We start from the raw sequence: 57091 nt of genomic DNA, 5'->3' as shown, positions 1-57091 counted from the left end.
ATGCCGCCAGCCCAGCAGTAACAGCAGGGCCGTCAGAATCGGCTGGGAAATCGCCGGTCCCAGGGAAGACGACATGTTGAAGATACCGGACGGCAGGCCGCGTTCCTTGATGTTGAACCACTCGCTGACCACTTTGGCGCCCGCTGGAAACTGCGGGGCTTCACCGATGCCCAGGCCTATGCGCGCCATGATCATCGCCGGCAATGTGCTCAACAGGCCGAGGATTGCCTGGGCCATGGACCACAGGCAGATGCCGACGCCCAGCGTGAGCCGCGCGCCGAACCGGTCGAGAATACCGCCAATGGGCAGCTGCACGATGGCGTAGGCCCACGAGAACACCGACAGCAGCAGGCCCATTTCGGTGGGCGTGAAGTGCAGTTCCTGGCTGATGGTCTGGTTGGCGATGGCCAGGGTGCTGCGGTCCAGGTAATTGACGAATCCGGCCACCACCAGCAGGGTCAGGGCGATCCACTGGATGCGCCGCAGACGCGGACTTTTGCTGAGGATCGGCCGGGTGGCCGATGCCTGGGCGTCGATAACGGCTGTCGCATTACTGTTGTTATTGTTCATGCGTCACTCCATGTGTAAGCCGGTCAGGTTCAGTGCTGGTAGGGCCTCGACAACTGGCATTCGGGGTTCAGCGTGACGCCGAAGCCCGGCTGGTCCAGTTTCGACAGGCGCATGCGGCCGTTTTCCGGGACCGGTTCGCCCAGCAACTGCGGATGGAACATCGGCACCACCTCGTCGGCCTTGGGCGCCATCATCAGGAACTCGGCGAACGGGCTGTTGGTGCGCGTGGCGACGAAGTGATAGCTGTACACGGAGGAACCGTGGGGCACGACCATGGCCGAATGCGCATCGGCCAGCGCGGAGATCTTGATCAGTTCGGTTATCCCGCCGCACCAGCCCACATCAGGCTGGATGATGTCGCAGCAGCCCATTTCCAGCAGCATGCGAAAGCCCCAACGGGTGGCTTCGTGTTCGCCGGTGGTGACCAGCATGCCGGGCGGCACGTTCTTTTTCAGCGCTGCATACCCCCAGTAATCATCCGGCGACAGCGCTTCTTCAATCCATTTCAGCCCCAGTTCGTGAGCGCCGTGGGCCAGACGCGTGGCGTAATTGAGGTCCAGGCTCATCCAGCAATCGAGCATCAGCCAGAAATCCTTGCCGACGCGCTCGCGCATCACGGCCAGTTCTTCAAGGTTTTTGCGCAAGCCTTCTTCGCCTTCTGCCGGACTGTGGTGCAACGGAAGCTTGCCGCCGATGAAGCCCATTTTTTGCGCCAGGTCAGGCCGTGCGCCGGTGGCGTAGAACTGCAGTTCATCCCTGACCGCGCCGCCGAGCAGTTGATGTACCGGCTCCTGACGGACTTTGCCGAGCAGGTCCCACAACGCCAGGTCGATACCTGAGAGGGTGTTGATCACCAGCCCCTTGCGCCCGTAGTACTGGGAGGAAAAGTACATCTGGTCCCAGATGCGTTCGATGTCGGTGACCTTGGCGCCTTCGACGAAGCGCGCCAGATGCTTCTCGACGATATAGGCCGCCGGTTCGCCGCCTGTGGTGACGGAAAAGCCGATATTGCCAGCCGAGTCCTCGATTTCGACCACCAGCGTGCCCAGTACGTTGATCCCGAAACTGCGGCGGCTCTGCCGGTATTCGGGGTATATGCTCATGGGCGTGGCGATGTGATCGTCGATCCAGTGACCGTCGCCCTGATCGTGATAATCCGCGCCGCCACCGCGCAGAACGTAGGCGCGGACATGCTTGATGGTCGGTGTGCTCATGACAGGTTCCTCGAGTTCGCAGTGGTAAAGGGGGAGGGCTTGGCGGCCGGCCTCTGGCGAGGTGGGCGAATGCCCATGATCAGCGCCGCAGCGATCAGTGTGGTGACCGCGAGCAGGTACAGGCCGGCGGCCGGAGAGTGGAATAAGCCTTCCGCCGCGTTCTTGATGATCGGGGCGATGAAACCGCCCAGCGCGCCGAACGAGTTGATCAGCGCGATGGCGCCGGCGGCAGCCGAACCGGCGAGAAAGCTGCCCGGAAAGGTCCAGAACACCGGCTGCACAGCGATGAAGCCTGACGCGGCGAAGCACAGGGCGAGAATACCCAGCAGCGGGCTGGCAAAGGTGACCGAGGCGGCGATGCCCAGGCCCGACACCACTAGCGTGACAGAGGCAACCGTGCGGCGGCGCCCGGTGCGATCGGCAAGGGCAGGGATTTTCCAGGCTGCGAACAGCGCGCAAAGCCAGGGCAGGGCACTGACCACGCCGACCAGCAGGCCGACCTTGGTGCCCAGCAAACCGGCCACCTGAGTCGGCAGGTAAAACACCACGCCGTATACGCTGGCCTGAATCAACAGATAGATGCCGCACAGGTACAGCACGGCAGGCTGGCTCAGCACTTTGAGCAGCGAACCATGGGCTTGCTTCTGGCTGTCTTCAGCGTCCAGCACCGCCTGCAACTGGTGGCGCTCGTCCGCCGTCAGCCATTTGGCATCCTTGGGCCGGTTGTCCAGATAGAAATAAGCCCATATGCCGACCGCAGTCGCCATCAAGCCTTCCACCGCGAACAGCCATTGCCAGCCGTGGGCGCCGAGCAGGCCATCGAGTTCCAGCAGCAGGCCCGACAGCGGGCTGCCGAAGATAAACGCCAGCGGCGCGCCGAAGTAAAAGAAGCCCATGGCCTTGCCCCGCGCCGCGCTCGGGAACCAGTAAGTCAGGTACAGAATGACGCCGGGAAAGAAGCCCGCTTCGGCAACGCCCAGGAGAAAGCGCAGGACATAGAAGCTGGTTTCAGTGTGGGCAAACATCATGGCCGCCGACACCAGGCCCCAGGTAACCATGATCCGGCACATCCACAGCCTGGCGCCGATGCGGTGCATGATCAGGTTGCTCGGCACTTCCAGCAGCGCGTAACCGGCGAAGAACACGCCGGCGCCAAAGGCGAACGCTGCATCGCTGATCCCGGTGTCGGCCTGGAACGCCTGTTTGGCGAAACCGACGTTGGCCCGGTCGAGGAAGGCCATGATGTACATCAACAGCAGGAACGGCAGCAGCCGCCAGGAGACCTTGGCCAGCAAGGACGCAGGGAGTGTGTTCACGACAGTTTCCTTTATTGGAATTGTTGGACTGCGTAACGACGTATCCGGATGAATCAGAAGGTGCCGCGACAGCGAGGTTTCGAGCGGGCGAGGGCGAGGAATGGACGGCCTGGCGAGTAAAATGGCAGGCGCAGAGCGGGGGCGTGGAGTCTCATGGTGCACACCTCTTGGGGTGATATTTGTTGTGGGTCAGACTGTACTGCGTGCCGTGATGCGCGACTAATCGATTTAAGCTTATAGTCGATACCTTCAAGTTATCGATAAGCGAGCCCTCGATGAGTGTCGATCGGTTACCCCACCACCTGTTCAGTCGCCTGCGCTACAAGCACCTGCAGATGTTGATGGTGCTCGGCTCCAGCCTCAATCTGCATCGCGCCTCGCTGACCATGAACATGTCGCAACCAGCCGCCAGCCGGATGCTGCAGGAGATCGAAGACATGTTCGGTTGCGAGCTGTTCGAGCGCCTTCCCCGAGGCATGCGGCCCACGGCGCTGGGTCGCGAATTGTTGCGCTTCGCCGAGTCTGCACTCAGTGGGCTGGATCGCTGCGCGGCGGACCTGACCGCACGCCGGCAAGGGGGCTACGGCTATCTTTCCATCGCGACGATCATGGGGGCCGCGCCCGATCTGGTGATGAACGTGGTGGCCGAGATCAAGGCGCTCAATCCGCAACTGCGGATTCGCATCATGGGCGACACCAGCGATCAGGTGGTGCAACTGCTCGAACAAGGCCAGGCGGATATCGCCATCACCCGACGCAGCCGGGCCAGTGACCGTGATCACTATGAGTTCGAACCGCTGGGCAACGAGCGCCTGCTGGCGGTGGTGCGCAGCGGTCATCCCTTGCTGACTCACAAGCGTCTGGACTGGCGTGAACTGGTCGGCAGTTGGCCGTGGATCCTGCAACCGGAAACCAGTCCGGCGCGCATCGCCTTCGACCAGGCGCTCGAACAGCTGGAACTGCCGGTGCCGGCCGACATCATCGAATGCAGTTCGGTGTATTCCATGCTGCAACTGGTGCAACTGACCAGCGCGTTGATGGTGCTGTCGGAATCCGCGTTACGCGATTACCTGAAAATGGGGCTGGTCAAGCCGTTGCCGGTGGCGCTGGACGCCCAGATGGCACCGTTCGGCCTGCTGCGACGTACCAGCGAGCCGGTCAGCCGCGAACTGCAACAGTTCATTGATCTGTTGCGCAAACGCAGTCGCGCAAGAAGCGACGCGTGACCCGGTTTGCGGCGTCGCGCGGGGCGTACTCAGTACGGGGAAATGGTCCCCAGTAAACCCACGCCGATCGCCAACGCCAGAAACCCCAGCAGACATAGTGCAAGCTTGCCCATAAATACCTCTTGATCGGGTTCGAGTGCCGCGCTGCGGCACCTTGGAGAAACCCGGTCATTGTCAGGGCACGGTGAAATTCGGTACAGATTCAGAAAGCGCCTAAAAATACGGAGCAGATGGCAGCGTGCGCGCTGTTCAGAATGCGGCCAGGATTCGCCCGAGCATGGCCATGGCTTGCTCGCTGCGCTCGTCCCATGGGTTGCCATAGTTCAGCCGGGCGCAATTGCGAAACCCCTGGGTCGGGGAAAAGATCGGCCCGGGCGCCAGACTGATCCCTTGGGCCAGCGCCAATTGGAACAGCTGCAATGAGTCCACCCGTTCAGGAAACTCGAACCACAGGAAATAGCCGCCGACCGGCTTGGTGACTTTCGTTCCGGCCGGGAAGTAGCGGGCGGCCGCCGCCAGCATGGCGCCTTGTTGCAATTCCAGGGTGTCGCGCAGCTTTCTCAGGTGGCGGTCATATCCGCCATGGTTGAGGTAGTCGGCAATGGCCGCCTGGGCAGGAACCGAAGGCGAAAGGGTGGTCATCAGTTTGAGCCGGTTGATCTGCTCGGTATAGCGACCTCCCGCGACCCAGCCCACACGATACCCCGGTGCAAGGTTTTTCGAGAACGAGCCGCAATGCATGACCAGCCCGCTGCGGTCCAGGCTCTTGACCGGATGCGGCGCTTGACTGCCGTAATGCAGTTCGGCATAGACATCGTCCTCGATCAGGGGAATCTGCCACTGCTCCAGCAGCTCATAGAGCCGGACCTTGTGTTCCTGGGGCATGCTGGCGCCCAGCGGGTTCTGTAAGCCGCTCATGAACCAGCATGCCTTGATCGGCAGGCGGTCCAGATGGTCGCGCAGGGAATCGATGTCCACACCGTCACGCGGATGAACCGGGATCTCCACGGCCTTGAGCTGCAATCGCTCCAGCACCTGCAGGCAGGCATAAAAGGCGGGCGCCTCGACAGCCACCAGGTCGCCGGGCCGGGTAACGCACTGCAGGCACAGGTTCAACGCTTCCATGGCGCCGTTGGTGATGACCAACTCTGCAGCCTGCAGGCGCACGCCGCTGATCATGTAGCGCAGTGCAATTTGCCGACGCAACTCCGGATTGCCGGTAGTCATGTCGCTGAGGATCGCGGCCGGCGTCAGTTGACGCAGGGCTGCGGCCATGGATTTCGCCAGCCGTGGGAGAGGGTAGAGGTGCGGACTGGGGAAGGCCGAACCGAAGGGCACGGTGTGCGGGTCCTTGAGCGAAGCCAACACGGAGAACACCAGTTCGCTGACGCCGACCTCGGTTCCGTCGCTGGAGTGCCTGACCAGTTCCGGCTCGACCATGGCATGGGCAGCGTGCTCGCGCACGAAGTACCCCGAGCGTTCCCGCGCCTGAATCAGACCCCTGTCTTCGAGCAGGTAATACGCCTTGAACACAGTAGACGGACTCACCGAATAAGTCCGGCTAGCGACCCTGACCGAAGGGACTCTTTCGCCTGGCGACAGGATCCCACTGCGGATCATCTCGGCGATGTCGGCAGCGAATTTCTCATAACGTTTCATGGACGGGACGGGTCGAGGCATGCCGGGCATGATGAGGCAAAGCGCAGAGCGAGAACAGAGCCTGGTTTGACCGCTTTATGCAGGTCAGTGCGTAAGCAGGCGCAGAGGGCGGCTGGCTGGCATCTTGAACACCCCCTGGGTTATAACTCAACTAAACAGTCATTTAGTGGAGTTATATATTTTCGATATATAAGGCTAGTCGTGAACGGCCGTACGACGCTCGTTGATCCGCTCTACGGTGGCCATATGTTCCGTGCCCCAAGCGCATAACGAGCAAAGCGCCGCAGCCAACGACTGCCCAAGCGGGGTCAGCGAATATTCCACCTTGGGAGGGATCTCCTGAAAGTCGAGCCGGGCGACGATTTCGTCACGTTCCAGCTCTTTGAGCTGCTGGATCAGGACTTTATCAGACACGCTGCCGACTGCACGTTTAAGCTCGCCATAGCGGTGAACATCCCGGGACAGGTGGTACAAAACCAGCGGTTTCCACTTGCCGCCAATGACCGCCAAGGCCGCATCCAGCCCAGAATTGAACGGGGTTTTCGACATGACACTCATCAGGTACTTACCAAAAGGTGCATACTATTCAAATAGTGCGCGCGGTTCTAGAGTTGTGCTTCAACTTTGCTGAGGATACCCGCATGACAAGGCTCAACGGTAAAATCGCAGTCATCACAGGCGGTAACAGCGGAATAGGCCTGGCCACCGCAGAACGTTTTGCTGCGGAAGGCGCGCAAGTCGTCATTATTGGTCGTCGCCAGGAAGAACTGGACAAGGCAGTGCAGCAGATAGGCCACGAATCGATCGCTATCCAGGGCGATATTTCAGATCTGGACGATCTGGACCGGATATACGCAAAGATCAGAACCGCCACCGGCCGCATTGATATTTTGTTCGCCAATGCAGGCCTGGGTGATTTCCAACCGCTCGGATCGATCACTGAAGAGTCGTTTGACCGTACTTTTGGTGTCAACGTCAAAGGCACCTTATTCACCGTCCAAAAGGCGCTGCCCCTGATGGGCAATGGCGGTTCGATCATCCTGACCGGATCCACGACCGGCACCATGGGTACACCGGCGTTCAGTGTCTACAGTGCGACGAAAGCGGCGTTGCGTAACTTCGCCAGAAGCTGGGCGCTGGATCTTCAGGGCACCGGCATTCGGGTCAACGTGTTGTCGCCTGGTCCGATCTCGACGCCCGGGCTCGATCAGGCGCTGTCAGGCACGGGCCAGAAAGATGCGATTGTTGCCGGGATGATTACGCAAATGCCGCTGGCACGCATCGGTCGGCCGGAGGAAGTCGCAGCGACAGCGTTATTCCTCGCATCGGATGAAAGCAGCTTCATGACCGGCGGTGAAATATTCGTTGATGGAGGAATGGCACAAGTTTGAGACCGCTGTGGCTTGAGGGGTTGTGCCTTTTAAAATGCGTGTCAGGCCCACGAATAGGTGCGTCCCGTCCAATGCCCTGATTTTATTGACTATTTTTCAGTGTCTATAAATAGATGCGCTTTTTTTTAGGGTCAAAAAGTAAAAAAGCGCATCTAAAGGTAGCCAAAAGAAAAAAGCGCATCTATTTGTAGATAGATGCACGAAACCGCTCTAGAACGGCCATTACCTCACGATCCCACGATTCTCAGTATCCCCGAAACCCTTGGTAATGCGCTAGGGCTCGAAATCGTCGCATCAATGCTCGGATCGGCCGGTAACCACCGCACACCTCGCGCACGCATTCCGTTTCGTCAAGCTCACCTAACTGTGTTCGATACTGCCCAAACCATGCTGGTCATCACCAAGCCGTCGCGAAAGCTAACGCCCAGCGCCCGAGCAACACCGTGCTCTGAAACCAAGTCACTAGATCATCCGAACAGGTGGGTTTAAGCTCCCCCAGTCCTCCAAGAATCCCGTGAGCTGCGGCACGCACTTTCAGAGTGAAGCAGATTGTCCGAGTATCCCTAGCCCTGAGAATGCAAACCAGCTCTTATATGAACGCCAGCCAGCCCGTGTGTGAGCCTCAGCCCACGCTTGACATGAGCGCGGGCCGACAATAAGCACCCTGATCACCCTGCCAAATGACCGTGCAAATGATCATGGCGACCAGAGGCCGATTCATGGCTGCGCAGAAATGTTCAGCTTCGGATGCCGAGCCTGAGGATCTCGCTGGTACTGTGGAAATATAAAGCAGACGCCGCAACATGCATCCTTTGAACGCAAAGCTCGTCCCGCACGCTAGCAAAACGCATGCCATATCGCACCTGACCTTAGAAACGGCATTAATGGAACATTGCTCTGACATAACTAGTTGAAAGCGCTTGATTTGTTGACGCGTGCGGAAAGAAATGATCTGTCTCAGGACTTTTTACCAATATAATATAAAAGTGTTGAAAATAAATTGCTTGGTGTCGAAATATTATTATAACTCATTGATTCATCTACTTGTTATCACTTACTGGTGCTGCCTAGGAGTGGTATTTGCCAATATATTATTAAATATATTAAAGGGCGCGCCGAATTGAGAAATGCTGCGTTTTTTAGTTGACGTGATAGGTTCTGGTTGCTATGAGTTGGAGATGTTGACTCCGTCCACAGCAAGGCTTGGCCGAAAATGCGTGAGAAACTAACGAAGGGGATGATCGTTATCTACGGCGGTAGAGTCTGCGAGATCATCGACTTTAATAAAACTCAAGGGGTTCTTGTTCGAGACCGGAGCAATGGCGATTACTCCTACGCATCGCCCGCGGAGCTCACCCTTGTTGATGTTAAAGACAAGGCCGAGGATATAGCGAAGACGCTCCGGGCGTATTGGTTTGACGACTCTAGAGTTACACCAGTGCAGCGGGGAGTTGCTACTAAACGAGAGAAGGCCATCATAGGCTACCGTGCCAAAACACTATCTCGTGTAGAAGCGGCCGCGTCTATAGGTTTGTCTGTTTCCCAGTTTAATAGGGTTCTTAAGAATTATCGCCCTGATATTGGCGTAATTTCTATAGTAGCTATCCCGAGGGGGCGAAAGAAAGGCACCCGCCTGCTGTCTCCAGAGGTAGAAAAGATTATAGATTTTTGCATAACGGCCTATTATCAAGGGAAAGGCGCAACATTAGAAAATGTCTACCAGCAGATAGTTACAAAGTGTAAACTTAGTCAATTACCTGTGCCGTCGCGTGGAGTTGTTTCCAAGCGTTTTTACGCAATTCCTGCGTTTGATAGATGCCGAATGAAACACGGCATCGAGGAGGCCAAACAAAAATACGGGTTGAAACCTGGAACCAAAAAGGTTTTAAGTGCGTTAGACTTTGTCCAGATAGATCACACAATGGTCGATCTTTTTATTTTGGATGATGCCGGTGTTCCTTTAATGAGGCCATGGATTACGATACTCATCGATTTGCGAACTCGCGTTATCTTGGGTTATTACATTTCTTTGTGTCCACCAAGTGCGATTAGCTGCGCCATGGCTTTAGTGAATGCAGTGTTTCCTAAAACCAAATCTCTCCTTGAGTTTAACGATCCCGACATTCTATATATATGCTATGGCTTGATGAAAGTTCTCCACTCAGACAATGCCAGCGAATTTATCAGTGACAATTTTGAGGCCACCTGCTGGGTATATGGAATAGAGCCGGTGTTACGTCCCCTAGGGGCCAAGCACTGGGGTGGTCATATTGAGCGACTGATTGGCACCATGATGGGTAAGGTGCACTTTCTGCGCGGCTCTACACAGTCCAATGTTGTCAAAAGAGGCTCCATCGATCCGGCAAAACACGCCACCAGGAAACTGGAAGACTTTGAGTTGTGGGTTGCTAGAAGCGTCAGTTTGTACCATGACACGGAGCATAGGTCTCTAAAAGGTAAGACACCGTTCGAAGTGTGGATTGCCGATATGACCACGCCGAGTGGTAAAGATATCATGCCGCCAACTCCCGGAGACCCAAGGACGTTTGCTCTGGACTTTTTTCCTACAGAGCACAGGGTCGTCTCACCTAAAGGGATATTATTCAATGGAAGGTACTACTATGACCAGGTCTTGCGAGATATGGGAAGGGCGACAGTATATTTTAAATATGACCCTCGAGATCTTAGTAGGATCTTTCTTAAAGTTGAAGGGTTATATCATGATATCGTGCAAAGTGACTTAATGGATGCGCCCATGACTGAAAATCAGTATATCCTTCGAGATCCAGCGGTGTACAAGAAGTCTGGAACGGTACGGTCTGACCGCGGTCATCGATTGCGCGAAAAAAATAACGAGCAAGATATTCAAACTGAGAAGGAAACCAAGAGGGCCCGGAAGAAACGTAATGCAGACGCTAAGCATGCCAAGAAAACTCAGGCTGTGATTGGTGCCCCGGCTGTGCAGGAGCCAACAATTCCATCGGTCAGACCGGTTGATCCAAATCGTCCACGCCGTAAGCTGCGCTGGGAGGACTAACATGGCAGGCGAGCATCTTGATCCTTCGCGTAGGCACTTGCTTGATCTACCTACTATGGAACGGATTGCGGCGATCAAGAAGGATCTATGGGTACACCACTCCCAGTACGAGCAAATCGAGTTCATCATGAAAATGATGATGACGAATCGTGGAAATCAGATATCTGCGGAATGCCTTGCAGTCTTGGGGCCGACAGGTGCGGGTAAGACTAGCTTCCTTAAGGGCTGGCTGCGTTCCAGGGACGAATGGGCGCAGCGGCTTATCTATTTCGAGGTCAAGCCTGAGATCGGCTATCGAAAATTTGTTGCTCAGCTCTACGCTGCAGTGGGGGAGCCAGAGCATAGAGATGCGTCGGTACGTGGTTCATTCAAGTATGACGTGTTTGCCGACGTTCTGAAATCCAAGGGCAAGACTGGCTTGGCGCTAGATGACATTCATGACCTTGGCAGGAACAACCGCGACCAACTCGCTCAAATTCTTTTGCTAATAAGAGGACTAACTGCTGAACCTTGCAGCCTGCCTATATTCGGATACGGACTTCCAAAGACCAAAAATATTTTTACCAATGAAGATCAGTTAGATCGAAGGATCGAACAAATTTCACTGAGTCCTTGGCAAGAGCGAGATCCTGAGCTTTTGGATTTTCTAGAGGTGATCGAACAGCTGTATCCATTGCAGTTGCCCTCTAATCTTACGGATCCCACTATAGTGCGCGCTCTCTATGATCGTTCAAAAGGGGTAATAGGTCTGATGATCAACCTTCTTAAAGGGGCGGGGTGTTACGCCATCGCTACTAGACAGGAGTGTATTACTGTTGACAATATTGATCTTGCTCATAAGAGCCCTCTGGGCTGGGTGAATTACCTGAGTGACCTTTATCAAAAGGGTTCCTAATGCGTCGAGTCAATTACATTCCAAACTCTGTGCAGGATACAGCTGTTACTGAGGTGGCATCATCGATTGTGTCAAAACTGCAAAAGGCTGAGGGCGGATGGATCCGTCTTCATGGAGAAGCGCGGAGTGGGCTCACCACCGTTCTCTATCGCCTTTGTCAAGGGCAACGATTTGGGGCACAGCACCCATGGTTAGTTATGATGACGCCGATGTCACATCTCATGGGCGTCAGAGAAACTCTACTTCATGCGATGCGTTTACCAAACGAAAGCGATACGTGGCCGAACACGACAGTCGTTCCAAGCTTCCTGGATAAGTATTTGAAGTGCTCAAGGAATAAGGTGGTCTTGGTGGACGATTTTCATATTGCCGAGAAGCTTAGTCCAATAGAGCGGCTACGCTTCCTGAATATTATTCAGGTTTTAATTAAACCTCCTTACTCGTTGATTTTTGTATTGGCTGGTAATTTTGGTAAATTTCAACCCACCAAACGAGACTGGTCGGACTTCACAATGAGTGCGCTGGTTTTAATGAGCAAATTCAGACCTCAAAAAGAATCGCAAGAATTTTCTAACTCGATCTTGTCTAGTTTTGCATTAGAAATGAAACTCTCCTGCAGCTTGCCAGTAATGTCGCTCAAAGATGCTAAACATATCATTAACCTGACAAAGGGGCATGTCGGAGAAATCGTCTCTTTTATTTCAATACTCGCTCGTCAGTGTCAGATTGATAGCAACCACAACGTCCCCGGCAGGGATGCATTTGGTCTGACATGCGATCGCTATAGGGTTCGTCATGGCTAGGTACGTCAAGCGCCCCGCGTATGATGAGACGTTATCTTCCTGGCTGTATAGGGTGTCTGTGACCCGTTCAGGGTCGCAGTACAGTAAATTCACCGCGGCTCTCAGGGCGCTGACCAAAGATGTTACGCACCCAATATCCCCACTCAAGTACGCGCTTGGCAACGAGATCGGCAGCGAGACCACTCTGTTCGCTAACCGCGACGCCGACATTGATTACGACATGAACTTAGTCAAAGGTGTCGTCGGTGCGAGCCTTGAACAGTTTGGAGTGAACCTTCAGTTCTTCGTTCCAAACTCTGACTTGATCACTCCCTTCAGCATGCGACGTTATTACTGCCCAGACTGCCTGGAAGAGGACGTTGCAGCAATAGGCTTTCCCTACTGGCGCAAGTCTTGGACTTACTGCATGACTGGCTATTGTGTGCAGCACAATCGGTTGTTGGCAATCTCACGGACGAGTCCAAGCGATTACGACCGCGCGTGGATCGCGTTCAAGGAGGACAGCGCCGGCGCGCCGTCTAACCCGTTCAGGAGGATGCGCGACCGTCTCGCAATCCGCATCCAATGCTGGTATTTCAGGCAACCAGGCTTCAACACCTTCGGCCTTGTACATTCTGGGCGCAGCGTAGCTATGTTCGACCTCACGTATTCTCTACTGCTGAAATGCCGAACACGCTTCGATGGGGGAGGATACGCATGCGCCCTGGCCCGAGAGTATCGAGCGCAAATAGTGCGACAAATCCTGCCCTTGAGTGAGCGTATCCAAACAGGCCTAGCTCAGGCAGTCCCTGTTCAGCGTGCCTATGCGCTGATCCTCACGGGGATGATCCTTGGACTGATATCCACCGAGCACATCGCGAGGTTCGTCGGGCTGGCCCGGCAGCACGGGATCCCATGGCCAAGCACACCTTTTGAAATCGGCAAGATGGCAATGCAGTATGCAAGTCGGGAGGAGTATTTCGTCCTACGTGAGCTGTACTCGGCTACCCCTGCATCTCTCGTAGACAGGTGTGCTGACTTTTTCCGTGGGCTTGAGCATGGCGCGTACTCATTGCGGGATGAATACTCTTCTCGGGATCGAGAGTGGCTGAACAGTGGATCGCCTCATCAACGCTGGATGTTTCGACCACAAAGCGAAGTGGAGCGCTGATAATCGCCGTTGGCAGCCATAACGGTGATGCAGATATCTCGTGCCAGAGTGGTGGGCGTGCCCTACGGGACGGCTGTCGTAAACCAAGCCCCTACGGTTCTTGGCCCTTCGGGCTTCGATCCTCACGCCTGCGCGCTCCGCTTGCTTGCATCCTGTACGGTGCTGTCAGCTAGGGGTCAGCGGCCAAAAGCTAAGCAACGGCCCTGTCTGAACCGCAACTCGGTGATGATCCGATCTATCCGAACCGATCACCCCAGCTTCCAGTATCTGTGGACAGTTACCTTGTTCACCTGCAGCTCCGAAGCCGTTTCGGCCTGAGTCATCCCTTTAGCTTTGCAGTCGAGCACCTTGGCCAATAGGTCGGCGTTTATGCTCGTTCCCCTAGGACGATCAACCAACTTTCCATCGACCACTTGGGAGAGGGCCTGCTCCAGCTGTCCTGATGCCTGAATGGCGTTGAGCTCTTCGGAGAGGCGCGCAAGGATCGTTTCGATGCTCCCGCCGTCCTTGACGACCATTGTTGCAGCGACAACCGTGGCGGGGCTCAGCCCGAGCGACTCGGAGAGCTTCTCAAGTTTGTCGAGCGTGAGGCTGGACTTGCCGTGCTCCAGATCGCCGATGTACTGCCTAGCGCTCCCTTCGTCAGGCAATGCTTCCTGGGGCAAACGCTTGGCGGCCCGCAAAGCCCGGAGTACTGCAGCAAGGGGCACCTTCAGCGACATGTCCCGTCCTCAAAATGCAGGATCAGGCCATGTTGCGTAGTTACACTCTACCGTATATATTTGCATTGCTGTAACTCGCTTGAAGGTTGAAACCATGCGTGTAGAGCCGGCATGACAACCAGGGCGGCGGCTGGCGATCAACTGAAGCAGCCAAGCCGACAGGGCAAGGTAAGGGCATGGACGTATCGATCAATCAGTCGGGTTGCTCACTGACCAAGCTGGTGCGCCATGTATTCCAATATAAGCCTAAACCGTTCGAAGGGATCCGACGGGGTCAGACAAACCAAGCTAGGACTTGCCTAGCTCAAGCTTGGCTACCGGGTCAACCTGCCTCACCAACGCGTCTAAATGGCTTCAATAGTGCTCACGTCCATATTATGAAAATTCGTATCTACTCCGATCTGCACAACGAGTTTCACCGCTTCGATCCTCCTCCACTCGACGCGAGCATCGACCTGGTAATCTTGGCCGGCGATATCGACAAAAAAGCCCGGGGCGTCCAGTGGGCCAATGACACCTTCAAATGCCCGACCGTTTACATCGTAGGCAATCACGAATTTTATGACGGCCATCTCGATCGCACTCTTCAGAAGATGCGTGATGCTGCAGCGCCTCACGTGCACATTTTGGAAAATGAATCGTTGGCGATCGGTAACACTCGCATCCTCGGAACCGCCGCCTGGACAGATTTCAGTTCGACCGGCGACCAGGTCGCAGCCAGCAACATGGCCAAAGAGTGGATGAACGACTTCAAGTACATTCGCGCTGAAACCAGCTACCGACGGATACGTCCGTCCGACTTGATCGAGAAAAATCGGACAGCAAAAACTTGGCTTACTGAAGAACTGGCCAAGCCGCATGAAGGAAAGACGATTGTTGTCACCCACCACGCGCCCACGCCGGCCGTAGTTGGCAGCAAGCATGAAGGTCATCTCAATGCAGCCTATAGCAGTGACTGGCCAAGGCTTATCGAACAAGCTCACCTCTGGGTATTCGGCCACACGCACGAAGCGGTCGACGTAGAACTAGCAGGGTGCAGGGTCGTGTCGAATCCGAGAGGGTACCCCGGCGAGACCACTGGTTTCGACGCGCATTACGAATTAGAAATCTAGAGAAAGCGCGTCCCGAGAAGCCGCTCAAACGCCCCCGGAAACCTGCTATCCACTCAGCCACCAAGAGCAACTGTGTTTTGAAATCGAATGTCTTTGCCATCACAAGCGCCACTTCAAAAGCAGACGAGTCGGACGCAGCTGAACCATTACCGGCCGAGGTCAGACAGGCGATGGCATACGACTGGGGCGTTTTCGTAGATGCCTATCTATGCAATGGCGCGCGGGTAGGTGATCGGTACGCAGCCACTGCCTATTTTGGTCAACCAGGGGAGATCCCGAATGGAGCAACTGTAGCCACGCATCCACTCAGGCAGGTTGCAACGCATGGATCGTTCAGATTGTTCCAAACTTTGGATGGGGCTGATCACTACGTGCTTGTCTCACAGCAAAGCGTGGGAGGCGGAAATGGCAATCGTGATTGATTGGCCGCCGGCCGTTTTATACGCCGCACGGCTCACATTCAAAGCGCCCGTGAGTGGGATTCTCTGGCTGCCCGAAATTGAATACCCCTGTCTGACAGGGCGGGTTTTTATGGATCTCAGCGGTCGATTCGCAGACGGCAGGTTGATACGCACTTCGGAGGTCAGAGAGCTGATCGAGGAAGGCGATTACACAATCGCGCGCACCTGTGGGCGCAGCCATTATTTGCTGGTCGAAGCTCGCGGAAATTCATTCGCGGGACTGCGTCGGCTGCCTCGAGTACGTCCTTTTCTCAGCGGGAGCGTTCACTGATTCGTCTCCCGGCCAACCTGATTTGTTTGTCATCAAACTTGTTGCGACGCGGGCAAGAATCTTTCTACGTAGCTGGAGGACGCATGCAAGAGACGGATCTGTATCAGTGGCTGGGCTTTCATGGTGAGCTCATTGATGGGGCGTCATACGCAGACGCATCCACTCTGATCGCGCTCGAAGCCAGAACCTTGAAACCCCATTGCGCTGTCCATAGCTGGATCGTTCTAGACTTGATTGATGATGATCACTCGAAGCCCACCCCCTCGAGCCAGGGCAATCAATCAGATGACGCACTAACAGATGCCGTCACCGCAAACGTGCTGGAACCGCTGCTCCCTTTAGTGCTTTTCGCACACTACGTTGAGTTTCACAGTACCGGTCGTTACGAGAAAGGCCATTCGATCAGGACGGGTTTTGCTGTTGAGTACGACGGCCGGGGCATCTTCGAGACCCAAGACACAATCTATGTCCTGCTCGGCAAAGGCATTCGCCGAAATGCACCTTTTGAAGTGGTACGTTTGGTGCCACACGGACGCGTTTTAGACGATTACTTGACACCAAGAAGGGCAGAGTCGCGCGGCGGAATCGCAGCACTTGCGGATGTGCAAGATCGGGTTTATTGCGACCTCCAGATGTCGCCAGAGCAGGGCCGAGAATTGGTTGCACTAGTCGAAGGGCTACGCGCGAGTGGGATGCACCCTGGCTTGGAAAGCGTCTTTATGGACATCGAACGCGAGATTGGTCATTAGCAGGGCAGGTTTGCGGGGCTAAACCGCTAACGAACATCACACGTTCAAGTGGGCGGTGCGTCGACCCGATGTCGTCGATGCTGAATGAGACGAGCTAGTTGGATAGAAGTCATATGGCGTACAAGGTAGTTATATTCGATGCCTTTGGCACGATCCTGAAGATCCAAGACGGTGTCCATCCTTACAGGCAGCTGCTTCGCGAGGGGATGAAGCACGGCCGCCGTCCCCGGCCTGACGATGCCGTCAGGATCATGATCTTCAACGGAAGCCTGTCGGCATGTGCTGACGCGCTAGAAATTCAGATCAAGCCTCAACGCCTGGCAGAAATCGAAGCGGCGCTTGAGGAAGAGGTTGCTGGCATCGAGGCGTTTGAGGATGCGTTAGAGGCCGTCGAGCTGCTCCGCGAGCACCATATCCCTCTGGGTGTTTGTAGCAACCTTGCACAGCCGTATGCGCAAGCAGTCAGGCGCCATTTTCCCAAGCTTCAGGGATACACGTTTAGCTTTGAGATAAGCACTGTCAAACCTGATCCGCAGATTTATCGTGCCGCTTGTAGTTCTCTCGGGATTGAGCTCGCTCATGAGGCTGATACTCGACGTCTAGTGATGATTGGCGATTCTTTACGCTGTGATTGTCACGGCCCGCGAAGCGTGGGAATGACGGGCATTCATCTCGAACGGTCGCTGCATGGCCGGATCAACAATCTCGTGGATTTTGCCCATCTGGTGATAGGTGCAGAGCAGGGTTGAAGGTTTGGGGCTGCTACCCAAGCCCTCAAGGCGCTCTGAGGTAATGGCGAAAGGCTTACACACGCTTCAGCAAAACGACCGTTTACAGACTCTCATCGAAAAGCATAAATTGGATCCATCAGCTGGAGAGCAGGAAGTCCTCCAGAGATCATGGATGATCAGCCATTGCCTGGAATGCTGCCGGCAAGGATGTTGGGATGGTACTGATAGAAAAGAACCCGCTTCGGCGGGTTTTTTAATTTTCCGGTATCAGCTTCTCATGGCGGGCAGAGAATCAGACTTTCCGGGCACGACACGGATATCGGTCAACCCAACCACCGCAGCTTGAGCAAGAATATCTTCGGATGTCGCGTCCGCGTTCGGAATCATCAAACTGTTCTCCCCATCCCCAAAGTGAAGCTCCAGCACGTGCATTGCAGCTTCTTGTGCCTCGAGCGTTTGCTGCCCAATTTCGAGCTGATGTTGACGTGGGGTGTCCTTGAATCGGTAATTGATGGTGTGAGTATGCATGGCAGGCCTCAGCAATGGTTGGATAGCTGAATATCCTGACTCGCTGGTCAGGTCTAAGTTCAGATCGTCCGCGTCTCGGCGTGCTTAGCCTCTATCAAAGCCAGTTGGATGACTGCTCGCTTCAGTGCTATCACCTCAGCCATGAGTGCATCGTTCATCGCTACCAAGGTGCGCGTGTCACCTTTCAGCCTTCTGATGTCAGCCCACGCTTCATGCAATTCATCCAGGAGCATCAGGCATTGGTGCTGATAGCTCTCAAGCTCGGTAGGTATGCCGAGGTCAAAAGGGCTGTCTGCAGTTGAGGTGGGGAGGTTGGACATCAAATTGTCGCCTGGAGTACAAATGTTCTCTTAAGGATAATTTCTTGTACTGGATGAATCAACAGTTCTCTGTATTTAAGGATATGGGAGCTTTTGTCACGATGGGGAATGGGATGATCGGGAAGGGGCATCTCAAGCGGGCTGCTGATGCAAGCGGCTGTCGTGAACGGAGCCCATGGCCGCAGCCCTAGCGGGCGTCCATCCTCCCGCCTTTAGCCGAGGGCCTGCGCGCTCCGCTTGCTCATAAAACATGAGAGCAGGTCAGCGGGGGGATGTTGCGCGAATCCCGCTGGCCTACTTGGCGTTACTTACGAGGTTTGCCAGCGTCGCTTCGTTTATCCCGAATCTGGCCATCTTGATTTCGGGAACGAGGCTGCTCGCCACCACCTGGTTTTGGAACGTTCACATCTTTGTTGATCGGACGGCGGTCTGTCATACGAAATCTCCCATATTGCATTCAAAGGGGTATCAGATAGTCGCTAACGGTGACCGAAACGGAAACACATCATGTAGTGTTTCCTGTTGCGGATTGGCACAACATAATGATGTTCCGGGTCGATGGCAACGCCTTGGATCCAAATCTTTTGAGGTTTCTGTGTAGACTTATTGCTGAGTCCATCGGACTGGATATGAAGAGCGGGGCGGAGGAGATAGTTAGTATGCGATCTCGCTGGCGACTAATGGCATATTACGGTAGCTCTCAGAAACGCTATCATCGCGCCATTAGCTCAAGCGGGGCCTCTTGGCCGGCCAACTCCGGCACTCCCTTGGGTATCTCGAGAAGGATGTTTGCGCATGGACGATGTAGTTCAGCCCCTCACGCCCGAAGAAATTTTCTCTCCGAAAGAAGTCAAAATCCTCGCGACTCTGGTAGCGAAGCTCAATCTGGCTGACTTCCAAAATGCCATTCCCGTTATTCGGGAGCTTCGAATTTCTAACGAGACTACTGACAGGTTCGTCAACGCGACTTTGACCCTGACATCAGCTCCCGAGGTGTTGAAGGCCAAGACCTGGCGAATCGACGAAATCGCTGCTGATAGTTTTCGAGTCATCCCAGGCCTCGATCTGGTACTGGATGGGCCGTTACTGAGTCGGCTGACAGAATCGGAGATGTCGACGTTTACCTTCGTCCTGGAGGCTGATGACAAAGCAGCGGAGGGCGGTCGCAGAGAGATCGCCCGGCTGGAGCAGGTGGTAGACCTTCTCCCACGCAACCAGTGGGGCGGACTGCGACATATCCCTGATATGACAGCAGCATTCGTCCAGCCCAATGATCCTGCGGTTGAGCGATTACTCAAACAGGCTGCTGAGCTTCTTCGCCTAAGCGAACTATCGTCCGCGCTCGATGGGTATGAGGGTGGCTCCAAGCGAGCCTGGCAGTTGGCCTCTGCCATATGGAGCGCTGTCGCTCGGATGAAGCTCGACTACGCATTGCCGCCGGCGAGTTTTGAACAGTCGGGCCAAAAAGTTCGCAGTCCGAGTCAGATCGCTGATACCGGCCTGGCAACCTGTTTCGACCTGACGCTGCTTTTTTGCGCTGCGCTTGAGCAAGCGGGTCTCAATCCCGTGATCGTGTTTACCCATGGGCATGCATTCGCTGGGCTGTGGCTAAAGCCGGAAGAGTTCACTACTGCGCTGGTCGACGATGTCACTGCGGTGCGTAAGCGAGTCAAGCTTCAGGAGCTTGTGCTCTTTGAAACGACGCTCGTCACGCAGAACCCGGTTCCGGCTTTCTCCTATGCTGTTGAACGAGGGGCCAAGCAGGTTGAGGAGGATGCTGACAGCCGTTTTGAGATGCTTCTGGACGTCCGCCGAGCGCGCCTGCAGCGAATCAAGCCGCTTGCGAGCGCCGAATCCCAAATTGCGCGCGTAGCCACTGAGGAATCGTCAGACGCGCCACCACCGTTACTGGTGGAGGAAGGGCTTGGTCTCGCCGAGGATAATGTTGAGGTTCAGGTCGAGGATCTGTCCAAGCTAAATCCCTCCGACCGTCTGGGTCGCTGGCAGCGCAAGCTTTTGGATCTGTCTCTTCGAAACAACCTGCTCAACTTCAAAACAGGCAAACGTTCGCTGAAGCTTGAGTCTCCAGACCCGGGAGCGCTCGAGGACATCTTGGCAAGTGGTCAGTCGCTCAAGTTGCTTACCCGACCAGATCTAATGGACGGCACTGATCCACGGGAACGAGCGCTTTATGAACAACGTGAACGTGAGGACGTACGTCATCGACATGCCGAGGATGCACTCAAGCGCAGAGAAGTGTTTGTTGCATTGACTTCCAATGAGATGGATGTCCGACTCACCGAACTTTATCGAGGTGCACGTACCGCGCTGCAAGAAGGCGGTTCCAACACGTTGTTCTTGGCGATTGGCTTTCTGAGTTGGACGCGTGAAGACAGGGCAGGGCAGAAGTACAAAGCACCGCTGGTACTGATCCCGGTGACGTTGGAGCGTAAGAGTGCTCGCTCGGGGTTCACCATGGTGTTGCACGATGATGAACCGCGCTTCAACCCCACGCTGATCGAGATGCTCCGCCAGGATTTTGAGCTGGGATTAGGTTCGCTGGAAAACGAGTTGCCTCGTGATGACTCGGGTCTCGATATCGCAGGCATATGGAAGAAAGTCGGTCATGCCATCAAGGACATTCCTGGCTGGGAGCTCAACGAAGACGTGGTGCTCTCCATGTTCTCATTCGCCAAATACCTCATGTGGAAGGATTTGGTTGAGAACGCCGAGCACTTGCGGCAGAGCCCAGTAGTCCAGCATCTGCTCGACACGCCTCGGGACTCGTTTGTCTCCGATACACCGTTCCCCGAAGCTGAGTCGCTGGATCGTGACTATGGCCCGACGGATGTTTTCTGCCCGCTGCCATCTGATTCATCCCAGCTCGCGGCTGTGATGGCGGCTGCGAAGGGTAAGGACTTCGTTCTGATTGGCCCACCGGGTACTGGCAAGAGCCAGACCATCTCTAACATGATTGCGCAGTCGATCGCCCAAGGCCGTCGAGTTCTTTTTGTCTCTGAGAAGATCGCTGCACTGGACGTCGTTTATCGACGCCTTCGTGAAATCGGTTTGGGTGAGTTTTGCCTTGAGCTCCATTCGAGCAAGGCGCGGAAGACTGATGTGCTCGCCCAACTGCAATCAGCTTGGGAAGCGAAAGGGCATGTTGATTCGGCGGCATGGGAAGTTGAGGCCCAGCGTCTCGCGACGTTGCGGGACAGTCTGAACATCTACGTCGAACGGCTTCATCGCCGTCATCGCAATGGCTATACGATCTACGACGCGATTGGCACCGTCACATCCGGAGTTGACGAAGCTGTAGCGCCGATTGGCTGGGCATCCCCTGATATCCATGACCAGAAGGCGATGCTTGAACTGCGTGAGCTGGGCGATCGACTTGAGGTCAACGCGCAGGCTGTAGGCTTTGATCAGCTCGCTGGCAACGCCTTGTCTCCGGTCGGTCAAGCCGAATGGTCGCCTCACTGGCAGCAGCAATTTGTGCAAGCGGCGAGAGACGTCTTGCCCAGTGTGTTGGAGGTGCAAAAAGCTGCAGATCGCTTCGTTGAGTTGACTGCACTTCCTGCCACCCAATACACACCTACTACCCTGGACGGTCTATCGATTCTTTCACGGGTACTGCCAGCGGCGGCAGGGCACGATTGGCGTTTTGCTCTGAAACCTGATGCTCGCTCTATCTCTCAACGCTTGAGCGATGGCTGCAGCTGGGTTGAACAGCACCGCGAAATCAACTCGAAGCTTTCGACGCCATGGTCGTCTCGTGTAATGGCAGATGCCAAACTGGGCATCGATCTGCTGCAGCAACGCCGCGCTGCTTTCTCCGATCTCGGCCCAGCCTGGCCGCAGAGCGTCACTGATGTATTAGGGCAAGCCGTCGTTCTCCTTGGCCAAGTGGAAGAGCTCAAGGGGCAACTGCAAGCGACTTACAACGATACGATCGACACGATTGATGTCGAACTTCTGCATCGTGAGTGGGCTGAGGCTGAAGAGGCTTTCTGGCCTAAATCCTGGTTCGGTAAGCGCCGAATCGCAGGGCTATTGGCCCCGGCGCAGACGTTTGAAGAAGAGATCGACAATGCCAAGGAGCTGGCGACGTGGGTCGAGATTCGATCTGTGCGCCGCGCGATTGATGACCTACCACCAGGGCAGGAGTGTGGCTCCTTGTGGCAGGGCGCCAAGTCCGATGCTACTGGGATTGTTGCAGCCATAAAGCTCCAGACAGCAGTGCGACTCCAGAAGGAGGATGCGTCTTGGGATGACGAAGGGCTGTTGTTAGTAGAGCAGGGCCATTTAGGGGATGAGCTGAAAGAAGAACTTAATCGACTGCGCACTGTGGTTCGCCTCGATGCCGAGATGGATAAGTTGGCCGACCTCGCGGCAGGAACTCATTCTCTGTGGGCCGGACTTAATACAGACGTTGATGGGCTCACTGCTGCGATTCGGTTTCAGGTCGAACGGCGTGACCTCGAGGAGCGTGGACGGCTTGTCGACGATCATCCTCATGTAGAGGAGGGGCGTTGCGGAGATTCGCTGAAAAATGATTTTGAGTTGCTAAAGCGCAGGGCTGCTGTCGAGCGAGAGTTAGCTGATCTAGCAGATCTTCGCGAAACGGTGCCTGCCTGGAATGACCTGAAGACTAAGCTTGAGGTGGTTCGTAATGCAGTGTTGTTCCAAGGAGAGCTGACGACTGCGATTGCGAAATTGGCGCTCAACCCTGAGCAGATTGGTGCTTACAAGACGCCGCTCCAGACGTTGCTTGGCGATGGCAATGCATTGCTGGAGTCTGAAGGTGCTATCCCTCTGGCAGGCGGTACTTTGCGCGAGAAGCTTGGCTTGCTCCGAGAGCGTACTTCGCATCTGACAGCGGTGGGTCAGTTCACCGATTCGGGTATCGACGAAACCGCACACCTGGCATTGAGCGAACTCAAGAAAAACTGTGATACGGTTGTCTCTTCGGAGCCGCGTCTGAAGGCATGGTGCTCGTGGCGCAAGGTTCGAGATGAAGCCTTTGCGGTGGGACTGGCCCCCATAGTCAATGCGATGGAGCAGGGCGCGATCACGTCCGGAAAAGTCCGGCGAGTACTGGAAGTGAACTATTCCCGCTGGTGGTTGAACGCCACGGTGGATAACGAAGAGGTTATTCGGACGTTCGTTAGCGTCGAGCACGAACAGCGTATTCGCGATTTCCGTGCGCTGGACGACAAGTTCACAGCACTGACCAAGGACTGGCTTCGTGCGAGGCTGTGTGCAGATCTGCCGAGTCAGGACAGTGTCAGCCGTTCCTCGGATTGGGGCTTGCTGCGCCATGAAATGGGCAAGAAGACCAAACACATTCCGTTGCGTGAGCTAATGACTCGTGCACCTGATGCGTTGACCAAGTTGACCCCTTGCTTGCTGATGAGCCCGCTTTCCATCGCGCAATATCTGCCGCCGGCATCTACGCCATTCGACCTGGTCATCTTCGATGAAGCGTCTCAGATACCTGTCTGGGACGCCATCGGTGCCATGGCTCGAGGCAAGCAAGTTGTGATGGTAGGTGACCCTAAACAGCTCCCGCCCACGTCCTTTTTTGATCGAGCCGAGTCGACTGCTGACGATGAGGATGTCGAAGCCGATCTTGAAAGCATCCTGGACGAGTGCATCAGCGCCAACCTACCAATGCGTAACCTCAACTGGCACTACCGTAGCCGTCATGAAAGCTTGATCGCGTTCTCGAACCAGCGCTACTACCAGTCGAAGTTGGTGACCTTCCCATCGCCATTCACCGCAGACAAGGCCGTGCGGTTGTGCCCTGTCGCAGGTATCTACGACAAGGGAGGCTCACGCACGAACCTGATTGAGGCGAGGGCCTTGGTGGCAGACCTCATTGCTCGTCTTCAATCTCAAGCGTTCCGGGAAAGTCGAAGAACAGTTGGGGTTGTAACGTTCAACGGTGAGCAACAGAAACTCATCATGGACATGCTAGATGAGGCATGCCGAAAGGATCCGTCGCTGGAGCCATACTTCGCAGAGTCCGAACTGGAGCCGGTGTTCGTGAAGAATCTGGAGAGCGTTCAGGGTGATGAACGCGACATCATCTATTTCTCCACGACCTACGGTAAGGACGCCGCCGGCGTACTGTCGATGAATTTTGGGCCGATGAACCGCCCCGGAGGCGAGCGTCGTCTCAACGTCGCAATTACCCGCGCTCGCCAGGAGCTTGTTCTGTTCTCCACACTGCGACCGGAGCAGATCGACCTGGCTCGGACGCAAGCTATCGGTGTTCGAGACCTCAAGCATTTCCTGGAATTTGCAGAGCGCGGGCCACGAGCTTTGGCTGAGGCTAATTTGGGCAGCGTAGGCGGATTCGACAGTCCATTTGAAGAAGCGGTTGCCGCAGCGTTGGCCAAAAAGGGTTGGCACATCCAAACACAAATTGGTGTTTCATCATTCCGAATCGATCTCGGGGTCGTCCATCCTGATGCACCTGGACGATTCCTTGCTGGCATTGAATGTGATGGCGCGACCTACCATCGCAGCGCCACCGCACGAGACCGGGACAAGCTTCGTGAGTTTGTACTGCGTGGCCTAGGCTGGGAGATCGTCAGGATCTGGTCTACGGACTGGTGGGTCGATGCGCTGGGTACTGCAGAGAAGGTACACCAGCGCCTGAACGACCTCCTTGCAGAATCACGTGCCAAACAGGCGGTTATCGATGCAGCGCAGGAAGCACAGCGCTTGAAAGTCGATGCCGCCATGGCCGAGGTTATTGAAGTCGTCGAGCAAGTCGCCGTGGTTGCTGGTGCGGTTGATACCGTTGAAGCAAATGATCCTTCAGGGGCTTTGCCAGAGCTTAAATACGCTAGATCAGCATCGGTTGTTCAGGCTCAGGACGAAACGGTTTTTGTGGCTCCGTCTCAGCCACTGATCTATGTCGAAGCTGATCCCAGCAGCGCCGTTGACGCCATCGATCCGGATCGTTTTTTTGAGCGCGACTACACCGAAAACCTGGAGAAGATGATTGCCCACGTGGTTGAAAGTGAGGGCCCAATTCTCGATGTAATTTTGGCTCGCCGTATTGCACGCGCGCATGGATGGGTGCGAACCGGCGCGAAAATTCGAGATCGTGTCGATCAGTTGGCCAAGCAACGTTTTCGTTTTCACGACGAAAGCCAGGTAGGCGTCTTTTACTGGCCATCCAGCCTCAAAGAGGATCATGAGGTTGTATTCCGTCGATCTGTGGATGAAGACTCTTTGCGAAGTCTGATGGAGATCTGCCTAGCTGAGATTGCCAGTATCGCCGCTAAATTTTCTGGACGGGCATTGGATGACGAATCAATGATTTACAGCATTGCGAAAGAGGCTGGAGTGCAGAAGCTCACTGCGTCTGTGAGGGCCCGTATCGTCAAGGCGATCCAGATGACCAACTGATAGCAAATTCCTCGACGCCCTGTGATCAGTGTGAACGCATTGATTGCGGGGTATTCCATTCAGGGGTCACTCAAGGCAAATATTCCTGGTGCGCCGGGACTGGTCGCTCCTGCATCACCAAAGCCATTCTTCTTCAGCGATCGCTGGCAACGTCGAGTAGTTTGAACCATTCTGCATAAAAGGTATTTCTGACCATGTGCTGATTCAGGTCTGGTGCCCCGTCATCCCACCAAACCGGCCCTCGTTCTCCCAATGCCACTTTTGCAGCTTGGACACTGGCACGGGCAACCTTCATCTCATCTGGATCACCTGAAACCTTCGCGGCTTTCACTGCACGGCGGGCATTCATAAGCTGACGCACCAGCCGCTGCCGCTCATCCTCGCTCAGCGCGGGATTCGAGCAACGCCACAGCCGTCCTTTGACAACAAAATATCGGCCATCTGGAATCGTCGGATGCAAGTGGTTACTCCTATTGCTGGCAAGGCTGACTTCGTTCTGGACGCGTCTTTCATACGTCTGCGTTGTAGCAATAGAGATCACGGTCGAAGTAGAGTTCTCGGCCTTACCAATGCGACACCTACAAGGACGTACCGATGCGCCTTCCCGTAATTCTCTGTGGCTTAGTCGTTCTCGCTGGCTGCGCTGATTCTCACCAGTGGATACCTCAGCAAAACAGCTCCGCCCGGATTGCGCCCAACGACCGGATCTTCGTTTCCACGCCAGTTGATGGTGAGTACGGCAACCACGTCTACCGGGGGTCGGGTCGCAATACGGCGAAAATCATCTTCAACGCGATAAGCGCGAAATCCAGGATGGTGCAGATGGGTGGTGTTGCCGATAACTATGAGGATGCCACTTCCCAGGCGCAGAGAAGCGACCAGGACATTCTGATCTTTCCGACGATTTTGCACTGGGAGGACAGGGCCACCGAGTGGTCTATGATCCCGGACAAAGTCGAGGTCAAAGTTGATGTTGTTGACCTACGAACTGGAGATGTCATCAGCTCGGGCATCATCAAAGGCAGCAGTGGTCTGGCCACCCTTGGTGGTGATCATCCGCAGGATTTGTTACCAGAGCCGGTTGTACAGTTCGTCTCCGAGCTGTTCTAGCCTGCACAGCGCCTTCGTAGGGGGGGGTGGCTATAGCTCGGCGCACTGCCCCTGCAGCTGTCCAATTGGAAGCATCAGAGAGATCAGGGAGGATTGTGAATGGTGATGGGTCTAGACCTAATGCGACCACGTGACAGAAGGAAACAAGGTCAAAACCGGACTTCAATGTTGATGCTCGGCTTGGCGCTGACGATCTCCGGAGCTTGGACGGGCATCAGAGATGGATGGCCGGTTGGCTACCTCCTCATGCTGATGGGTGGGGTTCTGCTTGGAGCTGCAGCGCTGTGCAATCGTGAACAGCATCAGACTTTTAACGAGTCGCTAGGTGCGCGTCTAAACGGCCACACGCTGAGCAAGCTCCCAGGCTACCGGTTACTATTTTATGCCTTCTTCATTGGACTTGCTTGCCTGGGCGGAGTCATTGCTGTGATCAACGAGCTTCTTGAAGCATGGCGCACTGGCCAGTTGGAGGTTTTCACGGGCCCTAAGGGGCATCGCGTGTTAGAAGTCGTGACGTCTGAACTCGAGCCTTGGCGATTCAGACTGAATTTGATCGGTGACTTGTTGCTGCTGGTGGTTTGTGGCGCAGGTCTGGCCTTCGCCGCCAGGTGCGTGCTCCTTGGTCGGCGCGCATTCAAATGACTCAAATTCACAATTGCTCAACCCTACTGGAAGTCTTTCGTCTCATCAGCAGCGATGAATCAACGTGGGGGAGTCGCTGCGTCACGATTCGATTCCCGAGCGCATCTCAAGGGTGGATTTTGGTTTATCCGGGGCTCGTCGACACCTCGCCATATTTTGACTTCATGTATACCTCAGATGAGGCACCCGCAAGGGCGTTTCATGGGCTGCTGAAGTAATACGTAGGAAGCTTGGCTCTAGATTGGTTGCCTAGTCGATTAGCCGATGTTGGGCGCTATGAACGGAACAAAAAAGGAGATTGAAATGGGAAGTCCTGAACAAAACCTTCGGCGAGACCTGCGGGGCTTGGCTGCTGATTTGAAGTGGTCAGGTGTGGAGCTGGTTCGTATTGCCGAGCGACTCAGCCAAGCCGGCAACGAGCCGGACGCTCAAGCACTCTACCGCATGATCAAGATGTTCCAGATCGAGGAAGCCAAAGTCAGCTCGATCGTCGAGGACGTGGCTGCAGGCCGAATTATTCATGCAGCCCCCTTGTCCGCCTGAGCCTATGTGGAGGCGCAAGGGTACGAAGGGAATCTCGCCTCTTAGGGTTGGTCGCATGAGATATCAACCAAGCATTCTCGGAGACGATCATGCTTAGCTATTTATGGATCGGTGCAAATGATGTCGACGCGTCCGTAGCCTTTTACGACTCGATTCTTCTGCCACTGGGCTACGAAAAAGATCACTCCGATGGGGTCAGCAGCTATTCGCTCCCCGGAACCGTCGACAAGCTGAACGGCCCAGGGACGGTGCATGTCGGCAAGCCATTTGATGGAAACCCCGCAACGCCTGGCAATGGGATGATGCCTGCTTTCCGCACTCAGTCGCGTGCTGAGGTCGACGCGCTGTATGTTGCGGGTCTCATTCATGGTGGGAAGGATGAGGGTGTTCCCGGAACACGAGCTGCGTACACGCCCAACTTCTATGTTGCCTACATGAGAGATCCGGCGGGCAACAAGATCGCAGTGTTTTTCAATGAGTGACCGACGTGGTTTTGAATGGGGCGTTGAATGCTTTTTGTTGTGATGTTGGGCGGTAAACATCCTCGCGCGAAGATCGAGGTTCATGACATCGCGTTTGTTGTTGCCGATTCCTTTGAGCAGGCATATCCGCAGTCGTGAGAGCTGGTTCGGCAGCCCCAAGGGCGTGCATATCGATTCATGGATGGCTGTCGATGGTATCGAAGGTTGGCGGGTGGAGATGAGCCCATTAGCACCATTGCCCGACTCACCTCGGCTGTACTTCATCAATCTGGGCGGGTACGAGTCGCAGACCTTTGGTGAAGCCCATCACTACGTGTTGGTGGTTGCCAAGGACAAGCGGGAAGCGATGGCGAATCCTGTCCCATTGGACTCAAGCTCATACCGACGCTGTTTTGGACGTCGATGACTGCCTGCCCATCGATTTGGTGAGTGGGCGCTATGTGCATCTCGTTGAGGGGCCGCATGCTGGGATCGTCCAGCGTAACGATTACATCGTTCTTTCGTAGTCCGGCCGATTGAGGCGTCGGGCGAGGTATGGGTGGGCCGCCTGCGGCGGACGGCTGGCGTAAACCGAGCCCTCGCGGTACCCGCTCAGTCTCGTCCCTGCGGGCTTACATCCTCCCACCTGCGCGCTCCGCTTGCAGCAGCGCTGACCACGCCGGCATCAGCAGTTGGTTGGCGTTAGGATCGTGCTATGCGCAGACGGTTTCTTGAAGATGGCGCCATACCGGCTTTCCGTTCACCAGGCTGAACACTAACGTTGAAAACGGAAGCGCGGGGGTTGCCCGGGAGTGATGTGCGTCTCATCTTCATTCTTTTTTAATGGAGATAAGCGCTACGAGACTCCCGTTCGTGAGGTCAGTTCGCCGAAGCGGCGCAAGACATACCATTCGTTTGGAAACCTCAAATCGGGCGGGGCAGTTCATTCGGATGACTTCGATAACTGCCTGTTAAATATATGGAATTATTTCTTTGTCGGACAATCTTTTGGTAAGAGGATCAGACCTTTCCAAAGGAGTGAACGATGGCGCAAGAGCAACATTTCCGGATCGATTATCTGCTCAATAGAGCCTACAAGACCTTTTACATTCGCGCGGCCTTAATGGATAACGCGCAGGCTTGGCATTGGGCGACCGTAGACGCGGGTATCGGCCAGATTCCCAAATATCGAAACGACCCTATCCCCCGTCTGAGCAAGCCTCAGGCGGAAAAACATGGCATTACCAATGTTGAGTGGAATCGCGCTTAGGTCTAAGGGGAGCCAACGCTGCGTTTGCTCTCCCGTATTGTCCACCTCGCCCCAAACGCCCTACATTAATCTCAGCGCTGGTCATTGGAACTTGTCTGAGAGGCGTCCGGTGGCCAATGATTGATCAGTTGCTGTCTGCAACTTTTCGCTCGATCTCGTCAGTGGTGCGCTTTATGTCCTCAGCTTCCTGCTCCTTGGCGCGAATGGACGTGGGCGTTATGACCTCGTCAACGGCGCGGGTGTCGTCATCACGATCCTCTAGATCTCTTTTGACAACGTCGACAGGTTTGCCAGATGCATCCACTGGCTGTGCATTGGGCGGGGTGGAGCTTGCTTTTGTAGCTTGGTCATCATTCATGTCGGGAACCTCCAGTCAGTTAAACGTTTGAGAGTGACCGCCAGCGCGAGTTCGCAAAAAATTCAAGGGTGACCGCAGTTGCCCCACCAGCCAAAGCTCAGCGAAACGAGCAAGTAGCTAAGCGCTAGGCTGCTGATCAGCTGGGCTGTGGTCTCGTGATCTATCAGTCATGACCGGTCGTCTCGCTCATTCGCAGCCGGCTATGGCGGATAGTGTAATACGGCTCCCGAACCCGTCTCGGTACAACGAAGGTGCGAGGCCTACCGTTTTCCGAAAGGCTACTCTGAAACCCTCCACCGATGCGAAACCACAACGAGTAGCAATCTGCTCACTACTCAGCTGCGAGGTTTCCAGCATCAAACGGGCTTGGGCGATGCGCTCGTGTTGCAACCAGCGTTTGGGGGTTATACCGGTGGCTTCGGTGAATCGACGCAGGAAGGTGCGTTCACTCATCAACGCCTTTGCAGCCAGTTGGGTAATCGTCAGTGGTTCGCTCAAATGGTGACGCGCCCACTCCAGCACCCCAGACAGATCATGACGTGGTGCTTGCGCAACGGGTGTGGGAATAAACTGCGCCTGTCCTCCAGCGCGTTGTGGGGTCATCACCAACCGGCGCGCGACGCTGTTGGCGATGTTGGCACCAAAATCACGTTCAACGAGATGCAGACACGCATCGATGCCTGCAGCGCTGCCCGCCGAGGTGATTACTTGACCGCTGTCGACGTACAGCACGCCTGGATCGACTTCAATAGCAGGAAATCGCATGGCGAGCTCATCCGTATAACGCCAGTGAGTAGTGGCTCGTTTTCCGTCCAATAGCCCTGCCGCAGCCAGTACGAACACGCCCGAGCAAATCGAAAGCAATCGGGCCCCTCGTTCATGCGCGCCACGAAGTGCGTCGAGCAGCGGTTCTGGTGGGGGTTCATCACGGTTCCGCCAGCCAGGGATAATGATCGTCCCGGCGCCTGGCAGCACCCCCAAATCAGCATCGGCTTTGACTTCGACACCTTCCAGGGCGCGCATAGGCCCGCGATCTACAGCGACTACGACATGCCGATACCAGTCAAAGTCGAACTCGGGGCGGGGTAAGCCAAATATCTCAACAGCGATCCCAAACTCAAAAAGACACAGACCGTCGTAGGCCAACACGGCAACCAGGTTGGAGACATTATGCATTTGGCGAAAAACTACCACTCGAAGTCGATTTCGCCACTGTAGCGTGCTCTGCCTCGTGGCTAAAGTAGGTTTACTTTCTTTTCTTGAGGTAAACCGATGTCTAGCCTGATCAGTCAAACTCCAGCAGCTCCATCTTCTGAGGCCTACGCGCACTTCAGTTCTCGCCTGCGTTTTGAGACGGACTGCTCTGACGTGTTCCACAGTCAGCAAACAGGTGTGGTCGACTACGTCCTGGTGGATGTGCGCGGCCCGGATGCCTTCGCTGCTTCGCACGTTCCCGGCGCTATTAACCTCCCAACGAAGCTGATCACAGCAGAGCGCCTAGCGAAATTCAGTAGCGATACATTGTTCGTCGTGTACTGCGCCGGGCCTCACTGCAATGGAGTTCACCGTGCAGCTGTGCGATTAGCTCATCTTGGCTATGCGGTCAAAGAGATGCTGGGTGGTGTCACAGGATGGCTCGATGAGGGGCTTACGTTAGAAGGCACGGACGTACCCCACGCGGCGGTCGTTTCCGGAATCTCCTGTGCATGCTGACTTCCTCTTGCGCCGTACGCCTCGCTGTACCAGAGGACGTACCCGCCCTGATCACATTGATGCGCGCCTTGGCAGTGTTTGAGGACTACATCGACGAATTCAAGGTTGATGCGCAGGCTTTGCTGGATCGTGCTTTCGGGCCACAAGCTCAGTGCCAGATTTTTGTGGCTGAATGGGACGCTTGTGTTGCGGGCTATGCCGTAGTGCTGGAGATCCCATATACCTACGACCTCCGGCCTACCATCCTGCTAAAAGAGCTCTATGTGTCTGATGCTTGCCGTGGCAGGGGATTAGGTCATGCTTTACTGCAGCATGTCGCGAGAGTGGCATTAGACAAAGGTGCGGCACGAATCAAATGGGATGTTATGGTCGGTAATGACCCTGCCGAAGCCTTCTACCAAGCGCTCGGCGGCCATCGGGATAGCAAATGGATTCCCTATCAGATGGGAATCCGTGAGATTGAAATGCTAGCGACAAGCATGGATAGGAAAGCAAGTGAGTTGTGTGATTAAAGAAATCATCCTAATGCGTCATGGTCAGCCGAACCTGACCCATGTCGACAAGGTTTCTACGCTCGAGATGGAGCGCTGGATCGAAGAGTACGAGCTATCTGAAATCGTTGATCAACCAGCTCCGGCAGCCAGTGCCGAGCTGGCCAAGTCTGCAAATGTAATTGTTGCGAGCAATGCGCCCCGTGCACTGACCTCCGTGCGAGCCTTGGGGCTTGAGGCGAAGCTCGTCGATGAGCTCTTTCGCGAGGCCGAACTTCCCCATGGATCGTGGAAGCGGCCACGTCTTTCGCCGTTTACTTGGGTATTCATCCTGCGCATCCTATGGTTATGCGGATTCTCGGGAAGCGTTGAATCCATCCGGAGTGCCAAGGCAAGGGCTGAAACTGCGGCTCAGCAACTGCAGTCCCTCGCTGACGAGGCCACTGTGCTCTTGGTTGGACACGGTTTCATGAATCGGATGATCGCTAAACAGCTGGAAGCTGCGGGTTCGACTCGTCAACAAAGCACCGGAAGCGGGTATTGGGGCGCAATGCGCTATCAGCTTGTTTCAGGCCCCTCCTGACCGTTAGATCCGCACCAGAATGATCAGGTATGAAGCTCGGACGGTGAGCACTCTTGGCGTGCAAGTCCTAAGGTCTTTAGCAAGGAATTTATCTATGACACAAGCCTTTAAAAACCCGTTTTTCATCACTGGGCTTCCCTTGGCAATTTGCGGATTTACGTTTGCGCTGATCGGGATAGCGAGTACCAGTACGTTTGGCTATATCGCGCCAGGCTTGTTGATTCCGGGACTCGCGTTGATGGGGTTCGGCTGGGTCAAGCGGAAGAACTGAAAGGGACAGGCTAATGCCCCATCTTGGCTCTCGGCAGAACTCCAACATATAGCAGGGAATTGGAAGCCTTCGGCCAACAGCAGACATACACGTATGCGCCGACAGTAGTTTTTGTCCGAAATGCATGCCGTCGCGCTCGTGTTGGCGCAACATCATTGGGTGAGCGACCGTCGGAAGTGACCCAAATTTCCGTCAGCCCCACGACCGTGGCCTCTGCCAGGATTTCTCCAAGCGTCGCATCCGCGTTGGGCATCATCAGGCTGTTTTCAACGTCTCCGAAACGAAGCTCCAGCAGGTGCATGGCCGCCACGTGGGTCTAGAGCACCGGCTGGTCGACCTCGAAGCCGATGCCTTACTTCGAGTTTTCTATCCCCGCGCCCGTAGCTCTGGATCCTACTCTAGCCAACAAATCAAAGGCTGGCACGAGTGGCTGGGCAACCTGGGATACTGGTTGATTGGACTGCATGCGGCGGCGGGCTTGTTCCACCATTACTACATTCGGGACAACACACTGCGGCGCATGCTGCCGCGCTAGTCTCACCGGTTATTCATCCCAGTCTAAAACGAGCTAGATCTTGCGTCGAGCGAGGCGGTAGACCGTAGGCTTGCCATCACGACCGATGGTGAGGCCCACGATGTAAGGGCTGATGGCATCGAAGCCCGCTTCAGTCTGCACGCTGTATCCGGCACCGATCTTCATCAAATCGCCATGAGAAACCAGATACTCGACATCTGGGTAGGTCGCCAGCTCATCGGCTCGGATTTTTGGTGTATTACGAGGCTTAGCGATGGATTTCATGGGCGTAATAGTTAGAACGCTGGAGTGGATGAGGAGTATTTCACACGCATGTCGGCATCGACGATGCGGACGAGTACGTTCGACAAACGGTGTCGCTGCATGATCAACCGGTCAGGGCCAGTGCTTCAAGTCATTTAAAACCTGCGGCAAGGCCAAACGCTCGCATCGAGAGTGCGATATCGATAGAGATCCGCGCATTCTAAGTGCCAGACCTACCTGCTGATACAATCTGAAACCCCGTAGATAAGGTGTTTGTCGGCTTCACATGCTGGCACCCCAAATTGGCGACCGTGTTCCTGCCATCGCTCATCCTTTGGCGGTACGGGCCGATAGCCTGGATAGTCCCTTTTCGCGCCTTGAACCATTTCCCTATGCCTGACCGTTCATCATCTACTGTTGCTGTTAAAGGTCGGCGGTCTAGTGTCGCGATCATTCGTGCCTCATTGCTTAAATTCGTAGGCCTGTTGACAGCAGTCTTGGTACTTACGGGTTACCTACTCATCTACCTGGCGCATGACTTGGATAGAACGGAGGAGATCGAAAGCGCGTTTTACACCAAAAAAGCTGTTCTCTCACTTGAGAAGAATCTTAGATCTACCGTGAAGGACTACGCGTTTTGGGGGGATGCCTACAAAAACCTGCATTCAAAGGTGGATATCGACTGGGCTTATGTCAGGCAGAACGTCGGGCCTACCCTGTATGCCGATTTCGGTATTCAAGGGGTGTTCGTGGTCAGCGACGCCGATCAGACGGTTTACTCCGTGATCAGAGGAGAATTGACGTCGGTTGATGCGTCCAGTTGGCTCGGTTACGCGACTTTGGAGGTATTGAGCAAGGCTCGTGTGGGAGCCGAAGCGGAAGTGCCTGCCACGACATTCGTGAATATACATGGACACCCTGCGCTGGTCAGCGCCGCAGCAATAACTCCCGGAACGGATCCCACCGTCAGTCCCGACGAAGGCTCTGGCTCAGTGCTGATTTTCGTCGACATCCTTGAAGGTTCAAGGCTTGAAAACCTTGGAAAGGACTTCGGGGTCGATGGGCTGCGGGTCGCTACTGCTGATGAGCTTGACGAGAACTCTTCCTTCGCTCTGGGCGATAAAGGCTCTGCAGGGAGCTTGCATTGGAACCCCCCGAAACCAGGGGAGCGCTTATTGGGATTAGGGTTGCCGATGGTCGCGGTTGTGGCTCTGCTGGTCATCAGCATGGCATGGGTGATATTGAGGCGTACCACGGCCAGCGCACTGGCGTTAGATGCCAGTCATGAATCGCTGCGAACCAGCCAAACGGCCCTTGCGGCCAGTGAGGCTCGCTTTCGGGATGTAGCAGAAGCGAGCTCCGACTGGATTTGGGAGATCGATTCACAAGGCCGGTTCACCTATTTGTCAGAGCGGTTTGAAGCGGTGACTGGGTTACCGAAAGATGCCTGGATTGGGGGATCAATCGATGATCTTTTGCGGACTGAGCTTGGGTCAGTAACTCAGTGGCTCAGTATTCCAAACCGCCGCCCCGACATTAGCGTCAATTGCAGCTACATCGATCCAAAAGGCCAACAACGCATTTCGAGGCTTTCCGCAAAATCGATGGGCGAGCACGGTTTTCTTGGCACCGCGACTGATGTCACCGAAGAGGTCGAATCACGCAAGCGTATTGAGTACCTGTCCCAGCATGACTCGCTCACTGGACTCCCTAACAGAACGAGGCTCAGAGAGTTTCTCGATGGCAAGCTTAAGGCACAACCCAGTGCTGAGCGTCCCTTGGTCATGCTCAGTCTGGATCTGGATCGGTTCAAGCCGGTCAATGACCTGCTGGGGCATGCGGCAGGCGACACCGTACTGAACGTCATTTCCAGTCGGCTGGCAGATCGTATTCGCCATGGTGATTTAGTAGCAAGAATTGGCGGGGACGAGTTTGTCCTGATTTTGACAGGTTTAAGCAGCCAGGAAGAGGTTGAGGCTCTGTGCAGACGCCTGATCGATGCAATTGAATCCCCTATTTTGATTGGCGAACAAGAGGTATTCGTCAGCGCGAGCATTGGCATAGCGATGGCCCCGAATGACGCCAGCGAAGCCACCGAACTGCTTCGCTATGCGGATATTGCGTTGTATGAGGCCAAGTCAAGCGGTCGCAATACCTGGCGCTTCTACGCAGGTGACATGAACTCCAAGATCGTCGAGCGGCGCCGCCTGGAAAGTGATCTACGGTTTGCGATCAAACATGGTGAGTTGCGATTACATTTTCAGCCACGCTTCAGGATTTCTGACGGGAAAATGGTTGGAGCTGAAGCACTGGTACGCTGGCAGCATCCGGAACGCGGGCTGGTTTCACCCGATACATTCATTCCCATTGCAGAAGAAACCGGGCTGATTTTGGCATTGAGCAATTGGGTGATGAAGACCGCTTTTGAATTTGCATCCAGATGGCCACGAGAGTTGTTCGTCTCCGTCAATTTGTCGCCTAGTGAATTCAAACGCGACAATCTGGTTGGGCGTGTGCGACGCGTCATTGAAGAAACAAAGATAGACCCCGCTCGTGTTGAGCTCGAAATCACTGAAAATGTCATGCTTGAGGATGCATCTGGCGCTCTGGAAGTCATGCGCAAACTCAAGGAGTTGGGCGTTCGTATCGCGATGGACGATTTCGGAACCGGCTACTCTTCTTTAGGGTATCTACGAATATTTCCGTTTGATGGGTTGAAAATCGACCGCAGCTTTCTGTGCCAAATAGGGGAGGCTGGAGATGATCTGTCGGTCATCAAGGCGATTGTAGATTTGGGCCATGCCCTATCGCTGACGGTGACGGCTGAGGGCATTGAAACTCAGGAGCATCTGGAGTTGCTCAAATCAGTGGTGTGTGACGAGGGCCAGGGTTATTTCCTGAGTCGTCCTTTGGATGTGGATACTTTCTGTGCGTTGATCCGGGTCACCGAAGGCGCATCACGAATCCCTGGTTGATAGACTAGGCCAGTTAGTAATCGGCTCTGCGGATCGTCCCCAAGCGTCCGTCCAATGTCATCACGCGAGCTGGTGATTGAGAGCCACCGATAGGCGTGGCAGTCGCTGAATGTGTCACAAGTCGTGCGGGGAAAGGATAACCAAAATAAAAAAAACCGCCGAAGCGGGTTCTATGCCATCAAATCCATCCAACATCCTGGTCAGCAGCATTCCGAGCAGCGGCAGATCATCCATGACCTCTGAGGTACATCCAGTCCTCCAGTCGATGGGCCCAACCTATGGTTGTTCGGTTGGCTCGTGAATGACGTGTTCGCTCGTCGTCCGTAAGCCTTTTCTACACCGAACCGCTGCCTCAGCCTGTTTGTTTTCGACATTGGATTCAGCAGCGTGAATAACTGCCCATGACCGGGGCATCAGCCTCAGTTTGCTGACTCCTCTTCCTAAGCATCGGCGCCAGGCGCTGGGTCATTTGATTATTGCTTTGCCCTGTTGCGTCGGTCTTGGCTACGCTGCCGCGAAGCTTGATGCCTTGCATAAAGCGCCTGTGAAGCCGTTACGACGCCGGCTGCCTGACCGTTCAGATCCAGGCGCGGCGCATTTTCGACCATGCTCTGCCAGTACCGAGTTGAGATGCCTAGCTCGAGTTGTTCAAGGGTTAGCCCGAGTAGTTCCAGGTGCTGTTCGGCATCCTTGAGAATGCCTTCTTTGAAAGGAGCCTTGGGTGCTGGATTAACAAGGAATGCCAATGGAAAATGCTTCTGCAAGGGCTAGATAGTTTCCACCGCCGGATCCTTGGAGCGAGACTTCGCTTGAGGGGAAGGCTTGTTCTTAGAGGGCTTTGTCGGTTTTCACCGGCATTTGTTCAGCTCTAAGGCGGTCACGTAGCTCCGCCAGTTGCTCAAAACCCATCGTCTAATTCACTGCTTCGTTGATTACGTGGCCAAAGAATATGCCATGCAGCGCCCGATGGCAGCAAACCGCGAAGCGCCGGGAGTTTTCGTCGGCGGTTCATTGCCGATCTCGCTCTAGCCTTGGACGTGATCACGCTTATCGCTGCCGAACCCTATGAGGCCCGCTAAGGAGGCGGGGATCAAAAAGGTATCGATGGCCGAACTGAAAAAGGTGAGTGGAGTGTCGAGCAGCACCCCGTCAAACACGAAGGCCCCCATGCCAGGTAGAGGGGTTATGGTGATCCTTTAATCGATGGCGGTTTATTTTCACTCTGAAGTAGCAGCGCGAGACTCTCGACCCAATTGCCGCTAGCCGGAAAGGAGCGCCTGCTGCACGTGAGAAAGTTGTACGTCGTGCTCGTGCCGTGAAAGTCTACAAGAACCCGCACAACGGCAGTCTCAATTCAGACTGAACGCACGCGCTTGGCTGTCTTCTAAACATTCTAACTGGAGGATGTATCATGCAGCCAAAAACCGAAGGTCTTGAAGAGCAAGGCCCTAGCCACGTGCCATTCATCAACGATCCGGAGAAGCCTACGTCGAAGGCTCAAAATGAGAACGACGAGCCCGTTAACACTGATGTCGTTGACGGAAAATGAATGGTGGTTTGCCGCCAAGCGGTGGGCTCTTTATCGGAGATTGCGAATGGACACTTATCATGTAAACCCAACCCAAGAGGGATGGGAGCTGAAGAGATCCGGTGCCGACCGGGCATCTAGGCGCGGCGCAACCGAGAAGGAGTTGGTGGACTGGCTGAGCGAGTTCTTCAAAGGAAAAACGGCGTCGGTGAAGATCCACAAGATGGATGGCACCATTGAGGAAGAGCGCCCTTATCCTCGCTCCGCTGACCCAAGTCGAACTGAGGGGTGATTCGCTTCTAGCTGCCGGGAGGGGTGATGAGCAAACCGATTTTCACGATTGGTCACTCAACACGGCCAATCGATCAATTCCTAGAGGTGCTGCAGAGTTTCGACATCACTGGTGTCGTGGACATTCGTACGGTGCCTAGATCTTGGACGAATCCTGCCTACAACCTGGACACCTTATCCGAGACTCTCGCTCAGCATGGAATCGACCATTATCAAATTGCGGCGCTTGGAGGGTTGAGGAAGAAGTCCAAAACCGTGGCTGATCAAACCAACGCATTCTGGGACAACCGCAGCTTTCACAACTATGCCGACTACGCCCTTACGGACGAGTTTGAGGCCGGGTAGCTAGAGCTGCTTCGTCTGAGCGAGAACAGGTGCAATGCGATCATGTGCTCTGAGGCGGTGTGGTGGCGATGTCATCGAAGGGTCGTGGCCGACTATCTGCTCGTCCGTGGCGTTGATGTCTACCACATCATGGATCGCCGCAAAGCTGCCCGTGCTCAGCTGACGCCAAGCGCCATCTCTTGTGGCCTCAAATTGGTCTATCCGCGTGCAGCCGTTTTATAGATGTCATATGTCGTGTGCCTAAGCGGTCGGTGCTACTCAAGCCTCCTGCATCGCCAGCGACGTTGATCTGAAATGAGCGCCTCCGTGAGCCTGACGCAGCTCTTGCCCTTTATCAGGTACTGTTGATTCATCCAGTTGTTCTGCATATCCTCTAAAGAGAACATTTGTACTCTTGGAGCGCTGGCATGGAAAATGACCTCATCGACTGTGAAGGCTTTGAAGATTTCGGCATGCCGTCGGAGGTAGAGTGCTGGAAGCACCAAGCCCATCTCTTGGCGTCTGAAATTGGGGATTTGCAGAGAGACCTAGCCAGTGCTCGCGGCAATTCGCACGCTTGTGAAAATGCATACGGACGCCACGAAAAGTAGGGATGCCTTGGCGCTGGAGGTCTCTCGGCTGCAATGGGCACTCGGCGATGCGCTCCGAGGCGGGACTCGCGCTATCTGATCATCAGGGCTGCGTCTGTTAGACGTGTATGGGGTGAAACGCGGTAAGAGACCCTTTCACATTCCGGGGATAACCGCTGGTTCACTGCTTGGGGCCTACGTCGCTGCCCCTCCCGAATTGCCTTCGCAGATGCTTCGAGGTTTTCTGAGGAGAGGGGAGGAAGCTCAGCTCTTCTGTTCATAATTGAGCAGGTGTATCCGCCGCCTCAGCCACTGACCTCCACTGATTTCGGCCACTGTTTTTGGCAAGGTACAGATAAGCGTCGGCGGACTTGATCATGCCCATTGGAGTGATCTGTTGCGCGGCTGGCGAGGTTGAGGAAATGCCAGCGCTTGCTGTGACGATTTGCAGTGGATGCTCAGCGTGCTCAATCCTGAGAGCTCTTATGGCGTCGAGGATTTCCTCAGCGACTTGGCCCGCTCCGGCACTGCTTGTATCAGGGAGCAGAATTGTGAATTCCTCACCACCGTAACGGGCAGCAAGATCTGCCGAACGCTTCAAGGTCTTTTGAATCGCCGCAGCGACCCTCTGGAGACATTCATCGCCGGCGGGATGCCCATATCGGTCGTTGTATCGTTTGAAGTAGTCAACATCCAGCATGATCAGGGAAAGCGTGCCGCCTTGGCGCCGTGCTCGCTCGATCTCCATTGCCAACGCGATGTCGAGCTTTCGGCGATTACCCAAACCAGTCAGGCTATCGGTGAGCGCCATGTCCTGAACGGCAAGGTGGGCAAGTCGAAGCTGCTTCGCCAAAATCATGCGAGCACGTAGCTGAGAAAGTACGACTGCGCCAAAGCCGCCCAAACCCACGAGCAGTGCCAGTAGCACCATTCCAGTCTTGAAAAGATCATGTCGCCACGGCCCCACGAATGATTCGCGGGACAACCCCGCTTCCACTACCAATGGGTATGACGTCAGGGCTCTGTAGCCATAGAGTCGATCCGTGTTGTCAATGACCGCTTTCACTTCGGCTATGCCTTCGTTTGAGTTAGGAAGGTATCGCGTATAAATCTCGCTTTGAGCCAGGCTCAAGTCCGTTGAGGGCGACACGAATGGTCGCCTCACCAAGACCTCGCCTGTGCGCTTGGCCAGTACGAGAGCCCCCTTGTCATCGATTTTGAAATCTCCGTAGAAATCTAGAAAGTAGCTGACCTTTATCGTCCCAAGGAGAACGCCACCAAAGGTGCCATCGGGATTATCCAGCCGCCGGGATATGGGAATGACCAGTTCTCTAGAGGAGCGGCTTTTCACCACGTTGCCGATCAGAATGTCGCGGCTAGGATGGGAGCGGTGGTAAATAAAATAGTCCCGATCCGCATTATTCGAGGTGTCTGGAGTGATGTATCGATTCGTGACAACCCAGTCCCCATTGGGTGCGTAGATGAATAGCCCCTGAAGCTGAGGCATGATCTGGGTTTGCTGGTCAAGCAAGGCACAGATACGGGGGAGGTTAAGCTTTTCCAGTCCATCACCCTCTACGCGTTCGCGCAGTTCTGCCGTCAGCACATCAACTTGCCGAATCGCATCCTCTGCGTGTTGCGCTGTTGCACGCGCTAGATTTTGCACCGAGTTTTCTGCCGTCTTGTAAGCCTGACGGTAATCACGCCACGCCCTCCAACCTTCCACCGAAAGAAAGGCCAGCACCATTAGAATCATGAAGCTCGCGGTCAGCTGAAATACTGTGGAATTGCTAAGGCCCTTGAGGCTCTGCTCCTGGATTTCTGGCCGGAGGGTTCGTGATTGATCTGATTCGCATCCAGGCATACCGGCTCCTTAGTTGGCGACGTCTCCATGTGCTGGGTCAGCACGCACGTTAGTCTAGGGTAGACAACGGCGTGACCAAGAGGCTCACAAACCCCACTACTGATCTGGCTGTGGATAGGCTGACTTTGCTGCATTTGCGTTGCTGGGCATCTATACCCGCATAAGTTGATTCCAGTGCCGGTGTAATGTGTGAGGCAGTCGATCCAACCATTAACGGAGTAATTGCTCATGTACAGCGAGCTGGAGTGAGTGATGTCGGGCGCGTTGTTGAAAGCGCTGGCCATAGCCAAAGAATTTGGGCCTCCGACTCGGGTGTTGCGTCGAGCAGTGGGCATCATTCGAGGCCCAGCGATAGGCTAGCAATGCTGGAGACTTTAGATACAAATAGCCCACTCCGAGACTCTGTTCGTCGACGTCGTTACGGGAGCTTACGTTTTGGACTAAGGGCTTCGTTGGCGCGTGGAAATATTGGCGATAAGGGTGATTGCCTCCATTTAAAATAGGCAGCATCCACCGCCCTTAATGCTGAAGTTCGGAAGGTGAGTTCGCCGGACGCTTACGGTACCACCTCAGGGAGCTCTGCCTCACAACGCCACATTTTTTACTCAATCAGTTACTCTGGATGACCTCAAGAGCAGTCCTGTCGCTGCTGGCGCAATGATGGAGACAGAATGTCGCCAGCCCTCAACGACCTACGCGGGACTGGAGGCTAAGCACGTCTAGAGCATCCCAAGGGTTGATTAGCGAGTTTAGGCAAGAGCAACTTGCAGAATGGACAAAGACTGCTGCTCTCTCACTTTCGGCTTGCTGCGCTTGGCAAAAACGACAAGACACAGTCCCGGCGTTGATGCGCCACTGAAAATTCCACTGGATTAGATTTTCTACCGTCGTCGCCATTGCTTTGAACCTTTCTTCGCGCTAGGCAATTCGACTTCTGAGAAATCGCGAAGGTTCAAAAGCTCTAAGAGGACAATCTGTCGCACCCACATGTATCGGAACGAGGAGACAGCGGGGCACGTAGGCAGGCTTTAAGCCGTCGTGAATCAAATCTCCCATCTATTCGTTCACGAACCTCCGTTCATGCCTGTGGGTAACACCTTTGACTGATCGAGCCGGTTGACCATTGATGTCCAAAGCGAATGCAGCTCGGTTTTCATACCTGAATGCTGGTCAACAGTGATGCAATCATTTTCCATCATCGCTTGGAGCAGTTCGCTACACGTCTTGAAGCTGAGGGATGCCGCGTGAGGTTCATCGAGACTGCGCAGCTGATCTAAGGCGTGCTGCCACTCTTCGTCCGGCAACCAACGACGGTTTGGGGTCGAGTGCGATTGCTTCGCGAGTTGTGAGGATGACCGGAGTGACATAGTGATTCCTTTCCATAAATGCAGGACTGCACACCAATCCACAGTGCGCCCATTCATACTCGAATGAAATGGAGGCATTTCGCTATGTCCTTACACCGGAGCCCTCAATGGGATATTTAACGCTGACAACTCGGCATTTCCAGCAGCGTGTAGATCCCACCCGCAATGCCGATCAGTGTCAGCCCCGATACCTTCCCAGCCAGCTCAGCCTTCGAATCCAGCTCAGCCTCGCCTGCGTTATGGCGATAGAAGTTGTTACTTCGCACGTCCACAAAACCGACCCGCAGGCAAGGCTGCACGCCTTCGTAAAATTGGTTGTTTTCAAAAAAACCTTCCACGAATGCTTCAGCCCCCTGGAGGCGAACGCGGTATTTCCTACCAGGCATCATAATCCCGTCCATCAGTTGTAGCTCCTGCGAAAAAGATGCCGAGGCGAAAGGGAGCGCTTGGGTCTCCACGGGGGAACCTCCAGCCTCTGCTGCATTCCCAAGAGCGAGCTGATCTTTGTCCAGTGCATTCTCAGGGAGTCAGAGGCCAAATGCGTGCGTCTTCGTTTTGGCAGAAATGGCTTCCACTCCAAAGCTCGTCACTTGCTATGCCTCGCTGTGTAGAGGACGGCTGCGCCGGGAGCAACAGGCCATATCGGCTTTGAACTGAAAGATTGAAGACCCGATTGATGCATACCTCAAGCCGAGGAAAAAGAGAAATTTCAGGCCGTTGTGATTTCTATCCGAATGAACTGGTCGGCATCTTCAGACGGCTCGTATCGGGCGTTTTCAGATTGTCGAACAATCGCTAAATTAGTTTTAACGGAATGATTGGAAGAGGTACACGGACGTGGGGAATCAGCTTCAATTTGATAAGGCATGGTGTCAGCGTTGGGCATTGGTCGGTGGCGATGTGATCTCCATTGAATGCAGGAGTTCGCAGACTCAATCGGATGCTGACAACGACTTCCCACATGCGCCAGGTTGTTTTGCCCAAGGGCGCGTCGAGTCTCACCCCTGGGAGGTTTTCGCTATCGGCGTGCTAATAGATCAGTCGTGATCAACTTTCGAGCAGTGGGTTGTGACGATGGAACGTATTGAACTGGGATGTGCGCTGGTGGTGGTGTTATGCGCGTTGTGTTTTGCAGCGATGGTGGAGCTGGGCGATCTCGGCTTCTGGTTCTGAATCCAAGCGTCAACGGATGTACCCGAGGGCTTTCAACAGCTCAATGTTGGAGTGTTTGAGGTTCAATGCGACCAGCTCTGCAGGGCTAAACCATCGGCATTCAACGATCTCGTGCCCAGGCATTGGCACTGCTTCTTTCGAAATCGCAAGCCTGTAGAGATGATGTTCCTCCGCGCCCGTGGTGTGTTTGCCAAGAAATTCAGCACCGCTAAGGAGAAGTCGCGTCTCCTCTTGCAGTTCTCGTGCAGCGCCTTGTTGAGGCGTTTCGCCGGGCTCGACCTTGCCACCCGGCAGCGACCACTCGGGGGCCTTTTTGCGGACAAGCAAAATCTTGTCGTTTGAAAGGCAGATCACTGTTCCATGCTGTTCAATCGAGCCTTTCATTGCAGGTCAGCCCTTTGGAAATGGTATGAACCGAGCGCGTGGGATATGCCTGGGATCTAGTAGGCGTCATCGCCCCGTCGCTTTTAGGGTTTTTTAGCGATGAAGATTTTACGTCAAGATGTCTCTGGCAAACTCTGACTCTCGAATTAGGTTACCGCTGGTTTCGAATGTCTTGCCCGACGCGTGCGCGGGGTGCGCGCTTTTGAAATGTGACAAGACGGCTTGGCATCATCGTTGATCATGTCAAAAGTCTCCTAAGGGAGAAAAGCAACCGGCGTGAGTTCACACCATTCATTGCCGTCTGCAGCCGTGAATGGACGAATGGCTTTGGTTGGCGATAGTGAGCTAGGCGGATGTGCCATTGACGGCCCGCAGCAGCGCAGATGTCATATCGTCTTTTCGGACAACGGCATCAGGATGATCCTTTAGGATCACGCTGATAGGCATGCTTGGAATTACCGCTTCTTGCGGTTCCTGAACCAAACATATTCCATCTGCTGCTGATACTGCATTGGCTCCGTCAACGCCGTCGGAGTCACCGCCCGACAGAATGAGGCAGACCACTCGTGGGCCGTACACTTCAGCCGCAGTCATGAACAATCGGTCAACTGCCGGACGAGCGTTTCGAACCTTGGGCCCGTCGTCCAGATGCAGGAGGCCAGGTGGGATAATCTCAAGATGCCTGTCTGCAGGCGCTAAATAAGCCCGACCGTGCTCGATCTGATCATCTTCGCAAGCATATTCAACAGGCAACGTTGAATATCGTCCCAGAATAGTTGCCAGGTGGCCGGGGCTTGATGTCCCAGAATGAATCACGATCAAAATGGCGGCAGGGAAATCACGAGGCAGCGAACCTAGCATGGATCTCAGCACATCGAGAGCGCCCTGCGATCCACCGATGACCACGATGTCCCTGGCTGAAAATTTTGGTTGTTTGTCCATGGGCGTCTCCTTTCACCTCTATGGGAGACAAGTCGAAAGTAATGACCGTTCATTTTATTTGGGCGCTAACGACCCAGCATACCGAAGCAGGCGCGCAGTCAGCTGCGGCGAGATGTAGCGTGGAAAAAGGTGGGTTGGCCATCGGTCGGGAACGCGAAACGAGCTTCTTTTTTCATTTCCTAAGTTGACTAACCCTGCGGATTTGAACGATGCCTACCACCGTGCTTTTGGTTGAAGACGAGGAGATGCTTCGTTCGCTTCTCGTTGAAGTTTTGGCCTTGATCGACGTCGATTCGGTTGCATGCGTCAATGCAGATGAAGCCTTGACTCGACTTGAAAGGTCGCATGACTTTGATTTGGTCATTTCAGATATCTGCATGCCGGGTTCTCGTGATGGGCTGGAGTTAGCCCAATTGATTTGGGAAAGGTGGCCTGACCTACCCGTCATTCTATCCTCCGGCAATCGAGTCGTTTCGGATGCACGACTGGCTCAAAATGCATCTTTCATTCGTAAGCCATGGACACTTGATGAGCTACACCGGGTGGTGATTGAGCGTCTTAGCCGATGACATATCGGTGAGTTTAGGGACAGCAGTTCGCTTCTTTGCTGAACGTTTATGGAGATAATGCGGTGGTCAATTGGTATCGATTGGAGATTGAAAGAAGCACTAGCGTATTTAGATACGTTTCGCAGATCAGGCGGCTGATTTCAACCAGCCTGACATCTGAGCGCCGGTGCCAGATGATCGTAGCTCTTCATCGATTCAGTGGACTGTCCTATGTTTACATTGACGATCCTCATGTCGCCAGCGCCGTAGGTGCAATTTCGGCCCCACAGCCTCGTTCATCCCCTGTGCTTTTTCTGACCTCTCGCGAGACGATTGCTGGCGGCATACCGATCCCCACTTTTGCAGGAGACAAACAGATCCAGGACGCGCTTGGCCGTTGATCAACTGTTGCTGATTCAGTCCTTCGCTTCGCCGAGGCTACGCGCTGAGTGCAATGCTCGTTTAATACAAATCGCCGGATACGCATGCGACGCAGAACCGGAGTTGCAAGAGTAGGGGTACGGTAGCACGCCGCAAAATGCGCCACCGATCGGGTGTCCTCGCCAGGGAGTGGACTTTTAGCGGCCCGGTGGGTTACACGCATCCTAAGTCCATCAACAAGTCATCGACACACCTATCGATTCGGGTGGAGCCGAAAACTCTGCTGCCGCTAAAGGCGCCTAATAGCGCGGACATGGCCTTCCACCATTGCAGCCATCCCATAAAATTCGCCAATACTATCTACGTCTACTGCGAAGCAGCACATAGCCGCAGCCCGCAACAAGCAGACCCGACGCTAGCGCCAGAATCGTGAGTGGTTTAATGGATTGATCACGCCGTCCGCCTTCCACCCGACGTTCTCCCTCCGGAGGGCCAAAAAGGTTTCCCGAGGACAAAGGCGAAATTGGGCTGCGTTGAATACCCCATCGAGTGAATCTTCCAATCAGATGATTCAACCGTGGTACGAGGAAGTGAGAGAAGCGGGCTAAATAAGCGGTACCGCCCACGGTAGTGCTAGGGCGCGGATTAATGGCGCAGGCCACCATCGCATCGGCTACCAAATGTGGATCATAGACAGGTGAGGGAGGCTTCAGGGCATGTCCCGTATAATTACCCCCATCACAAAAACCGGGCGTATCCATGACGGCGGGGTAGATATCGCATACATGAATATTAGGGAAACCGGTAAGCTCACCTCTCAACGCTTCGGTCAGTCCGCGCAAGCCGAACTTGGCTGCGGAATAAGCGGCGGCATATGGCTGGGCAACCCAGCTACCCAATGACAAAGTGTTGATGAGAATCCCGTCCTGTTGCGCTTTGAAGTAAGGTAGCGCGACATAAGCCCCCCGTAGATAGCCGACCAAGTCGGTCTGGATCACTCGTTCATGTGCTTCAAGGGGTGTTTCTTCAAAAGCTCCCACAGCGCCGACGCCGGCGTTATTTACCCAGATATCGATTCGGCCATTGCCAAATTCTGCTGCATGTTTCGATAGGTTCTCCATCTGCCCGCTGACGGTTACATCGGTCGCGATTGCTATCGCATCGGTGCCGCACTCAGTGCATTCATCCAACACCTCGTAAAGCGCCTCTTCATCCCTGGCGGCAAGGACGAGCCGAGCGCCTTCGCACGCGAAAGCTTTGGCCGTCGCTCGGCCAATACCACTAGAAGCACCAGTAATGACTACGAGCTTGCCGTTCAGCGATGCCTGCGCCGGTCTACCGGACTCCTCAGCGTCCGAAGCTTGGATTGGCGGTTCATCCGACAAACTCACGTTCTCCCGGATGAGTTGCAGTCTCTCACCGCCCGACATCGAGAGTGTTAGATTTTCGATAGTGCCCGCCAGGCGATTTGGGAAGACTGGTTCTCCAGAGGAGTCAACATGGTCATAAATGAACTCTTGTTCCTCTAGCCAGCCGACGGCGGTCTGGAGATCAGGAGCTAGATAATATTTTCCATCCAAGAAAAAGCCGGTGAACGGATGCGCGTCATTCGAGCTCTTGATTGAATAACGCTCGCCTGGCTTCATACCTGTTTTAGAGTCGATCATTACACGCCCTCCGACGCTGGCTATAAGCAAATGGACAACCACAATGGTGTTCTGACGCGAGCCCGGATCAGCGGGGATTGGGTTGCCCATCGATCTCTGCATTATCGACGTCGGTGTCTGGCATTGATTCTTGGCGCTTTTCTTCCTCGTCCGCTTCGCTAGGCGCCTCACCTTCGTTTGCTGGCAGCTCATCCCCCCCGGGCTTATCACTGGGCTTTACATCAGTTCGTCCTGGCGACAACGGGTCGGTGGTATCAGGGATGATGGTTTTTCCGTTTTTATCGCTTTGATCCGTGTTCTGAATACTCATGTTTCCTCCTGGCTTGACGGTTGGCCAAGCTGGCGAAGATAGCAGCCTGCATTTAGTTGCCATCGGCGTAGCTACATGTCGGCACCATGGCGTTGTAGTTGTTGATTAGCCCTTGCTGTGTTCTTTGGAGGTAGGCGGCTCGACGATCCCCCGTGGCCCCGCGATCCCCCACACAGCCAAGCCGACTAGGGGCAACACCAGAATCAACGCCGTCCACCCCAGCTTAGTGCCCGAAGTCTTCGTTGAACGCCAGACGCTTGCGATAGCCCAGAGATCTACCAGCAGGATGATCACTGCCACTGCTAGCGAAAAGATGGTTTCCATTTGTTTGATCCTCGTCGCGGTGATCGTTACATGGCAGGAACGCTCACCGGATCGTCAGTTTCTGGCAGCACGATGTCACTGCTGCCCGGAGTAAGGATGACCTTGCGGCAGTCTTCCTGTTTCTTGTCAAAGATTTTGTAGCCCTCTGCCGCCTGCTCCAGCGACATACGATGGGTAATGATTGCTTCGGGGGAGAGGTGGCCGAGTTCAATATGCTCAAGCAGCTCTGGCAAAAAGCGCTGCACATGGGTCTGACCCATCTTGAACGTCAGGCCTTTGTCGAAGGCGTCGCCGAACAGGAAGCCGTGAATGAATCCGGAGTAGACGCCTGGGACACTGACGGTGCCGCCACGCCGTACTGCCGCGATGCATTGGCGTAGTGCCTTGCCGCTACTGCCTTCCAGCTTCAAGGTGGCCAGGATCGTCTCTGTCGTGCTGCCCTTGGCCTCAAAGCCCACTGCATCCACCACACCGTCCACGCCTCGCATGCCCGGAGTCTGCCGAATGATCGTGTCGGCAGGGTCGTCGTCTTCATCGAAATTGATCGGTACAACGCCATAGGTGGCCTGCGCATAGGCGAGGCGGTAGGGGTGATGGTCAACCATAAAGACGCGATCCGCACCCAGCATCCGGGCAACCGCTGCGCAGAGGAGGCCGACTGGGCCAGCGCCATAGATGGCGATGCTGGAGCCTTGCCCGATTCCCGTATTGGTCACCGCCTGATACGCAGTGGGAAGGATGTCCGAGAGGAACAACACCTTCTCGTCAGCCAGTGTGCCCGGAACTTTGAACGGGCCGGTGTTTGCTTTCGGCACCCGCACGTACTCAGCTTGGCCACCCGGGATGCCGCCATAAAGATGGCTGAAACCGAAGAGCGCCGCGCCCGGTGGAATGGCTTTTTTGTTGATGATCGCCCCTCGCCCGGTGTTGGTCGTTTCACAAGCCGCGAACAAGTCCTGTTGGCAGAAGAAACAGTCGCCACAGGCAATCACGAATGGAATCACTACCCGGTCACCCCGTTGGACAGCGGTTACGGCAGAACCCGTTTCTTCAACGATGCCCATGAACTCATGGCCGAAGATGTCGCCATGCTCCACTGTCGGGATCTTGCCGCGATACAGGTGCAGATCTGAACCGCATATCGCCGTCGCCGTGACCCGCAGGATGATGTCATCCGGCTGCTCGATCACGGGATCTGGAACGGTATCCACCTTCACGTCATGGGCGCCGTGGTAGGTAAGTGCTCTCATGGACTAACTCCTCAGTTTTAAGGGCTGTATACAGCGGAGCAGTGGATGCGGTGTTCGTTCAGGATTTTCCTGAACAAGAGGATCAGTGGGCGGCTGAGCGCCTCTGGTAAGAATGGGGTCATGAAATCCGAGAGGATTGCTGTCTCCATGGGTCAGAGCTTATGCGCGGAGCAATGGTCGAGCGCTGAGGTGTTTGATGATCGTAGAAGGGACGGTGGAATATCTGAAAAAACAGGGATTGATTCTGGCTACGGCGGAGTCATGCACCGCAGGTCGGATCGTTGCATTGCTCGCTGAAATACCAGGAAGCGGTTCGTTGGTCGAATGTGGCTTCGTGGTGTATTCCCCGGAAGCCAAGCAGCGCCTACTCGGGGTTAGTGCCAAGACGATTGCTGATTTCAATCTCACCAGCGTGGAGGTGGCAGGGGAAATGGCGATGGGCGCACTTCGGGATAGCCCTGCAACGGTCGCCATTGCTACGACCGGTTTATGCGGCAACGAAGACGTTGATGGCATTCCGGCAGGCACTGTCTGTTTCGCTTGGGGATTCGTGGATGCGGATCGCTATTGCGTGTTCACTCGCAAGCATCGCTTTTTCGGCGAGCGCGAAACCATGCAGCACGATGCCGCGCTATATGCACTAGAGCACCTGCCTCATTTCCACCAGCGCATGCTCGCAGGTCAGACGGCTTAGAGATCAGGAGATGTATGGATGACTGAAGAAACTCTTTTGGAACAGTTGCTGATGGCTCGTGGGCCAGGTGGAGAAGAGTTCGAAGTCCGTGAGGTGTGCCGAAAAGAGCTCCAACAGTATTGCGACGAAACGTGGATTGATGATGCCGGTAATCTGGTGGGACTGATTCGAGCACAGTCAGCAAAAAGCGATGGCGCCGGTGGTTTACTGGTCATGGCGCACCTTGATGAAATCGCGATGACAGTCAAGCGGATCAACGACGATGGCACCTTGCAGGTGGTAGCGTTAGGCGGCGCCAATCCAGTCAATTTTGGTATGTGTCCGGTTGATATCCTGGGTGATACGCAGGAGTGTCCCGGAGTGCTTTCTTTCGGCAGCATGCATCTCACAGCCGATTCAAAACAGGGTCGTGATGTCCAGACCGGTAATGTCTATTGGGAAGACGTGCATGTAGTCACCCGACTTTGTCGAGAGCAACTTGAGGCAGCCGGTATTAGACCCGGCACGCGGGTAGTGATGAGTCGGCACTGGCGCAAACCGTTTCCTTTGCAAGATGCAGTGGCAGCCCACTTTCTCGACGACCGGGCTCCCGTCCTGGCGGTATTGAATGCCGCAGCACAGCTTTTTAGCCGGCGGTCAGAGCTCAAGCAGGACGTGTACCTTGCCTTTACCACCATGGAGGAGGAAACCAACGCTGGCGCACTATTCGCGGCGCGCCATCTGTCTTGCAGAACAGCCATCGCCGTGGAAGTCGGGCCCATTGCCGAGGAGTACGGCACGGTGCTCTCTGCGAACCCGATCATCGTTGCTGGTGATGAAAAAGGTCACTACAGCCGCCAGGTTACCGATGCGCTGATAACGGCGGTGCGTGACTGCGGATACGAAGCCCAGGTTGCTTTGCTCATCGACTTTGCCTCCGATGCCAGCGCGATCTTGAGTGTCGGCGTGATGGGTAAGGTGGGCTGTATAGCGATACCCACTGAAAACACCCACGGCTTTGAAGTTGTTCTTAGGGACGGGATCGCGGCCTGTTCGTCGACACTTGTGCAATTGCTTACCGGTGATCTCCCGGTCTAGATGTAACAAGAATTTTCAGTGGTCACTCAGGTCAGATCATTTATCTAACGTGGGAGTGCCATGATGAAATTTTGGAAGTTTTCCGAGCGGTTATCGAAATGGATGGGCAGCCCGAAGACGTTTTTGACTGCAATCACGCTGGTGGTTTTATGGGCGGCTTCCGGGCCATGGTTTCACTACAACGATGCCTGGCAGCTAGTGATCAACACCTCCACCACCATCATCACCTTTCTGATGGTTTTCCTGATCCAGAACACCCAGAACCGTGATACGGACATCATGCACATCAAGATTGATGAGCTTTTGCGGGTGACCAAAGATGCTCAGAATGCCGTGCTCAGCTTGGACAACCTCGATCAGAAAGAGCTAGCGGCGCTCAGAAAGCGGTACAAGGCGCTGGGCGCTGATGAGGTCAACGATCCTGATTCCACGCCTGGCGATTCCTCCAATCAAAACACCGCTAACTAGATCTACGCAAATCCAACGGTGAGCTTGCTCGAATAGTGAATGCGCTGTGATAGTTAATGGTTCCGATGGACTATCCAGCGCAGTCAAGGCTTACGGGATTGATGATGGTGCAGGTTTTTTTTGAAACCCCGAAGGTTCAGTGCAAACAAGGCGATTTGCAGAATGATCAGCGCGTAGGCTTGGGCAGGCCAACCCCAGATGACCCACAAGACATTACTCGCGATGAAAGCCCAGAATCCCATCATGCGTCGACGAGGTTGCTGCGAGCCTATGAGCCACGCGGCTATCACGGTCACAACCATCGCCGGCCATTGCAGCCAGTCCACAATGTTCAATAGTTTGATTCCCAAGATAAGTTGAGTGAAGGCTGCTCACCCATTATTCCGCCGCACCGCGTGCGTCCTTTAAAACTGCGGCCCGGTTTTTTAGAAATCCTCTGACATTCATGCCACAGAGCACTATGTCTAGCAGCGCAACGGCATACGCTTCGACATGGAGTCCCCAGAGAACCCACAGCAGATTGCCGATAATGAAGACGGCGAAAGCCATAGTCCGACGCTCGGCTCGCTTCGACCCGACGAGCCAAGCGGCTAAAACTATCGCCATCATTGCCGGCCATTGAACCCACTCCATGTCGTCACCTATGTTGAACAACCATCGTCGGTGATGATGTCAGCCTTTTGTCTTCGTAGGGTCAGCAGCTCTTGGGTAGGTACGCTCTTCCTGGATCGTGCCGTCCTCCTTATGAATCTTCAGTGAGGCTGTTTTACCCTCAAGGAACTCGCTAGCGAGCGACGTTATCTCCGCTTTAGTCGAGGCGGTTTTAGATGCGCGACCAGCGCCCTGCTTAGTGAGTGCCCAGCCTTTATCGGTTTTGGTGATCTGGTAGTTGTCCATGATGTTCTCCTCGGGTTATCCCGCTATTTGATGCCAACACGCCGACGCATTTCGGCGGTGATGGTTTGCCGGGTCGACGGCAAATCGGCCCATGGGTCACTGTCCAGCTGTCCCAGGCGTTCATGAAGGTTTCGAATGTTCCAGATATTGGCGCCTTTGATCTCAAGCAGCTCCTCCCGAAAGATGGGTACCGAGACCGGAAGCCCCTCGCGCGTGCGAACTGAGTAGGCGCTGATCGTCGTGGCGCCCAGGCCATTACGCAGGTAGTCGATGAAGATACGTCCCACCCGGTTTTTCGGCCCCGAGACGGCTGAGAAGCGATCCGGCAGCAGCTTGGCGATGTGTTTGACGATGGCATGGCTAAAGCCTTTTACGGCCTCCCAGTCGGCCTTGGGCGTCAGAGGCACGACCACGTGAATGCCTTTGCCGCCGCTGGTCTTTAGGAATGATTCGAGTCCCAGTTCATCGAGGACGGCCAAGGTCAATTGGGTGGCCTCCACCATGCTTTTCCAAGGCAGCGCGGGATCCGGGTCAAGGTCGAGGATGAATCTGTCGGGCCGCTCCAGATCTGTGGAAACGGCATTCCAGGTGTGCAGCTCCATTGCACTCATCTGCACGGCGCCGATCAGGGCTTCGGGATTGTTGATCAGCATTACCGGGTGGCCGGTGTACACCTTGCCCATGGTCTCAATGCCGGGGATTGCCAGCCGGTCGGCGTTTTTCTGAAAGAACAGCTCGCCGGTGATGCCCTCAGGAGCTCTGACCAGCGCCACGGGTCGATGAGCTAACTGTGGTAGCAGCCAGTCGCAGATGCTGATGTAGTAATCCGCCAGATCGCGCTTGGTCGAACCACTGGTAGGGTCAATGACCCGCTCGGGGTGGGTTAACCGGATCTTTCCCGATGTCGCCGGGGAAGCAGATTCTGATTTTTTGATTGGGACAACCTTGCGGGTTTCGGCTCGAGCGGCTTTCGCAGTGGCGGTCTTCTCGGTATCTGAAGGCGCTGCAGGGCGCTCTTCGGTGATGGACTTTGCCGGCTTGTCCGTGCGCAAACCGTGGAACACCGCGTGTCTGACCGAGCCATCCTTGGTGATTTCAGCGAACGCCACCTCGGCCAGCAGTTGGGGCTTGAGCCAGTGCACACCCTTGGCCTCGAAGCCGGTGGGTGGATTGACCACGGTCGCTTTCTTCACTTCCAGCGGGACGAGCTGATGGAAGATGGTGTTCAGCGTGGCTTCGTTGAAGCCTGTCCCGACCTTGCCCGAGAAACGCAGCTCGCCGCTATCGGCATCGTGAAGCCCCAGCAGCAGCGCGCCGAATTTGCTCCGAGCGCCCTTTGGCTCGGTGTAGCCGACCACCACGAACTCCTGCCGGCGCTTGCACTTAAGCTTGATCCAGTCACCGCTACGCCGCGACACGTAAGTGCTGCCGACGCGCTTGCCGATCAGGCCCTCCATCTTCATCTGACAGGCGCTGTTGAGCAGGGCGTCGGGGGCTTCACCAAAATCTTCGGAAAACCTAAGTATTTCGTCCTCGCTGGCTTCCAGCACTTTGGCCAAGGCGGCGCGCCTTTGCTCGACCGGCACCTCGCGTAAATCCATACCGTTGAGGAAGGGCATGTCGAACAGGTAGTAAACGATATTGCCGCTGCGCTCGGATTCGAACGCGTTCTGCAATGCCTGGAAGTCAGGGACACCGTCCTCGTTGGCGACCACCATCTCGCCGTCCAGCCAGGCAGAGGCCAGCCCGAGACCGGCGATGGCTTCGGCTTGGCGCGGGAGCTTGTGCGTCCAGTCATGGCCATTGCGCGTGAACAGCTGGACTTTTCCGTGATCCACGCGCGCCATGATCCTGTAGCCGTCGAACTTGATCTCGTAGCGCCATTCGCCGTCGGGGGCCGATTCCACCAGCGTCGCCAGCTCCGGTTTGATAGTGTCAGGGAGGTCTGCCGCCTGTGCCCCTTCAAGCTTGGCTTTCGCAGGCCTTTTCTTGCGTGCTGGCACTTTCTCGACGGCTCTCGGTTCGGCAGCTTTGCCACCCCTTTTCCTGGCCACGATTGTCCGTTCGCTCAACACGCTGTCGGGCTGTTCCTTGACGATGTCGTAATCCGATTCGGCACGAGCGAATTCGTCCTGATGCTTGATCAGGAACCATTGCTCCTGTTTGCCGGGAATATGGGTCTTCACTAGGTTCCATACGCCGCCAAGCTTTTCGCCCTGCAACTCGAATTTCAGTCGTCCCTTGGCGTAGGCTTCGGCGGGGTCTGACAATGGCTTCCAGATGCCCCGATCCCACACGATGACATCTCCAGCGCCGTAATGGCCCTTTGGGATGCTGCCTTCAAACGTCGCATAATCGATGGGGTGATCTTCGACATGCACGGCCAGGCGTTTCGCTTTGGGGTCAACGGAAGGGCCCTTGGGTACGGCCCAGCTCTTCAACGTGCCATCCAGTTCCAGCCGAAAATCATAATGAAGCCGGGATGCATCATGCTTCTGAATACAAAACTGAAGCGCTTGCTCGGAAGCCTTCCTCGTTGAGCCACGTTTGTGGTCGCTGCCGCCCGATGGCTCGGACGTCGCGTTGAAGTCACGTTTGCGGTTGTACTCGTCAAGGCTCAAATGGGTTTCGCTGGGAGCTGGCGGCGAGGAGGCGGATGGGCTTTTCTTCCGGGTTTTCTTTTTCGGCTTCTGTGACGCATTCCCGATACGAATCCAGGTAGGTGCGTGGTCGCTCGCGTGCTCCTCGCCGCGCACCCACGCGTCGACGCCCGCATCCCTAAGACGTGGCGCCAGTACCGGGTTTAGCAGGAGGTGGTCGATGCGCAGCCCCGAATTTTTTTGCCAGTGCTGACGAAAATAATCCCAGAATGTGTAAATGCGTTCGTCGGGATACAGATGCCTAACCGAGTCCATCCAGCCTTGAGCCAGCAGCCGTTTGTAGGCGTCGCGGCTCTCAGGTTGAAGCAGGGCATCTTTTAACCAAGAGCGTGGGTTGTAGATATCCTCGTCGGAGGGGACGACGTTAAAGTCTCCCGCCAACACCACTGGATGCTCACTGGCCTGCAATGCTTTGGCATGCTCGATCAAATGCTCGAACCATCGAAGTTTGTAGTCGAACTTCGGGCCCGGTTGGGGGTTGCCGTTTGGCAGGTAAAGACAGCCGACGATCACACCGTGGGCGGCAGCCTCAAGATAACGTGCCTGGGTATCGGCTTCTTCTCCAGGCAGGCCCTTATGGATGAGTTGCGGCTGCGCGTCGCGGGCCAGAATGGCCACGCCGTTCCAGGAGGTCTGACCAAGGTGTAGCGACCCGTAGCCCGCCGCTTCTATGTCCTTGCCGGGAAAGTTCTTGTCCGGCGCCTTGAGCTCCTGCAGGCACACAATGTCGGGCTTCTCGCGCGCTAGCCACTGCAATAGATTGGGCAGTCGCGCGCCGATGCCGTTGACGTTGTACGTGGCGATCTTCAGGTCTTGCACCTTTGCGTACCTTCCAGCAGTCCGAGCCTACTCATGTGAGGGTTTGCAGGGGGAGGAGTTCGCGATTTATCACGGGGGAATGATCGTTCGAGAACTTGATCGAACGGGAAGCACAAAGCGATTTCGAATCTGTAGATCGCGACTCTTTCGTGGTCGAGCGAGGTGCTTATGAACAGTTCCGCAATACCCGGTGATGACAGAGATGCCAATGACGCGATCAAGCCATTGGAGCCTGGCCGTCCTGACGTCATGCCCAATCCGCCCCTCGGCAGCGATGGGGATGAGTCTAAGGACAACGAACCGGCGTCAATCCTCGACGGGGACATCCTGGTGGACGAAGACATGTCGGACGTAGAAGCCAATGACTCCGTGTCTCAGGAGCATCCACCGCAACGCTGAGGTTAGAGGCGTTAATGATAGTGAAGGCCGTCTTTCAAAGGCGGCTTTTTTATCAGACCTTGATCGCGATGAAGTGAATGAGTCCAGAGAACCCGCCCAGCAGAATCCACAGGGTAGAAAAGATCCAGGGCGAGCGCATCGAAAACTTCAAGGCATCTCGGTACCCACGCTCATTGGATTCCCGTTTCGCGAACAATGGAGAATCGTCGTAGGCATCGCTCATTTTGGGCTGGCCGTGCAACAGATTGCTTTGCTTCAGATACCAGTGGTCGATGATCTCGTACGCAGCCTTTATACCCGACCAGGCATGCAGCGAAGTGATCAGACCCAGGACTGACAAAAGAATTGAGACCACCAGC

51 protein-coding genes and 4 pseudogenes (2 of these 55 only partly in view) are annotated in these 57091 nt (G+C 55.1%); 30 read left to right on the top strand and 25 right to left on the bottom strand.

Annotated features, from left to right (window positions below):
* The 3 genes in view from EGJ27_RS03025 to EGJ27_RS03015 are tightly spaced (at most 29 nt apart) and all read right to left on the bottom strand, a layout consistent with a single transcriptional unit that may run on beyond the window.
* Nucleotides 1-570, bottom strand: partial view of an MFS transporter gene (locus EGJ27_RS03025; RefSeq protein WP_125829222.1) — the 5' portion only. 822 nt of this gene lie to the left of the window's left edge; only the first 570 of its 1392 coding nucleotides appear in the window; its start codon is at nt 568-570; the stop codon falls past the left edge of the window.
* 29 nt (nt 571-599) lie between these two features.
* On the bottom strand, nt 600-1784 hold the full coding sequence (rhmD, locus tag EGJ27_RS03020; protein ID WP_125829221.1) for an L-rhamnonate dehydratase: 1185 nt from the start codon (nt 1782-1784) through the stop codon (nt 600-602).
* The gene (locus EGJ27_RS03015) at nt 1781-3100 is read right to left on the bottom strand and encodes an MFS transporter (protein WP_125829220.1); all 1320 of its coding nucleotides are present in this window, start codon (nt 3098-3100) and stop codon (nt 1781-1783) included. The genes rhmD and EGJ27_RS03015 overlap by 4 nt, the downstream gene beginning before the upstream one ends.
* A 275-nt stretch (nt 3101-3375) precedes the next feature.
* Here EGJ27_RS03015 and EGJ27_RS03010 point away from each other — a divergent pair, with 275 nt between their 5' ends.
* Complete coding sequence (locus tag EGJ27_RS03010; RefSeq protein WP_125829219.1) at nt 3376-4326, top strand: LysR family transcriptional regulator; 951 nt, start codon at nt 3376-3378, stop codon at nt 4324-4326.
* 249 nt (nt 4327-4575) lie between these two features.
* Here EGJ27_RS03010 and mapR read toward each other — a convergent pair whose 3' ends face one another.
* Together mapR and EGJ27_RS02995 are read right to left on the bottom strand one after the other, a co-directional pair.
* Nucleotides 4576-5985 carry a GntR family transcriptional regulator MpaR gene (mapR, locus tag EGJ27_RS03000; protein WP_125829217.1) on the bottom strand — a complete coding sequence of 470 codons (1410 nt, stop codon included), beginning with the start codon at nt 5983-5985 and terminating at the stop codon, nt 4576-4578.
* Between the two features lie 195 nt (nt 5986-6180).
* Nucleotides 6181-6534 carry a helix-turn-helix domain-containing protein gene (locus EGJ27_RS02995; RefSeq protein ID WP_125829216.1) on the bottom strand — a complete coding sequence of 118 codons (354 nt, stop codon included), beginning with the start codon at nt 6532-6534 and terminating at the stop codon, nt 6181-6183.
* A gap of 92 nt (nt 6535-6626) precedes the next feature.
* Here EGJ27_RS02995 and EGJ27_RS02990 point away from each other — a divergent pair, with 92 nt between their 5' ends.
* The 5 genes from EGJ27_RS02990 to EGJ27_RS02970 all read left to right on the top strand — a co-directional run bounded on the left by EGJ27_RS02990 (nt 6627) and on the right by EGJ27_RS02970 (nt 13261).
* On the top strand, nt 6627-7376 hold the full coding sequence (locus tag EGJ27_RS02990) for an SDR family NAD(P)-dependent oxidoreductase (RefSeq protein WP_125829215.1): 750 nt from the start codon (nt 6627-6629) through the stop codon (nt 7374-7376).
* Between the two features lie 1213 nt (nt 7377-8589).
* Entirely contained in the window at nt 8590-10413 is a 1824-nt protein-coding gene (locus tag EGJ27_RS02985) for a Mu transposase C-terminal domain-containing protein (protein WP_125829214.1), read from the top strand.
* A 1-nt stretch (nt 10414) separates the two neighbouring features.
* The gene (locus EGJ27_RS02980) at nt 10415-11308 is read left to right on the top strand and encodes a TniB family NTP-binding protein (protein WP_125829213.1); all 894 of its coding nucleotides are present in this window, start codon (nt 10415-10417) and stop codon (nt 11306-11308) included.
* Complete coding sequence (locus tag EGJ27_RS02975; RefSeq protein WP_125829212.1) at nt 11308-12111, top strand: hypothetical protein; 804 nt, start codon at nt 11308-11310, stop codon at nt 12109-12111. The genes EGJ27_RS02980 and EGJ27_RS02975 overlap by 1 nt, the downstream gene beginning before the upstream one ends.
* Nucleotides 12104-13261, top strand: a complete 1158-nt coding sequence (locus tag EGJ27_RS02970) for a TniQ family protein (protein ID WP_125829211.1) — start codon at nt 12104-12106, stop codon at nt 13259-13261. Before EGJ27_RS02975 ends, EGJ27_RS02970 begins: the two co-directional genes overlap by 8 nt.
* A gap of 248 nt (nt 13262-13509) precedes the next feature.
* On the opposite strand, the gene EGJ27_RS02965 is transcribed toward EGJ27_RS02970, so the two are convergent.
* Entirely contained in the window at nt 13510-13983 is a 474-nt protein-coding gene (locus EGJ27_RS02965; RefSeq protein WP_125829210.1) for a helix-turn-helix transcriptional regulator, read from the bottom strand.
* A 377-nt stretch (nt 13984-14360) separates the two neighbouring features.
* Here EGJ27_RS02965 and EGJ27_RS02960 point away from each other — a divergent pair, with 377 nt between their 5' ends.
* The 3 genes from EGJ27_RS02960 (at nt 14361) to EGJ27_RS02940 (ending at nt 17325) form a co-directional block, all read left to right on the top strand.
* Nucleotides 14361-15095: a metallophosphoesterase gene (locus EGJ27_RS02960; RefSeq protein ID WP_125829209.1), complete on the top strand. Its 735-nt coding sequence runs from the start codon at nt 14361-14363 to the stop codon at nt 15093-15095.
* Between the two features lie 815 nt (nt 15096-15910).
* The gene (locus EGJ27_RS02945; protein WP_256672634.1) at nt 15911-16576 is read left to right on the top strand and encodes a hypothetical protein; all 666 of its coding nucleotides are present in this window, start codon (nt 15911-15913) and stop codon (nt 16574-16576) included.
* A gap of 113 nt (nt 16577-16689) precedes the next feature.
* Nucleotides 16690-17325, top strand: a complete 636-nt coding sequence (locus tag EGJ27_RS02940; RefSeq protein WP_125829207.1) for an HAD family hydrolase — start codon at nt 16690-16692, stop codon at nt 17323-17325.
* A 249-nt stretch (nt 17326-17574) separates the two neighbouring features.
* On the opposite strand, the gene EGJ27_RS02935 is transcribed toward EGJ27_RS02940, so the two are convergent.
* Complete coding sequence (locus EGJ27_RS02935) at nt 17575-17835, bottom strand: hypothetical protein (RefSeq protein WP_125829206.1); 261 nt, start codon at nt 17833-17835, stop codon at nt 17575-17577.
* 59 nt (nt 17836-17894) lie between these two features.
* A complete protein-coding gene (locus tag EGJ27_RS02930; RefSeq protein ID WP_125829205.1) occupies nt 17895-18155 on the bottom strand; it encodes a hypothetical protein in 261 nt (86 codons plus the stop codon).
* A gap of 795 nt (nt 18156-18950) precedes the next feature.
* Between EGJ27_RS02930 and EGJ27_RS02925 the strand changes: the two genes are divergently transcribed.
* Nucleotides 18951-25580 (top strand): DUF3320 domain-containing protein, encoded by a 6630-nt coding sequence (locus tag EGJ27_RS02925; protein ID WP_125829204.1) that lies wholly within the window; start codon nt 18951-18953, stop codon nt 25578-25580.
* 133 nt (nt 25581-25713) lie between these two features.
* Here EGJ27_RS02925 and EGJ27_RS02920 read toward each other — a convergent pair whose 3' ends face one another.
* Complete coding sequence (locus EGJ27_RS02920; RefSeq protein ID WP_125829203.1) at nt 25714-26040, bottom strand: hypothetical protein; 327 nt, start codon at nt 26038-26040, stop codon at nt 25714-25716.
* Nucleotides 26041-26174: 134 nt separating this feature from the next.
* Between EGJ27_RS02920 and EGJ27_RS02915 the strand changes: the two genes are divergently transcribed.
* The 6 genes and pseudogenes from EGJ27_RS02915 (at nt 26175) to EGJ27_RS02890 (ending at nt 29606) form a co-directional block, all read left to right on the top strand.
* Entirely contained in the window at nt 26175-26690 is a 516-nt protein-coding gene (locus EGJ27_RS02915) for a DUF4823 domain-containing protein (RefSeq protein WP_125829202.1), read from the top strand.
* Nucleotides 26691-26855: 165 nt separating this feature from the next.
* Nucleotides 26856-27332, top strand: a complete 477-nt coding sequence (locus tag EGJ27_RS02910; RefSeq protein WP_125829201.1) for a hypothetical protein — start codon at nt 26856-26858, stop codon at nt 27330-27332.
* 276 nt (nt 27333-27608) lie between these two features.
* Nucleotides 27609-27875: a hypothetical protein gene (locus tag EGJ27_RS02905; protein ID WP_371920824.1), complete on the top strand. Its 267-nt coding sequence runs from the start codon at nt 27609-27611 to the stop codon at nt 27873-27875.
* An 89-nt stretch (nt 27876-27964) separates the two neighbouring features.
* A complete protein-coding gene (locus EGJ27_RS02900; RefSeq protein ID WP_125829200.1) occupies nt 27965-28357 on the top strand; it encodes a VOC family protein in 393 nt (130 codons plus the stop codon).
* 27 nt (nt 28358-28384) lie between these two features.
* Nucleotides 28385-28863 (top strand): annotated as a pseudogene (locus EGJ27_RS02895) (DUF1543 domain-containing protein).
* Between the two features lie 518 nt (nt 28864-29381).
* Entirely contained in the window at nt 29382-29606 is a 225-nt protein-coding gene (locus tag EGJ27_RS02890) for a DUF6555 family protein (RefSeq protein WP_125829199.1), read from the top strand.
* A gap of 124 nt (nt 29607-29730) precedes the next feature.
* Here EGJ27_RS02890 and EGJ27_RS02885 read toward each other — a convergent pair whose 3' ends face one another.
* Both EGJ27_RS02885 and ftrA read right to left on the bottom strand, forming a co-directional pair.
* A complete protein-coding gene (locus tag EGJ27_RS02885) occupies nt 29731-29964 on the bottom strand; it encodes a hypothetical protein (protein WP_125829198.1) in 234 nt (77 codons plus the stop codon).
* Nucleotides 29965-30150: 186 nt separating this feature from the next.
* Nucleotides 30151-31140, bottom strand: coding sequence for a transcriptional regulator FtrA (gene ftrA, locus EGJ27_RS02880; protein ID WP_125829197.1), 990 nt, complete (start codon nt 31138-31140; stop codon nt 30151-30153).
* A 96-nt stretch (nt 31141-31236) separates the two neighbouring features.
* On the opposite strand from ftrA, the gene EGJ27_RS02875 reads away from it, so the two are divergent.
* From EGJ27_RS02875 to EGJ27_RS25005, 5 genes and pseudogenes are all read left to right on the top strand, one after another.
* Nucleotides 31237-31677 carry a rhodanese-like domain-containing protein gene (locus EGJ27_RS02875; RefSeq protein WP_125829196.1) on the top strand — a complete coding sequence of 147 codons (441 nt, stop codon included), beginning with the start codon at nt 31237-31239 and terminating at the stop codon, nt 31675-31677.
* Nucleotides 31671-32189 (top strand): GNAT family N-acetyltransferase, encoded by a 519-nt coding sequence (locus tag EGJ27_RS02870; RefSeq protein ID WP_125829195.1) that lies wholly within the window; start codon nt 31671-31673, stop codon nt 32187-32189. The genes EGJ27_RS02875 and EGJ27_RS02870 overlap by 7 nt, the downstream gene beginning before the upstream one ends.
* Entirely contained in the window at nt 32182-32751 is a 570-nt protein-coding gene (locus tag EGJ27_RS02865; protein ID WP_125829194.1) for a histidine phosphatase family protein, read from the top strand. The genes EGJ27_RS02870 and EGJ27_RS02865 overlap by 8 nt, the downstream gene beginning before the upstream one ends.
* Nucleotides 32752-32845: 94 nt before the next feature.
* Nucleotides 32846-33022, top strand: coding sequence for a hypothetical protein (locus EGJ27_RS24860; RefSeq protein WP_177522913.1), 177 nt, complete (start codon nt 32846-32848; stop codon nt 33020-33022).
* A 341-nt stretch (nt 33023-33363) separates the two neighbouring features.
* Nucleotides 33364-33557, top strand: a pseudogene (locus EGJ27_RS25005) (cytochrome b); the annotation flags it as partial.
* Nucleotides 33558-33590: 33 nt separating this feature from the next.
* On the opposite strand, the gene EGJ27_RS02855 reads toward EGJ27_RS25005, so the two are convergent.
* The gene (locus EGJ27_RS02855; RefSeq protein WP_125829193.1) at nt 33591-33821 is read right to left on the bottom strand and encodes a hypothetical protein; all 231 of its coding nucleotides are present in this window, start codon (nt 33819-33821) and stop codon (nt 33591-33593) included.
* 371 nt (nt 33822-34192) lie between these two features.
* Here EGJ27_RS02855 and EGJ27_RS02850 point away from each other — a divergent pair, with 371 nt between their 5' ends.
* Nucleotides 34193-36775: an EAL domain-containing protein gene (locus EGJ27_RS02850; RefSeq protein WP_125829192.1), complete on the top strand. Its 2583-nt coding sequence runs from the start codon at nt 34193-34195 to the stop codon at nt 36773-36775.
* 473 nt (nt 36776-37248) lie between these two features.
* On the opposite strand, the pseudogene EGJ27_RS02845 reads toward EGJ27_RS02850, so the two are convergent.
* Nucleotides 37249-37684, bottom strand: a pseudogene (locus tag EGJ27_RS02845) (ProQ/FinO family protein).
* Between the two features lie 502 nt (nt 37685-38186).
* On the opposite strand from EGJ27_RS02845, the gene EGJ27_RS24855 reads away from it, so the two are divergent.
* From EGJ27_RS24855 to EGJ27_RS02835, 3 genes and pseudogenes are all read left to right on the top strand, one after another.
* Entirely contained in the window at nt 38187-38324 is a 138-nt protein-coding gene (locus tag EGJ27_RS24855) for a hypothetical protein (protein WP_177522912.1), read from the top strand.
* A 46-nt stretch (nt 38325-38370) separates the two neighbouring features.
* A complete protein-coding gene (locus tag EGJ27_RS02840) occupies nt 38371-38595 on the top strand; it encodes a DUF2188 domain-containing protein (protein ID WP_125829191.1) in 225 nt (74 codons plus the stop codon).
* Between the two features lie 26 nt (nt 38596-38621).
* A pseudogene (locus EGJ27_RS02835) lies at nt 38622-39161 on the top strand (DUF488 family protein).
* Nucleotides 39162-39785: 624 nt separating this feature from the next.
* Here EGJ27_RS02835 and EGJ27_RS02830 read toward each other — a convergent pair.
* The 4 genes from EGJ27_RS02830 to EGJ27_RS02815 all read right to left on the bottom strand — a co-directional run bounded on the left by EGJ27_RS02830 (nt 39786) and on the right by EGJ27_RS02815 (nt 45238).
* Nucleotides 39786-41372 carry a sensor domain-containing diguanylate cyclase gene (locus EGJ27_RS02830; protein ID WP_125829190.1) on the bottom strand — a complete coding sequence of 529 codons (1587 nt, stop codon included), beginning with the start codon at nt 41370-41372 and terminating at the stop codon, nt 39786-39788.
* A 1483-nt stretch (nt 41373-42855) separates the two neighbouring features.
* A complete protein-coding gene (locus tag EGJ27_RS02825) occupies nt 42856-43197 on the bottom strand; it encodes a hypothetical protein (RefSeq protein ID WP_125829189.1) in 342 nt (113 codons plus the stop codon).
* Between the two features lie 724 nt (nt 43198-43921).
* Nucleotides 43922-44296 carry an NUDIX domain-containing protein gene (locus tag EGJ27_RS02820; RefSeq protein WP_125829188.1) on the bottom strand — a complete coding sequence of 125 codons (375 nt, stop codon included), beginning with the start codon at nt 44294-44296 and terminating at the stop codon, nt 43922-43924.
* A gap of 345 nt (nt 44297-44641) precedes the next feature.
* Nucleotides 44642-45238 (bottom strand): chemotaxis protein CheB, encoded by a 597-nt coding sequence (locus tag EGJ27_RS02815; protein ID WP_125829187.1) that lies wholly within the window; start codon nt 45236-45238, stop codon nt 44642-44644.
* A gap of 209 nt (nt 45239-45447) precedes the next feature.
* Between EGJ27_RS02815 and EGJ27_RS02810 the strand changes: the two genes are divergently transcribed.
* Nucleotides 45448-45807, top strand: a complete 360-nt coding sequence (locus EGJ27_RS02810) for a response regulator (protein WP_125829186.1) — start codon at nt 45448-45450, stop codon at nt 45805-45807.
* Between the two features lie 716 nt (nt 45808-46523).
* Here EGJ27_RS02810 and EGJ27_RS02805 read toward each other — a convergent pair.
* From EGJ27_RS02805 to EGJ27_RS02790, 4 genes are all read right to left on the bottom strand, one after another.
* On the bottom strand, nt 46524-47834 hold the full coding sequence (locus EGJ27_RS02805; RefSeq protein ID WP_125829185.1) for an SDR family oxidoreductase: 1311 nt from the start codon (nt 47832-47834) through the stop codon (nt 46524-46526).
* A 67-nt stretch (nt 47835-47901) separates the two neighbouring features.
* Nucleotides 47902-48144 (bottom strand): hypothetical protein, encoded by a 243-nt coding sequence (locus EGJ27_RS02800; protein WP_125829184.1) that lies wholly within the window; start codon nt 48142-48144, stop codon nt 47902-47904.
* Nucleotides 48145-48249: 105 nt separating this feature from the next.
* A complete protein-coding gene (locus tag EGJ27_RS02795) occupies nt 48250-48468 on the bottom strand; it encodes a PLD nuclease N-terminal domain-containing protein (protein ID WP_125829183.1) in 219 nt (72 codons plus the stop codon).
* Nucleotides 48469-48494: 26 nt separating this feature from the next.
* On the bottom strand, nt 48495-49718 hold the full coding sequence (locus EGJ27_RS02790; protein ID WP_125829182.1) for a zinc-dependent alcohol dehydrogenase: 1224 nt from the start codon (nt 49716-49718) through the stop codon (nt 48495-48497).
* Nucleotides 49719-49914: 196 nt separating this feature from the next.
* Between EGJ27_RS02790 and EGJ27_RS02785 the strand changes: the two genes are divergently transcribed.
* The 3 genes from EGJ27_RS02785 to EGJ27_RS02775 all read left to right on the top strand — a co-directional run bounded on the left by EGJ27_RS02785 (nt 49915) and on the right by EGJ27_RS02775 (nt 51957).
* Nucleotides 49915-50412 carry a CinA family protein gene (locus EGJ27_RS02785; RefSeq protein WP_125829181.1) on the top strand — a complete coding sequence of 166 codons (498 nt, stop codon included), beginning with the start codon at nt 49915-49917 and terminating at the stop codon, nt 50410-50412.
* An 18-nt stretch (nt 50413-50430) separates the two neighbouring features.
* Nucleotides 50431-51489 (top strand): M42 family peptidase, encoded by a 1059-nt coding sequence (locus EGJ27_RS02780; RefSeq protein WP_125829180.1) that lies wholly within the window; start codon nt 50431-50433, stop codon nt 51487-51489.
* 63 nt (nt 51490-51552) lie between these two features.
* Complete coding sequence (locus EGJ27_RS02775) at nt 51553-51957, top strand: low affinity iron permease family protein (protein WP_125829179.1); 405 nt, start codon at nt 51553-51555, stop codon at nt 51955-51957.
* Between the two features lie 83 nt (nt 51958-52040).
* Here the strand turns inward: EGJ27_RS02775 and EGJ27_RS02770 are convergent, their stop codons facing one another.
* The 3 genes from EGJ27_RS02770 to ligD all read right to left on the bottom strand — a co-directional run bounded on the left by EGJ27_RS02770 (nt 52041) and on the right by ligD (nt 56333).
* Complete coding sequence (locus EGJ27_RS02770) at nt 52041-52259, bottom strand: hypothetical protein (RefSeq protein ID WP_371920832.1); 219 nt, start codon at nt 52257-52259, stop codon at nt 52041-52043.
* 370 nt (nt 52260-52629) lie between these two features.
* Entirely contained in the window at nt 52630-52854 is a 225-nt protein-coding gene (locus EGJ27_RS02760) for a DUF2188 domain-containing protein (protein ID WP_125829176.1), read from the bottom strand.
* A gap of 23 nt (nt 52855-52877) precedes the next feature.
* Nucleotides 52878-56333 carry a DNA ligase D gene (gene ligD / locus EGJ27_RS02755; protein ID WP_125829175.1) on the bottom strand — a complete coding sequence of 1152 codons (3456 nt, stop codon included), beginning with the start codon at nt 56331-56333 and terminating at the stop codon, nt 52878-52880.
* A gap of 168 nt (nt 56334-56501) precedes the next feature.
* On the opposite strand from ligD, the gene EGJ27_RS02750 reads away from it, so the two are divergent.
* Entirely contained in the window at nt 56502-56732 is a 231-nt protein-coding gene (locus EGJ27_RS02750; RefSeq protein ID WP_125829174.1) for a hypothetical protein, read from the top strand.
* 52 nt (nt 56733-56784) lie between these two features.
* On the opposite strand, the gene EGJ27_RS02745 is transcribed toward EGJ27_RS02750, so the two are convergent.
* A protein-coding gene (locus EGJ27_RS02745; RefSeq protein ID WP_125829173.1) for a hypothetical protein crosses the window boundary here: on the bottom strand, nt 56785-57091 show its 3' portion. The gene runs 230 nt beyond the window's last position; 307 of the gene's 537 nt are visible here — the last part of the coding sequence; its start codon lies beyond the right edge, outside the window; it ends in the stop codon at nt 56785-56787.

Origin of the sequence: Pseudomonas sp. v388 (genome assembly GCF_003935425.1) — a bacterium.
Lineage (GTDB): Bacteria > Pseudomonadota > Gammaproteobacteria > Pseudomonadales > Pseudomonadaceae > Aquipseudomonas.
The sequence above is the reverse complement of the archived record's forward strand: the minus strand, read 5'-3'. Positions and strand labels throughout refer to the sequence as shown.

Excerpts from the sequence above, each read along its gene's own strand:
- rhmD (WP_125829221.1), bottom strand. The coding sequence starts at position 1,784 with ATGAGCACACCGACCATCAAGCATGTCCGCGCCTACGTTCTGCGCGGT.
- EGJ27_RS03010 (WP_125829219.1), top strand. The coding sequence starts at position 3,376 with ATGAGTGTCGATCGGTTACCCCACCACCTGTTCAGTCGCCTGCGCTAC.
- mapR (WP_125829217.1), bottom strand. The coding sequence starts at position 5,985 with ATGAAACGTTATGAGAAATTCGCTGCCGACATCGCCGAGATGATCCGC.
- EGJ27_RS02995 (WP_125829216.1), bottom strand. The coding sequence starts at position 6,534 with ATGTCGAAAACCCCGTTCAATTCTGGGCTGGATGCGGCCTTGGCGGTC.
- EGJ27_RS02990 (WP_125829215.1), top strand. The coding sequence starts at position 6,627 with ATGACAAGGCTCAACGGTAAAATCGCAGTCATCACAGGCGGTAACAGC.
- EGJ27_RS02985 (WP_125829214.1), top strand. The coding sequence starts at position 8,590 with ATGCGTGAGAAACTAACGAAGGGGATGATCGTTATCTACGGCGGTAGA.
- EGJ27_RS02980 (WP_125829213.1), top strand. The coding sequence starts at position 10,415 with ATGGCAGGCGAGCATCTTGATCCTTCGCGTAGGCACTTGCTTGATCTA.
- EGJ27_RS02975 (WP_125829212.1), top strand. The coding sequence starts at position 11,308 with ATGCGTCGAGTCAATTACATTCCAAACTCTGTGCAGGATACAGCTGTT.
- EGJ27_RS02970 (WP_125829211.1), top strand. The coding sequence starts at position 12,104 with ATGGCTAGGTACGTCAAGCGCCCCGCGTATGATGAGACGTTATCTTCC.
- EGJ27_RS02965 (WP_125829210.1), bottom strand. The coding sequence starts at position 13,983 with ATGTCGCTGAAGGTGCCCCTTGCTGCAGTACTCCGGGCTTTGCGGGCC.
- EGJ27_RS02960 (WP_125829209.1), top strand. The coding sequence starts at position 14,361 with ATGAAAATTCGTATCTACTCCGATCTGCACAACGAGTTTCACCGCTTC.
- EGJ27_RS02945 (WP_256672634.1), top strand. The coding sequence starts at position 15,911 with ATGCAAGAGACGGATCTGTATCAGTGGCTGGGCTTTCATGGTGAGCTC.
- EGJ27_RS02940 (WP_125829207.1), top strand. The coding sequence starts at position 16,690 with ATGGCGTACAAGGTAGTTATATTCGATGCCTTTGGCACGATCCTGAAG.
- EGJ27_RS02935 (WP_125829206.1), bottom strand. The coding sequence starts at position 17,835 with ATGCATACTCACACCATCAATTACCGATTCAAGGACACCCCACGTCAA.
- EGJ27_RS02930 (WP_125829205.1), bottom strand. The coding sequence starts at position 18,155 with ATGTCCAACCTCCCCACCTCAACTGCAGACAGCCCTTTTGACCTCGGC.
- EGJ27_RS02925 (WP_125829204.1), top strand. The coding sequence starts at position 18,951 with ATGGACGATGTAGTTCAGCCCCTCACGCCCGAAGAAATTTTCTCTCCG.
- EGJ27_RS02915 (WP_125829202.1), top strand. The coding sequence starts at position 26,175 with ATGCGCCTTCCCGTAATTCTCTGTGGCTTAGTCGTTCTCGCTGGCTGC.
- EGJ27_RS02910 (WP_125829201.1), top strand. The coding sequence starts at position 26,856 with ATGTTGATGCTCGGCTTGGCGCTGACGATCTCCGGAGCTTGGACGGGC.
- EGJ27_RS02905 (WP_371920824.1), top strand. The coding sequence starts at position 27,609 with ATGAACGGAACAAAAAAGGAGATTGAAATGGGAAGTCCTGAACAAAAC.
- EGJ27_RS02900 (WP_125829200.1), top strand. The coding sequence starts at position 27,965 with ATGCTTAGCTATTTATGGATCGGTGCAAATGATGTCGACGCGTCCGTA.
- EGJ27_RS02890 (WP_125829199.1), top strand. The coding sequence starts at position 29,382 with ATGGCGCAAGAGCAACATTTCCGGATCGATTATCTGCTCAATAGAGCC.
- EGJ27_RS02885 (WP_125829198.1), bottom strand. The coding sequence starts at position 29,964 with ATGAATGATGACCAAGCTACAAAAGCAAGCTCCACCCCGCCCAATGCA.
- ftrA (WP_125829197.1), bottom strand. The coding sequence starts at position 31,140 with ATGCATAATGTCTCCAACCTGGTTGCCGTGTTGGCCTACGACGGTCTG.
- EGJ27_RS02875 (WP_125829196.1), top strand. The coding sequence starts at position 31,237 with ATGTCTAGCCTGATCAGTCAAACTCCAGCAGCTCCATCTTCTGAGGCC.
- EGJ27_RS02870 (WP_125829195.1), top strand. The coding sequence starts at position 31,671 with ATGCTGACTTCCTCTTGCGCCGTACGCCTCGCTGTACCAGAGGACGTA.
- EGJ27_RS24860 (WP_177522913.1), top strand. The coding sequence starts at position 32,846 with ATGACACAAGCCTTTAAAAACCCGTTTTTCATCACTGGGCTTCCCTTG.
- EGJ27_RS02855 (WP_125829193.1), bottom strand. The coding sequence starts at position 33,821 with ATGAAATCCATCGCTAAGCCTCGTAATACACCAAAAATCCGAGCCGAT.
- EGJ27_RS02850 (WP_125829192.1), top strand. The coding sequence starts at position 34,193 with ATGCCTGACCGTTCATCATCTACTGTTGCTGTTAAAGGTCGGCGGTCT.
- EGJ27_RS24855 (WP_177522912.1), top strand. The coding sequence starts at position 38,187 with ATGCAGCCAAAAACCGAAGGTCTTGAAGAGCAAGGCCCTAGCCACGTG.
- EGJ27_RS02840 (WP_125829191.1), top strand. The coding sequence starts at position 38,371 with ATGGACACTTATCATGTAAACCCAACCCAAGAGGGATGGGAGCTGAAG.
- EGJ27_RS02830 (WP_125829190.1), bottom strand. The coding sequence starts at position 41,372 with ATGCCTGGATGCGAATCAGATCAATCACGAACCCTCCGGCCAGAAATC.
- EGJ27_RS02820 (WP_125829188.1), bottom strand. The coding sequence starts at position 44,296 with ATGAAAGGCTCGATTGAACAGCATGGAACAGTGATCTGCCTTTCAAAC.
- EGJ27_RS02815 (WP_125829187.1), bottom strand. The coding sequence starts at position 45,238 with ATGGACAAACAACCAAAATTTTCAGCCAGGGACATCGTGGTCATCGGT.
- EGJ27_RS02810 (WP_125829186.1), top strand. The coding sequence starts at position 45,448 with ATGCCTACCACCGTGCTTTTGGTTGAAGACGAGGAGATGCTTCGTTCG.
- EGJ27_RS02805 (WP_125829185.1), bottom strand. The coding sequence starts at position 47,834 with ATGATCGACTCTAAAACAGGTATGAAGCCAGGCGAGCGTTATTCAATC.
- EGJ27_RS02800 (WP_125829184.1), bottom strand. The coding sequence starts at position 48,144 with ATGAGTATTCAGAACACGGATCAAAGCGATAAAAACGGAAAAACCATC.
- EGJ27_RS02795 (WP_125829183.1), bottom strand. The coding sequence starts at position 48,468 with ATGGAAACCATCTTTTCGCTAGCAGTGGCAGTGATCATCCTGCTGGTA.
- EGJ27_RS02790 (WP_125829182.1), bottom strand. The coding sequence starts at position 49,718 with ATGAGAGCACTTACCTACCACGGCGCCCATGACGTGAAGGTGGATACC.
- EGJ27_RS02785 (WP_125829181.1), top strand. The coding sequence starts at position 49,915 with ATGATCGTAGAAGGGACGGTGGAATATCTGAAAAAACAGGGATTGATT.
- EGJ27_RS02780 (WP_125829180.1), top strand. The coding sequence starts at position 50,431 with ATGACTGAAGAAACTCTTTTGGAACAGTTGCTGATGGCTCGTGGGCCA.
- EGJ27_RS02775 (WP_125829179.1), top strand. The coding sequence starts at position 51,553 with ATGAAATTTTGGAAGTTTTCCGAGCGGTTATCGAAATGGATGGGCAGC.
- EGJ27_RS02770 (WP_371920832.1), bottom strand. The coding sequence starts at position 52,259 with ATGGTTGTGACCGTGATAGCCGCGTGGCTCATAGGCTCGCAGCAACCT.
- EGJ27_RS02760 (WP_125829176.1), bottom strand. The coding sequence starts at position 52,854 with ATGGACAACTACCAGATCACCAAAACCGATAAAGGCTGGGCACTCACT.
- EGJ27_RS02750 (WP_125829174.1), top strand. The coding sequence starts at position 56,502 with ATGAACAGTTCCGCAATACCCGGTGATGACAGAGATGCCAATGACGCG.